Genomic DNA, 57,671 nt, shown 5'->3' with positions numbered 1-57,671 from the left:
GGTGTACGAGACTGCGTGCATCGGTCGGCCTCTTTCGGGATCTTCGGCAAAAGACAGCGGGCGAAGACAGCCGGCGGTGGCGGCGGTCTGGGTCACGGGCAGAACGGTCAGGAGAAGAAGGCCCGTTGGATGGTGGCCAGGGACTGGAAGTCCTCGACGTCGATGGTGTCGAAGTCGATCTCCTGGCCGCTGGCGTCCTCGATCGCGTAGACCAGCTCGACGAAGGCGAGCGAGTCGACGAGGCGGTTCTCGATGATGTTGACGTCGTAGGCCAGTTCGGAGCGGTCGGGGTGGCGTCCGAGGATCCAGTCCCTGACCTTGTCGATCCCTGTGGTGTCCACGGCGGAGCTCATGGCGATTCCCTTCGTTCGGTTGCTTCTTGATTCAGTTGCTTCTTGAGTGGCGGAGATGAGTGCGGTTGGTGGCGTGGGTGAGGTGATGACCGCGACCGCCACGGCGACGGCCCAGCCGCCGTCGTGGCTGATGCTGAGGTCGACCGGCCCGAGCCCCACCTCCCGCGCCAGGCGGGCGGCCCGCCCGGTCAGCCGGAGCGTGGGCCGGCCGCCGGGGCCCGGCAGGATCTCGGTCGAGAGCCAGGGGACCGGTCCGCCGGGCGTGCCGAACAGCTTGAACACGGCCTCCTTGGCCGCCAGCCGCCCCGCGGCGCCCGCCTCGTCGGACAGCCGGAGCTCTGCGGGGGTGAGCATGCGGTGCAGGGCCGGTGCCGACGGCGGCTCGCGGAGCTGGGGGATCCGGGAGAGCGGCACCAGGTCGACACCGATCCGTGGCAGTGCGACGGTGATCGGCGCCGGCGCGACGGCTGCCGGGGCGGGCCCGGTCATGCCGCTGGGGCCGGACCCACGGCGGCGGCCGCGCCGCGCACCGCTGCCAGAGCGGCGCTCAGATCGGTGTCGTGTACCTCGGACAGGACGGCGAGCCAGCGTTCGAGACCGAAGGCCACACAGGAGGTGAAGGCGTGCTCGCCCGCCGGCAGGCGGATGTCGCAGCGCTCGCCGAAGAAGTTGCGGTGTGTGTTGACCGAGGCGATGGCCAGGTCCCCGTACTGGAACTCGTACTTGACCGGGCTGAGCTTGGCCAACAGGGCGCGGGCGCCGTCGTTCTTGAAGAACGGGTCGCTGGCCGCCTCCCGGGTGAGGCCCAGGCCCAGCGCCTCGGCGAAGGCCTCGATGCGTTCGGTGAACCGGGCGATGACCTGCTGGGTGTGCTCATAGCTGCCGAGGGCGACGATCTCGCGCATCTGGAAGCTGGCCAGCCTGCGCAGCCCGCCGTAGTGGTCCTCGTTGCGGAAGCAGCGGTTGACCAGCGTCACCAGGATGTCGCCGGACAGGTCCGTGCCCTCGTGGTAGAGGTACGCGCCGTAGCAGGTGGCGTGCGGCAGGCCGTAGCGGGTCTCGCGCAGGCCGGACGGGGCGAAGGCGCCGTCCACCGGCTTGACGTCACCGCCGTCCAGGTCGAGACCGCCCGCGACCCAGGCGAGGTGCGGGAAGTTGTCGTAGACGTCGAACTTCTCCAGGTCGGTCACGGGATACAGCGGCGGCGGACTGATCTCCTCCGCACCGGCCGCCACGCCCCAGCCTGCGAAGAGCTGGTCGAGTTCGCGCACGAGCCGGGTGGCGCCTGGGCCGAGGATGGCCAGGGCGGGCGCGCCGGAGCTGCCGGTCAGCCGGTTCACCGGATGATTCCCGTCTTCTGGAGGAACTTGGCCGTCTTGCGGAAGGTCCGCTCCTCGGCGCGGTGCCGGGCAGGTGAGGCAAGGAGTGTGCGGCGCACCTCGTGCGGGTTGTCGATGCCCGCGTCGCGGTAGACCTGGGGGTGGTACATCGACTCGAAGCTGTGGGTCATGTAGCGCTTCAAGTACTCTGAGATACCGTCCAGTTCGGCCTCTGTGGCGGTGCGCCGCACGTCCTCGAAGAGCAGCTGGACCAGTTCGCGGCCGAAGGCGATGTGCCGGGACTCGTCCTGGTGGTGGATGCGGTTGATGCCGCGGATCGTCTCGTGCAGACGTTCGTCGGCCGCCATCGTGGAGTTGTAGTGGTCGACCAGCTCCTCGAAGATCATGATCCGGGCGAAGACCAGCAGGCTCTCCACCTTCGGCGAGGGGACCGCGCCGCTCCCGCCGGCCGGCTGCCGGTAGATCTTCCCGTTTCCGTAACGCAGGCAGAACTCGGCGAAGAACCACATGTGTTCGTTCTCCTCACCGATGAAGTGGTGGAAGAACTCCGACGGCGCCTCGAAACCCTTGGTGTGGATACGGTTGACCACTTCGACAAGGAGCTCCCGGATGCCGTGCACATTCAGGCTGTAGAAGTTGATGCTCTCGTACCGGGAAAGCGTCTGAAGCTGCTCGGTGCTCAGCGAATCCGCGAGCTCGGTGTCATGCGCGGTGGTGAGTTCCGGGCTCATCCACCACATGCCTTCCGGCAGTTGATCGGGCCATTCGAAAATCCGGTACGGATTGTAGTAGTCGTCGATCGATTTCGCGCTCAGCCGGTCCAGTATTCCCTGGAATCGGGGACTGCGGTCGATGACCTCGCTGACCATGGAGTAAAGGCCTCCGATCGGCTCGGGTTGATGTCGTCGACGACGAATCTAGGGCGGCACTCGAGAGCGGCTCAACGCCCGGAAGCGGCCTGGCCGGGACCGGACAGTGCGCCGGCCCGGGGCCGGACGTGCGCAGATCCGGGGCCGGACGTGCACAGATCCAGGCGGCCTGTGTGCCTGATCCATGTCCACGAATGGTCTAGACCCGCTACCGTCGACCGACGGCCGGTCCGTCGGTCGATTCCGGCCCGGACGGTGTCCCAGGGGAGGGAGTACGCACTGTGAACGACTCGGTTGCCATGGGGCGGCACATCCAGTCGCTGCGCAGCCGGGCCCGGCTGAGCCAGCGCGAGTTGGCGGCCAGGGCGGGCCTGAGTACACGCGCGCTGCGCGATATCGAACGCGGCCGGGTGGCGCGACCGCAGCTGCGGACCCTGCAACGGCTTGCGGAGGCCTTGGACTTGCCCAGCGCGGAGGCCCTGAAACTCCATGCGGCGGCCCGGCGGAATACCGAGAGTAGTGCCGTGCGCTTTCGGGTGCACATACTCGGGACGCTTTCGGTGGAACGCGGAAATTCGGCCGTTCCCGTGACCCGGCCGATGCTGCGGAAGCTCCTCGGGCTGCTGGTCCTCAAAGCCCCGCAGCCCGCGACGCACCATGAGATCGTGGATGCGCTGTGGCCGTCGGGCCCGCCGGAATCCTCGCGGAGTCTGGTCCATACCTATGTAAGTCAGGTGCGCCAGCTCCTGGAGCCGCAAAGGACCTTGGACGACACCGGCAACGCCCACAGCAGTCGTGGCGGCAACAACAGGAGCGGCATGGGCAGCGGCGAGAATGCCGCGCACAGCGTGGAACGCGTACCGGGCGGATATCGCTTGCGCGCCGAGGCGAACCAGACCGACCTGGGCCGCTTCCAGGATCTGGTCGCGCGGGCGCGGCGGACGCACGACGTCGGCGATCTCGAGGTCGCCCACCAGTCGCTCGCGCTCGCCCTGCAGTGCTGGCGGGGGCCGGTGCTCAGCGATGTGGATCCGCTCTTCGAACAGCATCCGAGCGCGGTATTCGCCACCGAGCAGCGGGTGGAGGCCGCGCTGCGGTACGCCGACGCGTCCCTGACCCTGGGGCGGCCGGAGCAGGCCGTGCCTGTGCTGTGGGAACTGTCCGGCAGCGAACCACTGCACGAGGGGGTGCATGCCCGCCTGGTGCTCACGCTGGCCGGGTGTGGCGAGCAGGCGGCGGCGCTCCGTGCGTACGGCACCTTCCGTCAGCGGCTCGACGACCAGCTCGGCATCACGCCGGGCCGGGAGCTGCAGGAGGCGCATCTGCGCGTGCTGAGACAGCAGGTCCCGCGGCCCCGGCGGACGCACCCCGGCGGGGCGACCTCGGCCGCCGGTCCCGCCGCAACCGCCCTCGCCTCAACGGGTCCCCTCGCCTTCGGCCGGACTGCTGCCACCGGTCCGGCCGTCATCGGGGAGGCCTTCACTGAGGCCGACTTCGGGCAGGCAGGGTTCGATCGGACCGCCCCCGCTCAGGCCGCCTCCTCCCAGACCGCCCCCGTCCAGGCCAAGCCGTCCCAACTGCCCGCCGGTACCACCGCGTACGTCGGCCGCGAGCGCCAACTGCGGGAGCTGGACGCCTTGCTCGGCGTGGAGCCCGCTGTGCACGGCACCGTGATGACCGTCGTCGGGCCGCCCGGTGTCGGCAAGACGGCCCTGGCCCTCGAATGGGCCCAAGCGCACCGGGACCACTTCGAGGACGGCCAGCTCTTCGTGGACCTGCGCGGCCACTCGCCGCTCCCGGAGCTCGGCCCCGCGGACGTCCTGGGCCGCTTCCTGCGCGCCCTGGGCGTGCCCCCCGACGGGGTGCCCTCCGGCGAGGAGGAGGCGGCCGCCCTGTACCGCACGCTCCTCGCCGGACGGCGCATGCTCGTCGTCCTGGACAACGCGGGCAGCGTGGACCAGGTGCGGCCGCTGCTGCCCGGCGGCAGCCGCTGCCGCGTGCTCATCACCGGGCGCAGCCAACTGGCCGGTCTGGTCGCGACCGAAGGCGCCCGGCGCCTGGGCCTCGACGTCCTGCACGCCTTCGAGGCCCAGGCACTGCTCGGCCGCATCCTCGGCGAGACCCGCACGACCGCCGAACCGGACGCGGTGGTCCGCCTGGCCCAGCTGTGCGGAGGGCTGCCACTGGCCCTCCGGATCGCCGCGGCCAACCTGATGGCCAACCCCACCCTGAGCATCGCCCGGTACTGCACCGAGCTGGCGGGCGGCAGCCTGATCGGCGGGCTGCAAGTGGAGGGCGACGAACGCTCCACCGTCCGGGCCGCGTTCGACCTCTCCTACCTCGCGCTGCCGGAGCCCGCCCGCCGCGCCTTCCGGCTGCTCAGCCTCGTACCCGGCTCGGACGTCACGGACGAGGGAGCCACCGCCCTGATCGGCGCACCTGCCGCGCAGGCGAGCCGGCTGCTGCGCCGCCTCGCCCACTCCCATCTGGTCCAGGAGCCGACACCGGGCCGCTTCGGCCTGCATGACCTGCTCCGGTCGTACGCCCGTGAACTCGCCGGCGACGAGGAGCCCCAGGCAGTACTGAGGCTCCTCGACTGGTATCTGACGCGCACCGAGGACGCCGCGGAACTCCTGTACCCGGACGGCCTGCTGCACACCTGCGAGCCCCCGCGGCCCGCCGCGGTCAGGCATGGCCCCGCCGACGCCGTGCAGGCCACCGAGTGGCTCACGGCCGAACGCGACAACCTGGTCAGCACCGTCCGGTACGCGGTCGACAACGGGCACCACGCGGTGGCCCGGCGACTTGCCCAGGCCCTGCACGGCTTCCTCTCCCTCGGTATGCACACCGCCGACCGGCTCGCCGTCGCGAGAGCCGGGCTCGTGGCCGCGGTCGCGGACGGGGAGCCGCGGGCCGAGTCGGCGGCGCGGCTGAGGCTCGCCGACTGCCACTGGGGGCGCGGCCACAACGCCGACGCCGAGCGGGAGTACGCCCACGCCCTCGAGGTCGCCGAGGCATGCGGGTGGCGGCAAGGTCAGGCCGTGGCCCTGCGGCGGATCGGCCGGGCGCACCTGGAGAACGGCGCGATGGCCAAGGCCTCGCTCTGCCTCTCCCGGGCCCGCGACCTCACGCCCCGCAACGCCGGGCCCGGGGCCGCCGAGGACCTCATGAACCTGGGCCTGATCTGCTGGAAGCTGGGGCGGCTGCACGAGGCGGTGGACCACTACACACAGGCGGCCCGGCTCCGCGACGAGCTCGGCTCGCCCGGCGGGGCCGCGATCGTGCGGACCAACCTGGGGGTCGTGCACCGGGCCATGGGCCGTCCCGCCCTGGCCATCGAGATGCTGGACCGGGCCTTGGCCGTACATGCCGAGGGCGGAAACATGGCGAGCCGGACCGTGGCGCTGAGCTCGCTGTCAGTGGCCCACTCGGACATGGGCGATCACGTGCGTGGGCTGCGCCTGGCGCAGGACGCCATCGCCAGCGCGCAGGCTCTGCAGGACCCGCGGCTCGAGGCGAACGCCTGGTTGGCGATGGGTGCCGCCCAGGAACGGGCCGGGGAGGGAGCGGCGGCGGACAGCTACCGGGTGACGCTGCAGCTGGCCGAACGGGTCAACGACCGCTACCCGCATGCCACCGCGCTGATCGCCCTGGCCACCCTCGCGGCGCGCCACGATGCGCCCGAGGAGGCCCTGGCCATCGCGGGTCAGGCCCTGGAACAGGCCCGGGAGGCGGAGTTCCAGGTCCTCGAGGCCAGCGCCCTGCACGCCCTGGCCCTGGCCCGGCTGCGGCTCGGCGACACCGACGAGGCCATCGAGGAGGCGGGCCTGGCCCTGGCGATGCACCGGCAGACGGGGCACCGGCCCGGCGAGGCCCGCAGCCTGGTGATCCTCGCCGGGGGGTATGGAGCGCGCGGCAGGCCGGACCTCGCCTTCGGACACCGCCGCCAAGCCCTGCTGCTCTTCCGGGAGATGGGGATCGCCGGCTATCGGGACTTCGCCATCGGCCGGACCGGCCCGCGCGGGCGGGGAGCTGCCCGCGCGTAGGGGCGGGGAGCTGCCGGTGGGAGGCGTTGAGCTTTCTGCCGCCCCGACCGGCGCCGGTTCCGGCGGTGCGGCATCCCGGCAGGTCAGTGGCTTGAGGAGAGAGGAAGCGCGGCGCCTGCAAGAGGGCTCGCCGCTATGGCCGCACTGTGGCCAGGTGTCCAACAGCCCTCCGTACGCTCTCAGTCGAAAGGTACAGACCAGTCCTGAGAGGTACCGGCTGTTGAAGGGAGAAGCCGCGTGGAGATCACCGGCGCCACACGCACCGGGAGGGACATGGCGGACCCCGGGGACCTCGTGGTCACCGGGGGGTGCTTCGCCGCGCCGAGCGACGGAGTCGGCCCCGCCGTGTCCGACTGCGGGCACGGCGATCGCGGGTCGGCGCGGGAGCTCGGCACCCGCCTCGCGCAAGGGCTGATCCGGACTGCCGTACGTCAACGGGGTACTTCCCGGACCTGTTGGTCCCCGGCGCGCATCCCGTCCGGTACCGGCCTGTCGTTGCCCTGATTCCCTCCGGGGCCGCTGTGTGTCTGTCCTGCCCCCGCTCCATCATTCGTCCCCCTCCCCCCCCAACGAGGTGACTCCTTGTCGCAGTTCACTGTGTCCTTTTCCGGTCTGCCCAGCCGCAGTGGGCCGTTGTCGTTCGGGCACGCCAACATCGTGCGTGCCATCACCATCGACGACGACCCCACCCGGCTCAATCTCGCGATGGTCTTCGACGCCCCCGGCTCCGGTGGCCCGGAGCGGATCGCGGAGCTTCTGCACCTCCTCGTCACACGGCACGAAGCGCTGCGTACCACCTACGTGCTCACCACACCTCCCGTGCAACAGGTCGCGGGCGACGGAGAGTTCGCGGTCGAGCTGATCGCGGCGGACGAGGCCGCCGGCGGCCCGCTGGCCGTCGCCGAGCAGACTGCGCGCAGGCTTCGGTCCCGCGTCTTCGACCTCGCCGGTGAACTCCCCTTCCGCGCCGCCGTGGTGACCGAGGGCGGCACCCCGCTTCACCTGGTCTGGGTCGTCACGCACGCCGCCATGGACGTCGCCGCCTGCGAGACCCTGCACACCGAGTGGAGCGCCCTCGTGGCGGGCCGCACGCTGCCGCCCACAGGCCTGCAGCCCGTGGAAGTGGTCGAGCTGGAGCAGAGCGCGAGCATCCGGCGCCTGGGCGAGGGCGCGCTGCGCTACTGGGAGGCCCAGTTGCGACGGGTGCCACAGGCCATGTTCACCCCCTCGCACCACGCCCCCGCCAAGACCTCGTGGCTGCACGCGGGGCTGAGCATCCGCTCCCGCACCGCCCCCCGCCACCTCGAGGCGATCGCCGAGCGGACCGGTGCCAGCACCTCCGCGGTGGCACTCGCCGCGCTCACGGCGCTGCTCGGGCACCGCACCGGACACCGCACGGTGGTCACCACCTCACTGTCCGGGAACCGGGTGGTGCGCAAGCTCCGTGGCTTCTTCGGCTCGCTGTCCCAGGACGCGCTGCTCCCGGTCGAGTTCGACGGCCTGGACAGCTTCGACGACGTCGTGCACAAGGTCCGGTCCGCGGCGCTCCCGGCGTACCGCAGCAGCTGGTTCGACCCGACCGCCGTGTGGCAGGTCATCAACGGCGTCAGCGCCGAACGCGGCATCAGCTTCGCCCGCGACCTGGTGTTCAACGACATGAGCGCGCTGGCCACCGCGGCCGAGTCGCCCGACCAGTCCGCGCGCGGCAGGCTGCCCGCCGTGTGGATCCCCGGCCACCAGCCGCCGCCCGGGGAGGACCCGGAGCGCGCCGACAGCGTCTCCTGGCTGCCCGCCGAGGACATCCCCTGCCGGTTCTTCGCCTGCCTGTACCGGATGGACGAGGAGTTCGAACTCGCGCTGTGGGTCGACCCCACGACCCTGGACACGGCCGAGGCCGAGGAGTTCGGCCGGGCCCTGCTGCGGCTCCTGGAGGTGGCTGCCGAGGGCGTGTTCGCGCTGAAGGACCTGCCGTCCCTGACCACGCTGCAGCCCGTGGAGCGGGGCGCGGGCTGGTTCCTCAGTGATCACTCGTGGATCGAGCTGGATGCCGTACGGGCACTGCTCTCGGACGTCCTGGGGGATGCCCCGCACCTGGTGACCGCCGTGCCCGACGAGCGCCTCGGGCACCGCCTGGTGTGCCACCTGCCGGCGCCGGCCGACCCACAGGACGTCCACGAACGCACGCTGGCGGCGCTGCCCGGACGCGTCACGGCACTCGCCCCCCACCAGTACCTGCTCCATGCGGCAGCGCCGGACGGCGACGCGGGCGACCCGGCGGCCTGGTCCGCACTGCCCGTCCTCGGCGAAACCACCGGACGCCGTCAAATGGGCGGACGCAGCACGGAAGGTGACGAGGCATGAGCACCGAGGCCGAACCGCGTACCGAAGCGGCGGACGCCGCCCGCGGGCCGTTGCGGACCACCAACTTCCGCCTCTACTTCGGCGCCCGCACGAGCTCGCTGCTCGGCGACGCGATGCTGCCGGTCGCCCTCTCCGTGGGCCTCCTCGATGCCGGTTACGGCAACGCGGGCGTCGGCTACGCCCTCGGCGCCTGGATGGGAGCCCTGGCGCTGTGCATGCTCTTCGGCGGAGTCCTGGCCGACCGGTTCACACCGCGGCGCATGATGGTCATCGCCGATATGGTGCGCCTCGTCATCCAGGCCGTGATGGCCGTCATGTTCGTCACCGGCCATATCTCGCTGTGGGCCGTGGTGGGGCTGCAGTTCCTCTCCGGCTGCGCCACCGCCCTCTTCCAGCCCGGCGTCGCCAGCATGGTCCCGCAGGTCGCCTCCGATGTGCAGCGGGCCAACGGAGTCCTGCGCATCGCCGAGTCGACGGTCGGCGTCCTCGGCCCGGCGCTCGCCGGGGCCCTGGTCGGCTTCTCCGGAGCGGGCACCGTCTTCGCGATCTACGCCGCGACCTACGCGGTCAGCGGCGCCTGCCTGTTCGGCCTGCGCCTGAACCAGGCGCAGGCCGTCGCCTCCGAGTCGATGCTGCGCCAACTGGCCACAGGATGGGCGGAGTTCCGCTCCCGCCCCTGGCTGTGGGGCGTCATCTCCACCTTCCTCCTGTACGGCTGCTTCGTCGCCGGTGTCTCGCTCCCGGTCGGCGCCGACCTGATCGTCGACCACCTGGGCTCGACCGGCCTCGGCATCGGTATGGCCGCGCTCGGCGGCGGCGGGGTGCTCGGCGGCCTGGTCGCCATCAAGGTACGCAGCAGCCGCCCGCTCGCCGTGGGCTCGGCCGGCTGGGCGCTGTACGCCCTGTTCCCGGCGGTGACCGCGATCGACCCGCACGTCGTGGTGCTCTGCCTGGTGTGGGCGGTGGCCGGGGCGGGGCTCGCCTTCTGGGCGGTCATCTGGACCACCACGGTGCAGACCCAGATCCCCGCCGACCTGCTCAACCGGGTCTACGCCTACGACGTGGCCGGCTCGCTCGTCTCCATGGCCCTGGGCCGTTCCCTGGCGGGCCCGCTGTCCTCGCTGGTCGGCTCGCGCGCGCTGATGGCGTGGGCGACCGTGCTCGGCCTGCTGTGCAGCGCTCTGCTGCTCGCCGTACCCGCCATCCGGCAGTTGCGCGCCGCCGAGCCCGACGGCCCGCGACCCGCCGGTGACGACGTGAGGAAGTGACTTTGTCCAGCATCCCCGCACCCGGTTCGCTGCCCGCATCGGTCGACACCTTGGCGGTACAGGTCTACGACTACCTTCTCGCCCAGGGCGGCGTCACCCGAGCCGCCGTGGGACGGGCCCTGAACACCCGTGCGCAGGACGTCGAGGAGGCCCTGGACGTCCTGCGCGGACTGCAGTTGGTCAAGGAGGAAGAGAGCGGCGCCGGGGAACTGGTCGCGGTCGACCCCGAGGCGGCACGCATCGAACTCCTGGTACCGCTGGAGCTTGCCCTGCACGACCACCGGCGCCGCCTCGCCGGGGTCAAGGGGCGGCTGCAGTCCTTCATGAAGGCCTTCGAGGCCGGCCACCGCAACCGGCCGCACGGCGGGACGGTCGTCGTCACCGACGACGCGGACGAGATCGCACTGCGGCTCCTCGATGCGGCGCAGCGCTGCACCCGGGAGATCCTGCTGATGCAGCCCTGCGTGGCGCAGGAGCACACCGAGCTGCGGCAGGCGCATCCGCTGATCCTGGAAGCGCTGCAACGCGGCGTACGGGTACGGGTGTTGTACCCGCACACCGCCCGCGGGGACGCCGGTACCCGCTCCCGGGTGCGGGACCTGGTCGACGCGGGCGGGGCGGTACGCACCTCGCGCGAGGTGCACGGGCGGTCGTTGGTGTTCGACCGTACCGTCGCGTTCGTGCCCGCCGAGGGCACCGCCGAGGGCGGCACCGGGGTCGCCGCGGTGTACGAGCCGACGGTGGCCGCGTTCCTCGGCGGGCTGCACGACCAGTGGTGGGAGCCCGCGTTCCCGCTGGAGGGCGGTGCGGCCGGCTACGCGGGCGTCCGCGACGACCTGCGGGCCACCATCCTGGAACTGCTCGCGTCCGGCATCAAGGACGAGGTGATCGCCCGCCGGATCGGACTGTCCGAGCGGTCCTTCCGCCGCCATGTCGCCTCGATCATGCAGGATTTGGCGGCGAGCAGCCGCTTCCAGGCGGGGGTCGTGGCGACGCGGACCGGGCTCGTCGATCCGGTCGGCTCCGATGCCCAGGGCCGCGGCCGGGCGGTGAAGTCCGCGTGAGCCGCTACGCACACCTCGCGTACACGCCGACCGTACGCGCGGTCCAGGCCGAGCTGGGCAGCGCCCTCGCGGCGGGCCGCCGGCTGCGCGCCCCGGCCGACCGCCGCGACCCGCTGGGCCCGGCAGAGGCGGCCTTCCTCGCCGGTCTCGACGGGTTTCTCCTCGGCAGCGTGGGAGAGACCGGCTGGCCGTACATCCAGTTCCGCGGCGGTCCGCCCGGCTTCCTGCACGTGCTGGACGAGCGGACGGTCGCCTTCGCGGACGTCGGGGGCAACCGGCAGTACATCACCACCGGGAACCTCCGCGGTGACGACCGGGTCGCGCTGTTCTTCCTGGACCATGCGCGCGCGGCCCGCCTGAAGATGTACGGCCGCGCCACCGTCAGCACCGAGGACGAGCGCCCCGAACTGGCCGCGCTGCTGCGGGCGACGCGTACCGAGGGCCGGGTGGAGCGGCTGGTCGTCGTCGCCGTCGAGGGCTGGGACTGGAACTGTCACCGCCACATCACCCCGCGCTTCAGCGAGCGGGAGCTGTCCGAAGTCCTCGAACCCACCCGGCGGCGCCTTGCGCAAGTGGACCGCCTGGAGCGGGAGAACGCCACCCTGCGGGAGGAACTGCGCCTTCTCCGCGAGGCGTTGTGAGCACCGCACGGGACACGCACCGCACGGGACACGCACGGCACGTGCACGCGGCGGCCTGCCGGTGGCAGGGCGCCACCGGCAGGCCGCCGGGTGCGGCGGGCCGGTCAGGCGCCGCGGCGTTGCGCGAGCAACCAGGCGTAGACCTCGGGATCGTCGTACGTCCGGGTCCACGAGTCGTGCCCGACGCCGGGATAGCGGGTGAACCGGGCGGGGTTGCCGCGCCGGTGCAGGGCGTCGACGATCTTCTCGGTGTGCAGGACCGGGATGTTGTCGTCCTCCTCGCCATGGAAGGTCCACACGGGGAGCATGCCGATCCGGTCGGCGGCCTCCGGCAGCCACGACCCGCAGATGGGCGCGGCGGCCGCGAACCGGTCCGGATAGCGCGCGGCGATCGCCCAGCTGCCGGCGCCGCCCATACTCAGACCGGTCACGTACACCCGGTCCGGGTCGATCCGGTACTCCGTGGCGACCTGGTCGAGGAGTGCGTACACCCCGGAGATCTCGGCGGCCCAGGTGCTGTAGGCGGGACACTGGGGCGCCAGCACGACAAAGGGCAGCTGCTCACCCCGCGACAGCTGCTTGAGCGGGCCGTGTGCGGTGAGGACCGCGGGGTTGTCGCCGCGCTCCGACGCGCCGTGCAGAAAGAGCAGGAGCGGCCAGCGGACCGTCTCGTCCCCGCCGTATCCGGCCGGCACGGAAAGAACGTACGGGAGATCGTTCCCGAAGTGGTCGACTTTGAATGTGTGAGTTTGCAGATCAGCGGCCACGAGCACCTTCCTTGAAGGCTGACAGCAATACGTATGATGCAGCATCCCGGCACTGTGAGACGTATGTCAATCGGTCTTCGGGAAGCCGGAAGTGCGGTCGCGAAAGATGCACAGTCGATATTCCGCCGAAACTGCCGAAACCGCGCATCCCGACTTGCGGAAGTGTACGTATGCACAGGTCAGATGGCTCTCAAGCGCCACCATTGAAATGCTGGAAGAGTGTGGATCCGTTATAGGTTCACGTCCGCACCCTTCCGTTGGCGTGTTTCCGTTCATTCGTATCCATGGAGGTTTCAGACATGACCGAGTACGCGGCTGGAAACCCGTTCCGGGTCCGGGAATCGGAGGGCCTGGAAGTCGTCGTCTTCGACGGCGGGCTCGGCGATCAATACGTCCTGGACACCGAGGAGCGCTACCGTGCGGCGTACCCCGCGGCGCGGATCACCCACACCGCCGTCGAAGACATCCAGGCCGCCCTGCGGCACCGCTTCGACCAAGGTAATCCGCCCGATCTGCTCGACAACACCGGTCCCGGATCGCTGCCCACCGCGGCGCTGGCCGCGGCGGGACAACTCACCGACCTGCGGCCGCTGCTCGACGCACCCGCACCCGACGACCCGCACCGCACCGTCGGCGAGACGCTGATACCCGGAGTAGCGGCGAAGGGCCGCTTCGGCGGCGACGAGGTGTGGGCCCTCAACTACGCCTACACCGCCTTCGGTGTCTGGTACTCGCAGCGGCTGCTCGACAAGCACGGCTGGACCTACCCGAAGACGTGGAGCGAGATGCTCGCGCTGTGCGCCGAGGCGAAGAAGGAAGGCATCACCGGATGGACCTATCCCGGCGCGTACCCGTACTACCTGCAGTGGACGCTGTACCCCTTCATCGCCAAGATCGGCGGCGTCGACGTACTGAAGGCGATCGACAACCTGGAGCCCAACGCCTGGAAGCACCCGGCGGTGCGGCAGGCCTTCGAGGCGTACCACGAGCTCACCGCCCGCGGGTATGTGCTGCCCGGAACACCGGAGTTGGACCACGTTGGGTCGCAGGCGGCGTGGGCACGGGGCGAGGCGCTGTTCATCCCCAACGGGACCTGGGTGGAGAAGGAGACCGAGGACGTCACCCCCGAGGGCTTCGGGATGACCGTCGCCCCGCCGACCGGTCTCGACGACGGGGACGCGCTGCCGTTCGGCACGGTGTGGGCGCAGGTCGGCGAGGCCTATGTGATTCCGCGCGCCGCGCGCCATCCGCAAGGCGCCTTCGAACTGCTGCGGCTCATGCTCTCCCGGCGGACCGCGCGGGACTTCGCACTGCACTCGTCGTCGCTGACCACCGTGCGGGGCGCCCTCGAAGGCATGGATCTGCCCTCCGGGCTGGCCTCCGCGGACGCGATGCTGGCCGCGGCGGGCGGCAACATCGTCGCCCCGCGCACCGACTGGTACCAGACGCTCAACCGTGAGGTCATCGCCGGTCTCATCGGGGAGATGATGGCGGACCGCATCAGGCCCGCCGAGGCGATCGAGCGGATCCAGCGGGCCGCGGACGACACGGCCAGGGACCCGGAGGTCACCAAGTACCGGCACCCGTGAGGGGCTGACAACCCGGGGAGCTGACAACCCGGGGAAACGCAAGCGTCACGGGATGAACGTGCAGGTCCTGGCCGACCCCTTCGGCGGGCCACTGTGGTCCTCGCCCGCTCCGCCCGGCTCAGCCGCCGGGAGGGCCGCCGATCGCCCTGCGGCCCTTCTTCCTCTAACATCCACTCATGGTTCCGGGGAAGGGCCCCGGACGGGTGTGGTTTCCAGAGGTTGGGGGTCCGCATGGTCGCGGGTCGTGTGGTTCGTTTCGACGGTACGCGGGGCTACGGGTTCATCGCGCCGGAGGACGGCGGTGAGGACGTCTTCCTGCATGTGAACGACCTCCTCGTTCCCGAGGAGTACGTGCGTTCCGGCGTGGTCGTGGAATTCGAGGTGGAGGAAGGTGAACGGGGGCTCAAGGCATCGAACATCCGGCTTGCCGAGGGCGCGCGGCAGCAGGTTCCGCGGCGCCACCCGGAGGCCGCGCCGCGTACCGTGATGGCCGACGAGAACGGGCATCCGATGTGCGATGTGCTGAGTCCCGAGGAGTACCGGCGTGATGTGACGGAACTCCTGCTGACCGCGAGTCCGCAGTTGACCGCGGAACAGATCCTCGCCGTCCGCGGCGCGCTCGTGAAGTTCAGCGAGAGTCACGGCTGGGTCGAGGACTGAGCGCCGGGCCGGGCTCCAGCTCCGGGGCCAGGAGTTCGGCGACCGTCTGGCGGCGGCGGATCAGACGGGTCTCGGCGCCGTCGACCAGGACCTCGGGGATGAGCGGCCGCGAGTTGTAGTTGGACGACATGCTCGCGCCGTAGGCGCCGGTGTCGTGGAAGACGACCAGGTCACCGACGTCGGTGCGGGGCAGCGGCACCGGTTCCACGTCCCCGCCCTCGACCTGGGTGAAGACGTCCCCCGACTCGCACAGCGGGCCCGCCAGGACGGTGTCGCGGGCGTCCGAGAGGCGGGGGGAGCCGTCGGCGCCGAGCACCGAGACGCGGTGGTTGCTGCCGTACATCGCGGGCCGCATCAGGTCGTTGAACCCGGCGTCGACCAGGACGAAGTAGTTGCTGCCCACGGGCTTGTGGGCCCGCACCTCGGCGGCCAGGACTCCGGAGCCGGCCACCAGGAAGCGTCCCGGCTCGATCTCCAGTCGCACCGGGTGGCCGAGTTCGGAGACCAGCTCCCGGCGTGCGGCGTCCCAGAGTTCGAAGTAGCGGTCGGTGTCGATCTCCGGGTCGCCCGGCGTGTACGGCACGGAGAGGCCGCCGCCGGCGGAGATGGCGCGGATGTCCCGCCCGGCCATCCTGACCTGCTTGACCATGGTCTCGCAGACCGACTCCAGGTGACCGTAGTCCACCCCGGAGCCGATGTGCATGTGCAGGCCGACCAGGTCGAGCCCGTGCCGGTCGACCAGCGCGAGGCTCTCTTCGAGGTGCTCGTGCCAGATGCCGTGCTTGCTGTGCTCGCCGCCGGTGTTGGTCTTGCGGCTGTGGCCGTGTCCGAAGCCCGGGTTGATCCGGATCCACACCGGGTGACCGGGGGCCGCCCGGCCCACCTGGTCCAGCATCTGCGGGGAGCCCGCGTTGACGGGGATGCCCAGCTCGACCACCCGGCGCAGCGTGGAGCGGTTCAGCAGGTCGGCGGTGAAGACGATCGGCTCGTCGTCCGCGCCGACCCGGTAACCGGCCGCGAGCGCCCGCTCGATCTCGCCCTCCGACACGGCGTCGACGTGGACGCCCTCCTCGCGCATCAGGCGCAGGATGTGCAGGTTGGAGCAGGCCTTCTGCGCGTAGCGGATGACGTCGAAACGGCGCAGCCGGTCGATCTGGGCGCGGATCGTCGCGGCGTCGTACAGCCACAGCGGGGTGCCGTGCTCGGCGGCCGCCGCCGCCAGCCGGGGGCCGTCCAGGGCGCCGGGCAGGCGGGGCTGCTCTCCCACGGAGGAGGGGATGGAGGGGGAGGTCATGGTCAGTCCTTCTCGCCGATCATCAGGGCAATACCGAGATCTTCTTCCAAACCGCGCAGGATCTGCTCGGCCGTCCGAACCACGGACGGATGGTCCGGCCCGCGCAGCATGAAGCGGGCCACGATCTGTCCGGCGCCCACCGTCCGGCCGGGTCCGGTGCCGTAGCTGTCGAAGCCGACGACCTCCAGGACGCCGGGCCGGTCGGCGATCCGGTCCAGCGAGGCGCCGGGGGCGAGGGTGCCGCCGTCGCGGGCCATCACCTTGCGCCCGCCGACGCAGCCGTCCAGCGCGCCGGGCAGCGCCACCTCGGCGCCGGGTTCCAGGATCGCCAGCAGTCCGGAGAAGATGTCGGTGCCGGTGGCGTGCCGGTAGATGGTGGGCAGGGCGCCGCCCATCACCCGGGGGTTGACCTCGACCAGGACCGGCCCGCGCTCGGTCACCATGATCTCCAGATGGAAGACGCCCAGGTCCAGGCCGATCGCCCGGCACACGTCGGCGGCGTAGGCGACGCAGGCACCGGTCTCTTCCTCGGAGAGCGCCGCGGGGATGTAGGAGCCCAGTTCCACCACCTCGTCCTCGGCCCAGCGGAACCGCCCCGAGACCGCGAAGGGGAAGAACTCCCCGTCCCTGGCGCCCAGTTCGACCGAGACCAGGGTGCCGACCAGGTACTCCTCGACGAGGATGCCGCGGGTGAACTGCTCGTGCCACTGCACGGGCACCGCGTCCAGTCCGGTCAGCACCCCGCGGCAGCCGGCGGCGGCCTCCTCGGGGTTGGTGGCCACGCAGGAGAGCAGGCTGTCCGCGCCCGACGGCGGCTTGAGGATCACCGGGTAGCCGATCTCCTCGGCCGCGGCGAGGGCCGCCTCCTCGGTCTCGGCCAGCGCGTGGCGCGCGGAGGCGAGCCCGGCCCGGTCCAGGGCGGCCCGGCACCGGTCCTTGCGGCGGGCGGTGAGGACGCCGTCGGTCGCCGTGCCGCGCAGGCCCAGTTCCCGGCAGGCGACGGCGACGGCCTCGGCGCTCAGCTCCAGCTGGGCGGTGACCACGTCGATGGGGTCGGCCGCGTGGCGGGCGGCGAGGACCCGGGTGACGGTCTCGGCGTCGGTGGTGACGAGGTTGTCGACCAGGTGGTCCACCGAGCCGACGATCCGCAGGTTCTTCTCGGTGGGCGGATAGAACGGGTCGGCGGACTGGAGGTACGTCACCCGGTGACCGGCCTCCTTGGCCAGCCGGATGGCTTCGAGCGCGGCGGGGTTGGAGTCGACGAACGCGATGTGCATGGGTTCTGCCCTAGGGGTCGCGGGAGGGGAAGGGGAGGGCCGAGGCGGTGCGGTGCGGGCGGTGCGGTGCGGTGCGGTGCGGTCAGAGGGTGACGGGCAGGAGGTCGGCCAGGTCCGGCACGGTGCCCGGCGCCGCGGCCGTGTACCGGGCCTCGACGGCGGCCGCGAGGCCCGGCACCAGGGGCGCGGCGTGCTCGGCGGCGGCCCGGAGACCGGTGACGGCGAGCCCGGGGTCGTCCGGCGCCCTGGCGGCGAGCAGCGCGAGCAGGTTCGCGGTGGTCTCGGCGGCCTGCCGCATCGAGAAGGTCTCCAGCGTGTAGGCCCGCCGCATCCGGTCGCGGTAGCGGTCCAGGAGCGCGCCGGTCCCCGGCCCGGCCGTCACGGGCCGCCCGGTGTGCGGGGCCAGGGCCGCCGCGACGCTCTGGATCGGCTGGTGCAGCCGGGTGCGTATGGTGTCCAGGAAGTCGGCCTCGGTGAAGTTGGCGGGCTGGTGCTCCGGGTTGCCGAGCGCGAGGTGGAAACGCACGTTGTCCGCGCCGTACTTGCCCACCAGGTCGCGGGCCCAGACGAGGTGGCGGCGGCTGGTGGAGAACTTGGCCCCGTCCAGCTGGTAGAACTCGTTGGTCACGATCGCGGCCGGCTCGGTCAGTCCGCCGTGCGCGAAGGTGAGCCCGAGGTGGGCGAAGGCGAAGTAGAACGTGTTGTCGTAGCCGAGGAACTGCACGAGTTCGAAGCCCGAGTCCGCGGCCCACACGCCGGGCGGCGTCGCGGGGGTGCGGCGGGCCCGCGCGGCCTCCGCCATGTGCCTCAGGCCCGGCAGCATCTCGGCCCAGACGTTGAAGACCTGGCCGTCGAAGCCGTCGATGCCGACCGGGATGCCCCAGTCCGCCGGGTAGCTGACCGGGAAGTCGGGCAGCGGCCGGGAGAGCATCTCGTCGACGAAGCGCAGCACGTGCGGGCGCATCGTGGCCCGCCGGGCGCGGTAGAACTCGGTGAACTGCTCCCGGTACTCCTCCAGCGGCAGGACCAGGATCTCCGTCTCGCGCGGCTGGGTGGTGGTGGCGGGCCCGGCGCCGGTGCTCGTGGGGAAGAGCAGCGAGTCGACGTCGTTGGGGTGGCCGCAGTTCTCGCAGATCGCCCCGCAGGTGCCGACCAGGCACTCGGGGCAGTACCCGGTGGCGAAGGCCTCCAGCAGGTACCGGCCGCTCCGCCCGCAGTACGGGAAGGTCCAGGTGCGGGTCTTGAGCCGGCCCGCCCGGTACAGGCCGGTGAAGAACTCCCGCACCTCGGCGCGATAGGCGTCGTCGGGGCTGGTGAACGCGTCGATGTCGATGCCGGCCAGTTCCAGCGTGGCGACGATCTCGCGGTTACAGCGCGCCGCCAGCTCCACCGGGTCCAGGCCCAGCCGCTCGGCCGTGGTGACCACGTACGTCTGGTGGTCGTCGCCGCCGGACGCGTACAGGACGGTGTGTCCCAGCATCCGCTGGGCGCGGCTGAACACGTCGGCGCCCAGGTAGGGCCCGGAGAGGTGGCCGACGTGCAGGTCGCCGTTGGTGGTGGGGGGTGTGGCGGTGACCAGGAAGCGGCGCGGGGCCGGTGTCATCGGTCCTCCCCGTGGTCCTGCCCGGCGGCCGGGGCGGCGCCGAAGGGGCCGAGGGACCAGACCGACACCATCTCCAGCTCCTCGGTGTCCGAGGCGTTCTCGAAGTGGTGGCGCTGGTGGGCGCCGACCACCAGGGCGTCGCCCGCGGCGATCCGGGTACGCTCCCCGTCGACCTCGGCGTGGCCGCTGCCGCGCACCACGTAGAAGTGCTCGTGGTCCTCGTGCGAGTGCGGGGTGGTGGCCGTGCCGGGTGCGACGGTGCACACGCCCATGCCGGTGTCCGAGGGTCCGCTGGACTCCCAGGGCAGGATGCGGCGGAACGCGCAGCCGTACTCCTCCTTGACGAGGGCGTCGGCCCGCCGCTGGATCCGGATGCCGCTCATGCGTGGACTCCTTCGAGCAGTGGGGTGGCGAGCTCTTGGTGGCCGGCGGCCGGGGTGTCGAGGACGGCGTCGAGGATGTCTCCGGCGCGGTGGGCGAGCAGCGACAGCAGGGTGCTGGTCAGGCCGTGGGTGTGTTCGGCGGCGCCGTGCAGGAAGATCCGCGGTGCGAAGCTCTCGTCGGTGCGTACCGAGTAGTCGCGGTCGACGAGCAGTTCGCCGTCACCGTCCCTGAGCAGGTACGGGTCGACGCCGGTCAGCAGGCCGCGCGCCTCGCGGAAGTCGTAGCCGGTGGCCAGCACGACCGCGTCGTGGCGCTCGCCGCGTTCCTCGCCGGTGAGCAGGTCGCGCAGGGTGGCGGTGACCAGGCCGTCCTCGGCGCGGGCACCGGTCAGTTCGGTGAACCGGCTCAGGCGCAGCCGCTGACCGCCGTGCACCTGCTGGTCGTAGAGCAGTGCGGCGACGGCGGTGATGTCCTCGTCGTCCACGGCGGCGTAGTTGGTGGCCTTCAGCTCCGTGAGGATGCCGCGGCGGCGCTCGGGTCCTGCGCCGTGGAACAGGTCGACGGCGGCCGGATCGAAGATGGCGTTGGCCAGCGCGCTGCTGTTGGCGGGCATCAGCGCGAACCCGCGGTGCGCCAGGGTGACGTCCGCCGCCGGGAACTGGCCGGCCAGGTACTGGAAGATCTCCGCGGCGCTCTGTCCGGCGCCCACCACCAGGAAGCGGTAGGGCAGTTCGCGGCCGCGGTCGTGGAAGGGCCGGATGCCGCCCAGGAAGGAGCTGCTGTGCAGGACGGTGCCCTCCCGGAGGGTGCCGGGCTCGACGCCGGGCGGGACGATCGGGGTGCCGCCGGGTGCCAGGGACACGTGGTCGGCGGAGACGGTGTGCCGGGTGCCGTCCGGGCCGCGGTGGTCCACCTCCAGGCGGGTGACCCGTCCGTCGGGGCCGGTGACCGGGCGGATCGCCTCGGCGGTGCTGCCGTAGGTGACGTAGCCGGCGAGCCGGTCGGCCGCCCAGCGGAAGTAGTCGACGTACTCGCGCCGGGTCGGGTTGAGCGTGCCCAGGTTGAGGAAGGGTTCCAGCCGGCCCTTGGACACCAGGTAGTTGGCGAAGCTGTACGGGCTGGTCGGGTCCCGGGGGGTCACCAGGTCCTTCAGGAAGGCGACCTGCATGCGGGCGCCGGGCAGCAGCATGTCGGGGTGCCAGGAGAAGGCGTCCCTGGACTCCAGGAAGTGCAGGGACGTCCCGGCGGCGGCCGGTCCGGCCGAGGCGTGCAGCGCGCTCATGGACAGGTGTGAGGGCCCGTAGCCGACGCCGAGCAGCCGGTGGTGCGGGTGTCCCCCGCGCGGGGCAGTGGTCATGGTGTTCCTCTCCGCCGGGTCAGCCGGCCTGGACGGCGGGGCCGGTGCGGTCGTCGTCCAGCGGCCGGTAGTGGGCGTAGAACTTCTTGGTGGGCTCCAGGACCTCCCAGGTGCCGGTGAATCCGGCGGGGACGACGATGGTGTCGCCGGGGACGAAGGTGCGGGCGTTGCCGTCGTCGTCGGCGATGACCACCCGGCCGTGGAGCATGTGGTAGAACTCGTCCTCCTCGTACACCGCGCGGAACTTGCCCGGGGTGCTCTCCCAGATGCCCGAGGTGAAGGCCCCGTCGGGGCTGGTGAAGTGCAGGGTGTTGGTGATGGCCAGCTCGCCGGAGATCCAGCGGTCCGGGCCCTTGCGCACCTGGCGCACGTTCTCCGGCTCGGACTCGCCGAGGACCACGATGTCCTTGAGCGTTCTGCTCGTCATGCCGATCCCTTCGCTGTACGGGTGTGAAAGAGTTCCGCGAGTCGCCGGGCGGCACCGTCGCGGACCACGGAGTAGTGCGTCTCGGGCAGGGGGGCGACCCGTGCGCCGGGCGGGACGAGACCGGCCGGGTGCAGGTGCAGCGGCGTCAGGCCCCCGAAGGCGTCGGGCCGTTCCCGCTCGGCCGGTACGACCAGGAGCGGGCAGTCCCGCGGCAGGGGCCGCGGTCGGTGGTCGAGCAGCAGCCGGTACAGGGCGCGGTACTGGTCGTAGAGGCCGCGCAGGGCGTCGGCCGGCTCCCGGGGCAGGTGGGTGGCGGCGAGGTGTCCGAAGGGGTCCGGGTGGCCGGCCGGTACGGCGATCTCCGTGGCGCCCTCCAGCTGGCCGAGGTAGTCGGTGAAGAACCCGGTCGCGGCGGCCCGTTCGTCCAGGTCCGCGCCGTCGGTGGCGGCCACGAAGCTGTCGACCAGGGTCAGTGAGAGGCACTGGACCAGGTCGGTGCGGCGGGCGGTCTCCGCGGCGAGGACGCCGCCCATCGACCAGCCGAGGAGGTGGACGGGCCGCTCCAGGGCCGCGACCGCCCGCGCGTACCGCGCCGCCAGTTCGGGCAGGGTCGCGGGGAGCCGGCCGGTGGGCGGGGCCTGCAGGCCGTACACCGCGTACGGGGCGGGCAGCGCGTCGATCAGGGCGCGGTAGCCGAGGAGGTGTCCGCCCACCGGGTGGACCAGGACCACGGCCGTCCCGTCGCCGGGTCTGACCGGCACGAGCAGGGTGTCGACGTGCCGGTCGAGCAGCGCGTCCTGCCGCGCGACGGTGCTGGCCTCGAAGAGGCTGGACAGCGGCAGCCGGACGCCGAACTCCTCCTCGATCCGCCGGACCAGCCGCACCGCGGAGACGGAGCTGCCGCCGCTGGCGAAGAAGTCGTCGTCGACCGACCGGACGGCCGTGCCGCACACCTCCTGCCACAGCCGGGCCAGCGCCGACTCCCGCTCGGTGCGCGGTGCGGGGCCGGACGCGGCGGCCCGGTCGGCGGCCCCGCTCCCGGTCCCCGCCGCGTGTTCCTCCGCGAGGGCGAGCAGCGCGCGGGCGTCGCGCTTGCCGTTGGCGGTCAGCGGGAGGGCGGCGACGGTGTGGAAGGCGCTGGGCACCGCGTACGAGGGCAGGGTGGTGCCCAGCCGGGCGCGCAGCGCCGCCGGACCCGGGACCGGCTCGCCGTCGGTGTCCGGACCGCCGGCGGTGCCCGGACCGCCGCCCTCCTCGGCGACGAGGAAGGCGATCAGGCGGGCGGCGGCACCGGTGCCGCTGACGACGCAGGCCGCGGCCCGCACGCCGGGCTGCGCCGCCAGTTGCTGCTCGACCTCCAGGAGGTCCACCCGGTAGCCGCGCACCTTGGCCTGGCTGTCGAGGCGGCCGAGGAACTCCAGGGTGCCGTCGGGCCGGTAGCGGGCGTGGTCGCCGGTGCGGTACAGGCGCTCGCCGGTGCGGGGGTGGGTGGGAAAGCGGGCCGCGGTCAGTTCGGGCTGCCCGTAGTAGGCCGTGGCCAGGCCGTCACCGGCGATGAAGAGTTCGCCGGGCACCCAGTGGGGCACGTCCGCGAAGTCCGCGTCCGCGTCGAGGACGTGGTAGCGCTGGTTGGCCAGCGGCAGCCCGTACGGCACGGACTTCCAGGACGGGTCGATCCGGTCCACGACGTGGTAGTTGGACCAGATGGACGCCTCGGTGGCGCCGCCCAGGGCAACCACCTCGGCCTTGGGCGCGGCCCGCCGGACGCGGTCGGGCAGGCCGAGCGGAATCCAGTCGCCGCTGAGCAGGACCAGTCGCAGTCCGCCCAGGACGTCGGCGGCGCGTTCGTCACCGAGGTGGTCGAGGAGCATGTCGAGGAGTGCCGGGACGGTGTTCCAGACGGTGGCGCCGCTGTGCCGCACCCAGTGTGCCCACAGGTCGGGGTCGGGGCGGGCCGCGCAGGGCGGCACGACGACGGTCGCGCCCGCGCACAGGGCGCCGAACAGGTCGAAGGCCGAGAGGTCGAAGTGCAGTTCGGACAGCGAAAGCAGCCGGTCGTCCGGGCCGACGCCGAAGCGCTCCACCATGTCCTGGACGGTGTTGAGCAGCCCGCCGTGCGGGATCGCGACGCCCTTGGGGGTACCGGTGGAGCCCGAGGTGAAGATGACGTAGGCGAGGTCGTCGGGGGCGGGCACCGGCAGCGGCAGCGGCTCGCCGGGGTGCCCGGGGGCGTCGAGGGCGAGCACGTGGACGGGCCGTTCCAGCTCGGCGAGGAGCCGTGCCCCCTCGGCGTCGGCCAGCACCCTGCCGATGCCGTGCCGGGCGAGCAGCGCGTCGAGCCGGGCGGGCGGCCAGTCCACGCCGAGCGGTACGTAGGCGCCGCCGGCCGCGACGACCGAGAGCGCGGCGAGGTACTGGCCGGGGCTCTTGCGCGCCAGCACGCCGACGAGTTCGCCGGGTGCCGCCCCGGAGGCGGCCAGCGCGGCGGCCGTGCGCCCCACCCGGTCCGCGGCCTCGCGGTAGGTGGTCCTGCCGTCCGCGCCGTGGAGGGCCGCGCGGTCGGGGGTGCGCGCGGCGCCCTCGCGCAGCCCGTCCAGGACCCCGCCGCCCGGGAGGTCGCGCGCGGTGCGGTTGGCGTCGGTGCGCGCGGCCAGCAGGGCCCCGGGCAGCGGGGGCGGGTGCGGGGCGGCCCAGGGGGCGTCGTGCCCGGACAGGCGGCGCAGCAGGTCGGCGTGGGCCGCCGCCAGCTCGTCGACCAGGCCCTCGGGGAAGGCCTCGGCCACGTGGTCGAAGGTGCAGACGAGTTCGCCGTCCTCCTCGGAGACCTGGTGGTCGAGGAGGACCTGCGGGGTGTGCATGGACTTGAAGACCAGCTCCCACCCCTCGGCCCGCAGGTGCGGGGGCAGCGCGTCGGACGCCGAGTCGTCGAGTCCCGAGGCGAAGACGAACGGGCTGCCCACGGCGGCCCCGGGGCTCTCCCGGCGGGCCCGGCGGGCCACCTCCACCCCGGACAGCCACGTGTGCGGCAGGTCCGCCATCAGCCGCCGTTGCAGGGCCCCGGCGCGCTCGGCGAAGGTGTCGCCGGTGCCGTCGCACTCCAGCAGCAGCGTGCTGCCGAAGTTCCCCACGCACGCGGCCGGGGCGGGGTCGGTGCCGTCCGGGTCGGCGGCCAGCATGGCGCGGGTGGCGACGAGGACGGTGAGGGTGAAGGAGGGCCGCCCCGACCAGCGGCGCAGCACCTCGGCGTAGGCGGCGCACAGCACGGAGTTGGCCGACAGCCCGGCGCCGCGGGCCCGTTCGCGCAGCGCCGCCCACCCGGGTGCGGGCAGCCGGTGGCGGACCCGGGCGAAGCGGGCCCGGGCCGGGCGAGTCAGGGTCGGCGGGGTCGGCGGGCCGGGCAGGGCGGGCGTCCGGCGCTGCCAGTGCGCGACCGCGTTGCGGTGGGCCTGGCTGTCCCGGTGGGCGGCGAGGGCCTCGGTGTACCGGGCGAAGTACCCGGGTTCCACGGGCGGGTCGGCGAACGCCCGCCCCTCGTAGGCGTCGGCCAGGTCGCGGCAGAGCAGCCCGATGGAGCGGGCGTCCAGGACGAACAGCCGCAGACAGAGCAGGACGAAGGTGGTGCCTTGGGCGGAGTAGACCGCGCAGCCCAGTTGGGGGCCGTCCGTCAGGCCGGGCAGGAGTGCGGCCGCCGTCTCCCGTTCCAGGTGGAAGGCCGCGCGGGCGTCGGCGGCGTCGAGGTGGCTCCAGTCGACCAGGGCCGGGCCCCAGTCGTCGTCGAGCGGGACGACGCGTTGGCGGCCGTCCGGGCCCACCGCGGCGCGGAGCATCTCGTGCCGGGTGAGGACCATGCGCAGCGCGCCGTGCCAGCGTCCGGTGTCGAGATCCGGGACCTCGAAGCCGTGCGCGATGTACGCCGGGGTGGCCAGTTCGGGGAAGTCGGACTCGCCGACCTGGTAGGCGCTCTGGAGGTCGGTCACCGGGAAGGGGCGCCCGGACGGCCGGGGCTCCGGGTCCGCGGCGGCGACCCGCGGGCCGGGCAGGCCGGGGTGGGCGGTGATCGCCGCGAGGACCGGCTCCTTCGCGGCCGTGAGGCGGTCCAGGAGGTCCCGGGGGGCGTCCGGTGGGGCGTCGACGGACAGTCTGCCGCGGCGGGAGCGCACCGTGACGCCCCGCTCGGCCAGTTCGCGAAGGAGCCCGAGCGTGTCCCGCTCCCCCGCACCCCGTTGTGTGTCTTCCACCTCGCCGTACCCCTCCGACCTGTGTCCGTCGTCGCCCCTGTGGTGGCCCCGCCCCGCGACGGGGCCACCGCCCTCGTCTTCGTCCGGGTGCCGTTACCGTCCGGTGCCGCCGTCCCCGTCCCCGGCGCCACCGTCCCCGTCCCCGTCCCCGTCGCCGTCCGCGGCGAGCCGGTGGACGGTGCCGTCCTCGGCGAACAGCTCGCTCAGTTCGAAGTCGAAGCCCTCCGCCTGGGCGAGCGCCACCAGCCGCATGGCCGCCAGCGAGGAGCCGCCCAGCGCCAGGAACGGGGTGTGGACGTCGACCTGTTCGACCTGGAGCACCTGGGCCCAGATCGCGGCCAGTGCGATCTCGTCCTCGGTGGTGGGGGCCGTGGTGACCCCGGCGGTCGCGGCGGTGCCGCGGGCCGGGAACAGTGCCCGCGCACCGGTGTCCGCGGGCCGGGGTTCGGCCGCCGGGCCGGGCCGGTCCGCCGCGATGTGCTCGGCGAGCTTGCCCACCGGCGTCGTACCGCCGTCGGCGATGGCCTCCAGCACGCCGCGGAAGGCGCCCAGGATGCGCTCCACCGACTCCGCGTCGAAGAACGCCAGGTCGTACTTGACCTGGAAGAAGAGCTGCTCCTCGGGCATCGCCTCGATGGCGAACGGGTAGTTGGTCCAGCCGACGTAGCGCTCCTGGCGCACGTCGAGGCCGCCCCGGCCGGTCCAGCCGGTGCCCCGGGGGAAGTTCTCGAAGATCAGCAGCGACTCGAACAGGGGCTGGCCGCTGGGCAGGTCGGTGCGCTGCTGGATCAGCGGCAGCGGGTAGTGGTCGTGGGAGCGGGCGGCGACCTGGGTGCGCTGGATCTGCTGCAGCCAGCGCCCGACGGGCTGCTCGGGCTCCAGGTTCACCCGCATCGGGAGGCTGTTGATGAAGATGCCGACGATGTCCTCGACCCCGGCCAGCCCGACCGGGCGGTGGGTGATGGTGATGCCGAAGCAGACGTCGTCCTGGCCGCTGCACCCGCCCACGACCACCGCCCAGGCGCCCTGCACCAGGGAGTTCAGGGTCAGCTGGTTGGCCCGGCCGTACGCGAGCAGCCGCTCGGTCAGCTCCTCGCCGAGGTCGAGGCGGGCCTCGGCGTGCATCTCCTGCGAGCTGGCGGAGAGGCCGAGCTGCGCGGAGCGGCCGATGACGGTCGGACGGCGGAAGCCGGCCAGCCGCTCCAGCCAGTAGTCCCGGGCGCCCGCGATGTCCTCGTGCTCCAGGAAGGACACGTAGTCGCCGAAGGACCGCGTCGGGCGCAGCTCGGGCAGCCGTCCTTCGAGACCGGAGTGGTAGATCTCCAGGGAGTCCCGCAGCAGGACGAAGAGCGACCACGCGTCGAGGATCAGGTGGTGGTAGCTCATCACCAGCTTGTACGTGGTGGCGCCGAGCCGGACCAGGGTCAGCCGGAACAGGGGCGCCCGGTCGTAGGGGAAGCCGCGGCGCCGGTCCTCGTCGAGGTAGCGCTCCAGCAGCTCTTTCTGCTCCGCCTCGGTGCGGTCGGACCAGTCCAGCACGGTCCAGCCCAGCTCGGCGGTGCGCTGCACGGCCTGGAGCGGCTCGGACAGGCCCTTGGTGGCGATCCAGACCCGCAGGATCTCGTGCCGGTCGACGACCTGCTGCCAGGCCCGGTGGTACGCGGCGAGGTCGACCTCGCCGTCGACCGCGTACAGGAACTGCTCGAAGTAGACGCCGGAGTCCGGGTCGAGCAGCGAGTGGAACAGCATGCCCTTCTGCATCTCGGTGAGCGGGTACACCGTCTCGATGCCGTCGGGGTCGGCGGCGGCCGCGCGCACCGCGGCCAGGTCCTCCTCGGCGAGGGTGAAGCCCTGCGGGTCGAAGGAGCCGGACGGGGCGGGACCGGTGTCGCCCTGTGCCGCCATGAAGGCGGCGGTCTCGGCGACGGTGGGGGTGGCGAAGACCTGGGTGGCGCTCAGGCCGATGCCGTCGCGGTTGGCCCTGGCGCTGATCAGGAAGCCCTGGATGGAGTCGCCGCCCAGCGCGAAGAAGTTGTCGTGGATGCCGACGGCCGGCAGGTCCAGGGTCTCGGCCCACAGCGCGCACAGGTAGCTCTCGAGTTCGTTGCGCGCGGCCGTGTGGTCCTCGGCCAGTTCCAGGTGGGCGCCCGGCAGTTCGTGCAGGGAGCGGCGGTCGACCTTGCCGTTGTGGGTGAGCGGGATCGCGTCGATGACGGTGAAGACGGCCGGGACCATGTAGTACGGCAGCCGGTCGCCCAGGTGGGCGCGGATCGCGGCGGCGGTGGGCGGCTCCCCGTCGCAGGTCAGGTGGGCGACCAGCCGCTGGTGTCCGCCCGCGCCGCGCAGCCCGGAGGCGACCGCGCCGGTGACGCCGGGGACTTCGAGCAGCCGGGCCTCGACCTCGCCCAGCTCCACCCGGTAGCCGGCGATCTTGACCTGGTCGTCCATCCTGCCGAGGAGTTCGAGGCGGCCGTCCGCGGACTGCCGGGCCAGGTCGCCGGTGCGGAACACCCGGCCGCCGTCGGTGTCGGCGAACTTCTCGGCGGTGAGCCGGGGCAGCCGGTCGTAGCCCTCGGCCATGCCCACGCCGGCCAGGCACAGCTCGCCCGTCTCGCCCGGCGGGACCGGGCCGAGGCCGGCGTCGAGGATCCGGGGGGTCAGCTCGGCGGGGTGGCCGACGGGCACGAAGCCGTCGTACACGGCGCCGGGCAGGCACTCCCAGTAGGTGCTGTAGAGGGCCTCGGTGAGTCCGTAGACGTTGAACAGCCGGGCGGACAGGCCGGTGGCGAAGTACTTCTCCGGCAGCGCGCCGGGCATCACGTCGCTGCTGCAGAAGACGTACTTCAGCGAGGTGTTGGCGGCGAAGCCGGGGTTCTCCAGGATGCCGGAGAGCAGCGCCGGGACGACCATCAGCGTCGTCACGGAACCGCTGTTGATCAGCTCGACCAGCCGGTCGGGGTCCTTGTGGTCGCCCGGCGGGACGATGACCACGGTACCGCCGGAGAGCACCGGCCAGAACACCTCGCGGACCAGGTTGGTGATGCTGAGGGTGGTACGCAGCAGCTGGCGGTCGCCGGGTTCGAGCGGGAAGGTGCGCTGGAGCCAGCGCTGTCCGCTGAGCAGGGCCCGGTGCGTGAGCATCACGCCCTTGGGGGTGCCGGTGGAGCCGGAGGTGTAGAAGATGAACGCGAGTGCGTCCGGGGCGAGTTCCGCCGGGCCGGTGAGCGGTTCGGCGGCCTCGTCGAGCAGGTCCTCGACGGCGAGCCGCCGGGTGTCGTCGGGCGCGGGCCCGTCGAGGAGGGCGCGCTCGGTGACGACGATGGCGGCGCCCGAGTACTCCAGGATGGTGGCGCGGCGCTCGGCGGGGTCCTCGGGGTCGACCGGGACGCAGACGCCGCCCGCGCGCAGGATGCCGAAGAGGGCGGGGAGCAGCGCGAGGGAGCGCGACATGTGCAGTCCGACCCGGCTGCCGGGAACGACACCGCGGGCCACGAGGGCCGCGGCGATCCGGTCCGCCTCCGTCTCGACCTGGCCGTAGGTGGCCGACGAGTCCGAGAGGAGGGCTGCCGTGCGGGCGGGGGCCGAGGCGGCCTGCGCCGTGAGCAGGTCATGCAGGAACGACATGCGTGGACACCACTTCCGTGTGGTCGGTGCGGACTTCGGTGCAGGGGGCGGTACGAGGGTGGTGCGCGGGGACGTCCGGCGGACGGGTCAGTCCCGCGCGGCGCGGGACGCGTCCGCCCGGTCGGCGGACGCCGCGTCGGAGGTTTCGTCGGGGGCGTCGGCGGTCCTGGTGAGCGCGCCGGCGGTTCTCGTGGGCGCGCCGGTGGGTCGGTCGGCGCCGGGGGGTGCGTCTGCGCCGGGGGGCCCGTCGGCCCCGGAAGGTCCGTCGGCGTCGGTGGACGCGTCGGCGGGGCCGGTGTCCTCGCCGCTGCGCTCGGGCCCCTCGGGCAGTGGCGGTTCGTGCTGCGCCCGCGGCCGGGGCGGGGGCAGCAGGGCCGCCGCGACCAGGGGCAGGGCGCCCGCGGTCAGGAAGACCCAGGCGGTGCCGGCCGTGGCGGCGAGGGTGCCGCCGAACAGCGAGCCGAACGGGATGACTCCCCAGGTCAGCCAGCGGTAGGCGGCGTTGACCCGGCCGAACAGGGGCAGCGGGATGGTCGCCTGGCGGTAGGAGACCACCGCCACGTTCCAGACCATGGACACCAGCCCGTAGACGAACAGCCCCAGGGCGACGACGGGCACCGCGGGCACGGCCAGGGCGAGGAAGCAGACGCCGAGCAGCGGCGCGCCGAACCGCATGACCGGCCCGTCGCCGACCGCCTTGAGGATCCGTCCGGTCACCGGCCCGGCGAGGATGCTGCCGACGGCGAGACAGGTGAGCAGCAGTCCGTACCCGGTCTCGGAGAGGCCGAGCCGTCCGGGCCGCACCGCCCACAGCGGCAGCATGGTCAGGCACATCGAGTAGGACAGGTTGTTGACGGCGGCGGCCGTCGCGAGCCGGGCGAGGTCCCCCCGGCCGCGGAAGTAGCGCAGCCCCTCGCCGAGTTCGGCGACCAGGGAGCCGAGCGACGAACGGCGCCCGCCCGCGCGGGCCGGTTCGGGTGCCGGCCGGGCGTGGCTCGCCGCCGCCTGCTGGACGGCCGCGGGCAGCAGTCCCAGCGCCCAGACGGTGACCACGTACAGGGCGACCACCGCGGCCAGTCCGCCGCCGGAGCCCAGCGCCACCACGTAGCCGCCGAGGGCCGGACCGATCAGCTGCGCGAGGAACATCTGGGTGGACTGAAGGGAGGCGTTGGCCTTGGAGAGCTGCCCCACCGGGACCAGCCGGGGCAGCTGGGACTGGGCGGCCACGTCGACGAAGATGCCCGCGCAGCCGATGAGGAAGGCGGTGACGACCAGCGCCCACAGGGGCAGCCGGCCGGTGGCGGCCAGCGCGCACATGACGGCCACCAGCGGCAGCCGGACCGCCGACGCCCAGCGCATGACGCTGCGGGGCGGGTACCGGTCGGCCAGCACCCCGGCGGGCAGGGTGGCGATGAGCCAGGGCAGCCGGACGGCGAGGCCGACCGCACCGACGGCGACCGCGGAGCGGCTGATGCCGAGGGCCAGCAGCGGCACCGCGATCTTGTAGATGCCGTCCGCGAGGTCCGAGGAGACCACGGCGGACTGGAAGAGCCGGAACGGAGAGCCGAGCCGCTCCTTGCCGGGGGTGTCCCGTCCCCTCCGGATGGCACTCAACATCGGTCCACCAGCACCACGGAGCTCATCAGGGCGCCGTGGTGGGCGTTGAGGACGGGCCCGCCGCCGGGGACGCCGTGCCGTACCAGCACGCCCGAGGGGGCGCCGCCGAACATGAACGGGCCGACGACGAAGGGTACTTCGGCGTGTTCCAGGGCGCCGGTCTCCTGGTCCTGGAAGTCCAGCGCGAGCCGGTCCGGCGTCACATGGGTCTGCAGGATGTGGTGTCCGGCCCGCCGGGCGTCCTCCAGCGCCCGGCGCCACTCCTCGTCCCGGACCTCCGGGCCGAGGACCACGCCACCGCCGCCGTAGCCGCCGACGGGCTTGAGGACCAGCTCCGTGCGGTGGGCCAGGGCGTGCCGCAGCAGCGCGTCGCCCTCGGGGCCGGACGCGGGGAACAGGGCCGTCCAGGGCAGGTGGCGCTCGATCAGCCGCTGGTCGTCCTCGGGCAGCGCGTCCTTGTCCGCCCAGAGCCAGGCCATCGTGGTCTTGTCGCTGAGCAGCCAGGTCGCCTCGGGCGTGTGCATCCGTACCCGGCCGGCGCGCACGGAGCGGACCAGGGCGTCCAGACCCCGGCTCGGCGGCTGGTCGAAGCTGAGGAAGAGCCGGAACACGGCGTCCACCCGCCGCCCGTCGAGCAGCAGCACGTCCTCCGCGCCGGTCTCCAGCCGGTCCATCGGGCAGGCGACGGTGTCCATGCCGTGCCGCCGGCCGCTCTCGCACATCGGGGCCAGCCAGGCGAGAAAGGCGTCGGGGTCCTCGAGTCCGGGTGCCGCGCCCTTGCGGAACACGGGAATGGCGACCCGCGCCCCCTCCGAAAGCCCCAGTGACGTACGGATTTCGGCGAAACGGGAATCCACGGCGGACGGCGGGGCGTCGATACGGTCCCCGCCGGGAAGCGGACGGTAGAGATCGCGGAATCGCGCGGCGAGGAGATCGGCCTGGAGTGTGCCGCCGAGCGCACCGTCGATATTGAATTCGACGAACCGGGGGACGCCTGACCGATAGACGATGTCGGGGCGCGCGGCGACGAGCAGGTGGTCGCCGAGCAGCTCCGTGCGCGACAGCAGCGGCGTGTCGGCCTCGTCCACCCCCAGCACGTCCTGGAGTTCGCCGACGGTGGTGGCCCTGCGGCGGCAGCAATCGAGGATCAACCGCATCAGACGTGCGGAAACGCGGCCCAGTTCGTCGTAGTGTCTCCGGTCGACGAAGCTCGGGCGCACCGGGCGCCAGGTTCCCTTGGAGCCGCTGATCCCGTCATGGACGCGCCGCGCGCCGGCGGCCGAACGGGCCAGGGCGCTTTCGCGGAAGGACGGGGCGAGTTCACTCCAGATGTCGAACGAACGACGCGATGAACCGAGATTGTTCTCCATGCCCCCCCGCATGTCCTGATGCCGATTTCGCACAGGGGGTTTCCGCGTCCCCCCAGCCGCTGGAGCGGAACACTATCGCCTCGGCGCCGGCACCGATTCGACGCGCCGGAAGATGCCTCTCCGGTACGGAGTCCGGGGCGAAGAAAACCCGCGCCGCACCCACGCGTCCGCGGACATCTTGCCGATGGCTCGCGCGCAATCGGCAAATACCACTACGTGGACACCGGGTGGCGGCGGTCCGCGTCCACGGCGCTCGCGGCCGGGTGCACCTCTGTACGAACTCCGTTTCCCCGTTGTATGACTTCTCCCTATGTGATGGCGGAGCGTTCACCCGGAGCGCACGCTTCGGAAGCCGCTTGACAACGTTGTCCAACAGGGAAGGGTCCGTGCTCGTCATGCCCGACAGATCCAAGAGACCGCCGATACGGTCGTCCAGTCCACGGGCCGCCCTGCGGGCCACCGTCGCGGCGGTGCTCGCCGGGGCACTCGGCCTGGCCGCGCTGACGGGCGGCGGCACCGCCGTCGCCGTGCCCGTCACCAAGGCCCCGCCCTCGGCCGGTGAGGCGTCCGGCGCGACGGACTACACGAAGCTCGTCGACCCGTTCGTGTCCACCGCGGGCGACGACGGCAACGACCTTCCCGGGGCCCAGGCGCCGCACAGCCTGGCCAAGGTCAACCCGATGACGACCCCGGGCCGCAACCACTCGGGGTACGACTACAACGAGGACCACATCGCCGGGTTCACCGCCACGAACCTGGACGGCGTGGGCGGTTCGGGCGGCGGCGGCGACCTGCTGGTCGTCCCGACCTCCCAGCAGTACGACAGCCGCCCGGCCACCGGCACCTACGCGCACCCCTACAGCCACGACGACGAGAGCGCGACGCCCGGCTCCTACCGGGTGGGGCTCGGGTCCCCCTCGGGGACGATCGACGCCGAGATGACGGCGACGACCCGCACGGCGCTCGAACGGTACGCCTTCCCCGCGGGGGCGCGGCCCCAGCTGGTCCTCGACCTCGCCAACAACTTCACCAGCCGCACCCGCGCGACGCTGGACGCGACCCGGCTGAAGGACGGGACGACCGCGATCAGCGGCCTGGTCGCCGGGTCGTTCAACGGCGCCTCGTACCGCCTGTACTACTACGCCACCACGAACGTCCCCGTGACCTCGCTGCGCACCTGGGGCGACGACGGCGCGCTGGGCGACGCGACGGCGCGGGAGGGCACCGACACCGGCGCCGTCCTCGGGTTCGACCCGGCCGACGGCGACGACGTCGAACTGCGCGTCACGCTGTCGCCGATCAGCGCCGAACAGGCCGCCACCGACCAGCACGAGGAGGTCGCGGGCCGCACCTTCGAGGAGGTGCGCGCGCAGACGAAGGCGGACTGGAACCGCACGCTCGGCGCCGTCGCGGTGCGGGCCTCGAAGAAGGCCGACCCGGACTCGACGCTCACCAAGCAGTTCTACACGCACCTCTACCGCATGTACGCGCTGCCGGTGAACGCCACCAGCACCAGCGGCACGTACCGCGGCGTCGACGGCGCGGTGCACAAGGCGAACGGCTTCACGTACTACGACGGCTGGTCCACCTGGGACGACTTCCGCAAGTACTCGGTCGCGGCCTACATCGACCCGGCGACCTACCGGGACATGGTGCAGTCCGCGGTCATCCTCTTCGCCGACGCGCACGCCGCGGGCAAGAGCCTCGGCAGCCTCACCCACTCGGTGCCGACGGTGCGCTGGGAGCGCTCGGCCGTGGTGATCGCCGACGCCCTGTCGAAGGGGTTCAAGGACTTCGACCGGCTCGACGAGGCGTACCCGGCACTGAAGTCGTACACCGGCTACTACACCGGGACGCAGCTGCGGCAGGGCTACGTCGCCGGTGACCCCGGCACCACGGTCCAGCGCGGCTACGACCAGTGGGCGCTGTCCGTCATCGCCGACGCGCTCGGCGAGGACGCGGACGCCGAGAAGCTGCGCGAGCAGGCGACGATGGCGACCGACAACCTCGTCAAGCCCGGCGCCTGGACCGCGGCCGACGGCACCGAGGTCGGTCTGCTCACCCCGCGCGACGGCGAGGGCGACTGGCAGCAGGCCGACTACGAGAAGTTCGAGGAGGCCAAGCTCTACCAGGGCACGCTCTGGCAGTACCACTGGTACGACGCGTACGACATGGGCGGCCTCATCGAGGCCATGGGCGGCGAGAAGGCCGGCCGGGCCGCGATCCGGCACATGTTCGGCGAGGACTCCGACGCCGACGACGGCTCGACCATGCTGCACTCCAACGCCAACGAGATCGACCTCCAGGCCCCCTACCTCTTCAACTACGTCGGCGAGCCCAGCCTGACGCAGAAGTGGGTGCGCGCCATCTACACGGGCGAGACCTGGAACCGGTACATCGCGACCGGCTCCACGAACGAAGCACCCAGCTCCGGCGGCGAGTTCAGGCCGCCGGTGAAGACCAAGGCCTACGAACTCGCCCCGGACGGCTTCCTGCCGACCATGGACAACGACGCCGGCACCATGTCGACGATGTTCGTCGCCGCCGCCCTCGGTCTGTTCCCGGTGACCGCGGGCTCCAGCCAGTTCCAGATCGGCAGCCCGTTCTTCGACTCCACGACGATCACCTACGCCAACGGTGCGAAGTTCACCGTCGAGGCCGACGGGGTCTCGCCGGACGACTACTACGTGCAGAGCGCCACGCTGAACGGCAAGCGGTTCTCGAACACATGGCTCGACTACTCGCAGATCGTGGCCGGCGGCACCCTGAAGTTCGACATGGGCTCCAAGCCGTCGTCCTGGGGCGCCCGCACCGCGCCCGCGTACTCCCTGAACACCGACTCGGGCGACGGTGACGACGACCACGGGCCGGGCAGGGGCACGACCGTCGTCTCCGCCCGCCCGGAAACCGTCAGCACCGCCGCGGACGGCACCGTCGACGCGAGCGTCCTGCTGCGCCTGTCCGGCCGGGCGTCGTTCGCCGCGCGGAAGGGCACCAGCCTCACCCGGACCGGCGCGGCGAGCGTGACCGGCCTCCCGGACGGCGTCACGGCCGACCTCCGGGTCACCGGCCGGCGCACCGCGTCGCTGAAGCTCACCGGCACCACGAAGACCGACGCGCGGTTCGGCATCACCTTCCGCGACCGGGCCTTCCCGCACGGCATACCGGCCTCCACGGTGACCGGCACCGGCGTGTCCGTGACCGACCCGCTGGTCGTCTCGGCCGCGGCCGTGCACCGGGCGAGCCTCGCCGCGCTCGTCGACGAGGCCTCCCTGGTGCGCGAGGGCAACTACTCCGACGGCTCCTACGGCATCTTCCGCACGGCGCTGGAACGCGCGCGGACCGTCCTCGCGGACTCCGCCTCCCCCACCGGCACGCTCATGGCGGCGCACGACGCGCTGCGCTCCGCCGTCGGCGCACTCACCCTGGACGAGGGCGGTTACGCCGTCCTCCAGGCCGAGGACCCCGACCGGATGGAGGGCCCCAGCCTGGTGAAGGAGGCGTACTACTCCGACGGCGACCTCGGCGGCGTCACCGAGGGCGCCTGGGAGCAGTACACGGACCTCGACTTCGGCGGTGTCGCCCCGCGCAGCGTCTCCGTGCGCTACGCCAACTCGCAGGCCGCGGCGGCGGAACCGAGCAGCGTGGACATCCACGCCGGGGACGCCGACGGCCCCGTCGTCGCCACCGTCTCGCTGCCCGGGACCGGCGGCTGGCAGTACTACACGACCGTGCGGGCGGCGGTCTCGGACCCGGAGGCCCTGCTGGCGGCGTCGAGCGCGACCTTCGTGTTCCACGCCCCCTCGGGGCAGCAGTGGGTGTCCAACTTCGACTGGTACCAGTTCTCGCCCGAAGCGGCCCCCTCGTCCTCCCCGATCACCACACTCGCCACGCTCACCACCGCCAACACCACCTCGACCGGCGACGGTTCACTCCCGCTGAAGCTCTCGGGCGGCGTCTTCGAGAACGTGACGAACGGCGCGTGGGCCCAGTGGCGGGACACCGACCTCGGTGACGGCGCCGACACCGTCACCGTCAGCTATGACAAGCCCCGCTCCCGCGCGGCATCGGACTCGCACATCGAACTGCGCCTGGGTGCGAAGGACGGCCCGACCGCCGTCACCGTCCCGCTCGACTACACCGGCTCGGGCTGGGGCACCGTGGCGGACACGAGCGTGCGGCTCGACCCGGACGTCTTCGAGGGCACGCGGGACGTCTACGCCGTCTTCGTCTCCAGCACCCAGACCGACGCGCAGCCCTACGTCGCCAACGTGCACTCGCTCACCCTGACCCGGCAGGCGGACGCCCCGGTGGTGTTCGACGCCACGGCCTTCGAGGGCGACAGCGGCGGCGGACTCAAGAGCGAACCGGCCACCTGGAACGGCGCGGGCTCCGCCACCAGTCTCGGCGGCACCTACGACGGAGCCTGGCTCGACTACGGGGACGTCGACTTCGGCGACTCCCCCAAGAACACCGTCACGCTCACCTACGTCAACAACTCCGCGCGCTGCGGCACCGGTTCCGCCGTCCAGCTCTACCTGGACTCCTTCGACCCGGACGCCCCCGGCACGCCGTACGCGACCGTCCCGCTGCCGGTCACCGGCAGCTCGTGGTCGTCGGGCGGCACGACCAGCCTGACCCTGCCGGAGGCGGTCACCGGCACGCACGCCGTGCACCTGCGGCTGACCACGCACGCCGACTCCTCGCACCCCTACGTCGCCAACCTCGGCCAGGTCACCTTCGACCACGTCGAGGCGCCCGCGAAGACGGACCTGTCCGCGCTGCGCAAGGCGGTCGACCAGTACGAGGACCTGGCCGGGGACGCGGACCGTTACGGCACGATCGACTTCTGGGTGTTCCGGCGCGAACTCACCGCCGCCCGCGACCTCCTCGGTGCCGAGGACGCGACACAGCTCGAGGCCGACCTGCGGACCCGGAGCCTGACCCTGGCCGCGAACCAGCTGGTGCCGCTGCCGAGGCTGCGGCTGGAGAACCTGGTCGCCACGGCGTCCGCCCTCGGCAACGAGCGCTACACGGACGCCTCGTGGAAGACGTTCACCACGGCGCTCACCGCGGCGAGGACGGCCGTGGCGGACGAAGCGGCGACGGACCGCACCCTCACCGAGCGGTACGCGGCCCTCGACCGCGCCAGGTCCTCGCTCACCACGAAGCGCAGGACGGTCCCGGCCGCGCCCGACGCGGTGTCCGCGGCCCCTTCCGGCACCAGCGTGAAGGTCACCTGGTCCGCACCCGAGGACGACGGCGGTTCGCCGGTCACCGGCTACGAGATCACGCTCAGCGGCGGCCACCAGGTCGAGATCGCCGATCCGGACAGCCGGAGCACGGTGTTCACCCGGCTGACGGACGGCACGTCGTACACGGCGCGGGTCCGCGCGGTCAACGCCCTGGGCGACTCCCCCTGGAGCGCGGCGACGCAGCCCGTCGTCACGGGCGACAACAGGCCGCAGACCCCGACCGTCACGGGCGTGGTCACCGACGGCGAACGCGTCCGGGTGGACTGGCGGCCGGCCGGTGACGGCGGCTTCCCGGTCGTGGGCTACACCGTGGCCCTCGACGACGGAACCACCGCGCACGTCCCCGGCACCACCTCCACCGCGCTGCTCACGGCGCCCGGCGGTGCGAAGGCCCACAGTGCCACCGTGACCGCGGTGACCCGGGCGGGCAGCTCGGACGGCCCCGCGGCGACGGTCTCCACCGCCCCGGCCACGTCCGCCGCCTCGGCCACCTCGGCCTCCGACCCGGGGGACTACGAGCCGTCGCCCTTCCCGGACGACACGCTCGACGCCACCTACGACTCGGACGCGTGGCCCGAGACCGGGGACGGGTCCGACTGGTTCACCCACCTGCTCTCCGGATTCGACGAGCTCGGCCCGACCACGCTCGGCGCCAACTCGGAGGTGCCCGTGGGCACCCCGCTCGGCGCCGAGAACGACAGGATCACCGTGCGCGTCAACAACGCGGCGACGCGTGAGCAGGTCGACCGGGCCGAGGTGGACGCGTCGAACAGCGCCACCGTCACGATGGCCGACGGTCTCGGCTCCCGGCTCGGCCCGCTGTACGGCGAGGCCCTGAAGGAGGGCCGACTGCCCAAGACCAGCGCGCTGTTCTCCCGCGTCAACGAGAACCTCGACACCCACGACGCGGCGAAGAACCACTACCAGTACCTGCGGCCGTACGTGCGGCTCGGCTTCGCCGGGGACGGCGGCGCGGTCTACGAGTCGCCGGACAGCTCGTACAGCGGCCTCGCCGGCCAGGGCTCGTACCCGAGCGGCCACACCTACGGCGGCTACGAGGCCGGGACGATCCTCGCCACGCTGCTGCCCGACCTGGCGCCGTCGATCCTCGCGCGCGCCTCGGAGTACGGGGACAACCGGATCGTCCTCGGGTTCCACTACCCGCTGGACGTGATGGGCGGCCGCATCACGGCCCAGGCCACGGTGGCGCACCGCTGGGCGGACCCGGAGTTCGCGAAGCTGCTGGGCCAGGCCCACACCGAGATCGAGAACGTGCTGCTCGCGCGGTGCGAGGAGGAGGGCTACGGCGACACCCTGACGGCCTGCGCGGGCGACCCGTACGCCGGGCTGAGCACGGCGCAGCAGATCGACCGGTACACCCAGCGGCTGACCTACGGGTTCTCCCGTACCGGGCAGGCCGGGCAGGCCCTCGACGCGCCGTCCGACGCGGCGGCGCTGCTGATCACGGCCTTCCCGGAGCTCACCGCGGAACAGCGCACCCAGGTCCTGGAGCAGACCGCGACGGACTCCGGGTACCCGCTCGACCTCACCGGGTCCGGCGGGCCGGGCTGGCAGCGGATCAACCTGGCGGCGGCGATGGCGGCGGACGTGGCCGTGAACGCCGACGGGTCGGTCACGGTGACCAACTTCCCGGACGCGACCGAGGCCAGTGTGGCCGACGCCGCCGCGATCACCGTGGGGGGCGTGGCCCTCGACGGGTTCGACCCGGACGTGAGCACCTACGTCGTGGACTGGCCGCGGAACAGGCGGATCCCGGCCGTCGGTGCCGTGACGGCGGCGTCGGGCGCGCGGGTGAAGGTGACGTCCGGCAGCTCCACGGTCTCCTCCTCCGAGCGCGGGTTCAGCACCCGTACCCTCACGGTGACCTCGGCCGACGGTGAGTTCACCCGCACCTACACGGTCGGGTTCCGGCCGGTGAAGCAGCATCCGCACCGGCCGGGTGCGCCCTGGGACACCGGCGGCGGGACGGCCGGTGGCAGTGGCGGCGGTCGCGGTGACGCCGGCGGTGGCGGTCTCTGGTCGCCGGCACGCGAGTGGGAGCAGACCGCGCGTTGACGGCGGGCTGACCGCGATCCGACCGCGGCCCGCAACTGGTGCACCGCCCCGTCACGGCACGTCCGTGGCGGGGCGGTCCGCCGTTCTCAGGTCGGGGTCGGCTCCTCGGCGCGCGGTCCGTTGCCCTCCCGGGCGCGGCGCAGGGCGTCCTCGTCGGTGCGGGCGTCGTAGCCGACGAGCCGGGGCAGGGCGGCGGTGAGCAGGCCGACGGCCGCGACACAGGCCACCCCGCCGGTCCAGATCGCCGGGCGGGCGCCGGTCCAGCCGGCCATCGCGCCGGCGCGGACCTGACCGAGCTGCGGCCCGATGCTGTAGGAGAGCACCTCGATGCCCGCGAGGCGGCCGCGCAGCCGGTCGGGAATGGTCTGGTTCCAGATGGTGGTGCGGCCCAGGCCGCTGAGCATGTCCCCGGCGCCCGCCAGCGCGAGGCAGGCCAGCACGAGCCAGATCCGCGAGGTCCAGCCGGCCGCCGCGACCGCCAGTCCCCAGCCGGTGGCGCCGAACACCACCAGCAGGCCGTGGCGCCGGGTCCGGGACACCCAGCCGCTGGTCAGGCTGACCACCAGGGAGCCGACGGCGCCCGCCGAGTACATCAGGCCCAGCGCCCAGTCGGCGTCCAGCTCGTCGGCGAGGAAGGGGAAGATCGTGTTCGGGAACGCGAACAGCATCGCCGCCAGGTCGATCGCGTACGTGCCCAGCAGCACCGGCCTGGACCAGGCGTACCGGGCGCCCTCGGCGATCCCGCGCAGCGACGGCCGGGCCGCGTGCTCGACGGGCGGCACGGGTGAGAGCCCGCGGCACATCAGGACCGAGGCGCAGAAGCAGACCCCCGTGGTGGTGTAGGCGGGCACGTTGCCCGCGTAGGCGACCACGAGGCCCGCGAGGGCGGGTCCGGCGATGGCGCCGGCCTGCCAGCGCAGGGCGTTCAGGGCCGCGGCGGCGGGCAGCTGGTCGTGCGGCACGATCCGGGCCAGCAGCGAGTCCAGGGCGGGGCGTTGCAGACCGGCCAGTGCCGCCACGCCGCCCGCGACCAGGTACAGCGGCCAGAGCAGGGGTCGCGGCAGCAGCGCGTTCACGAGCAGGACGGCCGCGAGGAGTCCCAGGCCCGCCTCGGTGAGCACGATGACCCTGCGCCGGTCCACGGCGTCGGCGAGCGCCCCGCCGTAGAGGCCGAAGACCACCAGGGGTACCAGTTCGACGGCGCCCATGACGCCGACGGCCAGCGGGGAGCCGGTCAGTTCCTTGATCTGGAGCGGCAGCGCGATCAGCGCCATCACGCTCCCGAGGTAGGTGACCAGCCCCTGCACCCACAGGAGCCGGAAGTCGCGGGAGGAGCGCCAGGGCGCGAGGTCGGGCAGCAGGGCGGTGAGCTTCGACGCGAGGGCGATCGGCCGGGACATGGAGCGCAGCAGTGTTCTCATCGACCCGGTGTTCACTTTCGGGGAGGACGGCACGGAAAGTCGCACAGAGTTAGTTAGGTAAGGCTTACCTGAACTCGGCCCGCTCAGACTAGGCAGCCCGCGCACCCGTGGCAATCGAGCCTTTTCGACAGCGCTTGTAGCGATCGGGACACGGCGCGGCCGCCCTCACCGCGCCCGGAACCTGCCCGGAGTGGTCCCCGTGGTCCGCCTGAACGCCGCTCCGAAGGCGCTCGCCGAGCGGTAGCCCACCGCGTCGGCCACCACGTCGACCTCGAACCCGAGCGCCAGCAGCCGCACGGCGTGCTGCGCCCTCACCGAGGCGACCCAGCGGGCGAAGCTCGTGCCCGTCTCGGCGCGGAAGGCGCGGGTCAGGGTGCGCTCGCTGCGGCCGAGTACGGTGGCCCAGCCGGTCAGGGTGCGCCGGTCGGAGGGGTCGGCGCGGACCGCGTCCACGATCGGCCGCAGCAGCGCGGACGTGGGCAGGTGCACCAGCAGCGCCCTGGGTGAGGGCCGCAGGACGTCCAGCACCATGGCCTCGGTGACGTCCCGGGAGCGCGGCGGCAGGTCCGGCTCCGCCAGCCGGGCCAGGAGCAGCCCGAGCAGGGGGGTGATGTCCACGGCCACCGGCTCGTCGGGCAGCGCCGAGACCGTGCCGTGCCGGAAGAAGTGGGCGCGGTAGGAGGTTCCGGCGACGGCGGAGGCCGAGTGCGGCTGCCCCGCGGGCATCCACAGGCCGAGCGTCGGTGTGATGCACCAGACCTGGGAGCCGACCACGGCGGTGGACGCGCCGTGGGCGTTCCAGAGCAGTTCGTGCCAGGGGTGGGCGTGCTCGGTCCAGGTCGTGTCGGCGGCGACGACCTCCTCGTACGCCTTGATCACGAACGAGACGTCCACCTCGCCGGCGGCGAGCGCCGGCAGTTCCCTGGTGACGCGCATGCGGCCCAGGCTAACCGGCGGGGGCCGCCGGTCCGTCCGGCCGATGCCGTCCGGACGGTCCCGGCCGGACGGTCCCGTCCGGCCGGGACGTGGCGGTACGGGCCGGAAATGGGTGTGCGAACCGATGGACGCCCGTGGCACACGTCCCGGACGCTGCTGCGGTGCCCCTGTTCTGGAGAATCTCGCTGTTCAACTCGGTGGTGCTGATCGCGGCGACCGCGTTGCTGCTGGGACCGGTGACCGTGTCGACCCCCGTGCTGCTCACCGAGGCCGCGATCCTCACGGCCGGCCTGGTGGTCATACTGATCGCCAACATCCTGCTGCTGCGGATCGGCCTCGGGCCACTGCGCCAGCTCGCGCGCGCCATGACCACGACCGATCTGCTGCGGCCCCGGGTCCGCCCCAAGGTCGACGGCGACGGCGAGATCGCCGAGCTGATCACCACCTTCAACACCATGCTCGACCGCCTGGAGGCCGAACGCGCCCAGAGCGCCGCCCGCACGCTGAGCGCGCAGGAGTCGGAACGCCACCGGGTCGCCCAGGAGCTGTACGACGAGGTGGGGCAGACCCTCGCCGCCGTGCTGCTGGATCTCAAGCGGGTCGCGGACCAGGCGCCCGGCGAAGTACGCGAGCAGCTCTCCCAGGTGCAGGAGACGACCCGGGCCAGTCTGGACGAGATCCGCCGCATCGCCCGCCGGCTGCTCCCCGGGGTCCTGGAGGAGCTGGGCCTGGGCAGCGCCCTGAGGTCGCTGTCGGACGAGTTCACCGGACCTTCGCTGACCGTGCGCCACGACATCGCCTCCGGGCTGCCCGATCTCGGCGACAACGCCGACCTGGTGCTCTACCGGGTCGCCCAGGAGGGACTCACGAACGCGGCCCGGCACTCCGGGGCCCGCCTGGTGGTGCTGTCCCTAGAGCGGGCCGGTGACGCCGTCCGGCTGCGGGTGCGGGACGACGGCCGGGGCTTCGACGACTCGGGCGGGGCCGCCGAGGGCGCCGGGATCCGGGGCATGCGGGAGCGCGCCCTGCTGATCGGCGCCGACCTCGTCGTCGGCCCGGCGCGCGGGGGTGGCACCGAGGTGCGCCTGACCGTGCCCGTCGGCGACCGGGTGCCCGCCCGGGTCGGGTGACCGCCGGGACCGGGGGAAGGGCGGAGCGGGGCGCGCAAGGGCGGGAACACACCGGTGGGGCGCGCTGTTGTGGCCGGATGCGGAACGGAGGCGGAACGGTGCACGGTGAATACAAGATCCCCGGCGGCAAGCTGGTCGTCGTGGACGTGGAGTCCGAGGACGGCGTGCTGCGGCACGTGCGGGTGGCGGGCGACTTCTTCCTGGAGCCGGACGAGGCGCTGGACGCGGTGAACCGCGCGCTGGAGGGCGCCCCGGCGGACACGGACGCGGCGGGACTCGCCGCGCGGATCGACGCGGCCCTGCCCGAGGGCACCGTCATGTACGGGCTGACCTCGGAGGGCGTCGGCATCGCCGTGCGCCGCGCGCTGGCACACGCCACGGACTGGACGGACTACGACTGGCAGCTGATCCACGAGGGACCCGAGTCCCCGGCGCTGCACATGGCCCTCGACGAGGTGCTGACCGCCGAGGTCGCCGCGGGCCGGCGTCCGCCGACGCTCAGGGTGTGGGAGTGGGGCGCCCCCGCGGTGATCATCGGCAGTTTCCAGTCGCTGCGCAACGAGGTGGACGCCGAGGGCGCCGCCCGGCACGGCATCGAGGTGGTCCGCCGCATCTCCGGGGGCGGCGCGATGTTCGTGGAGCCCGGCAACACGATCACCTACTCCCTGTCCGTGCCGGAGGCGCTGGTGCAGGGCCTCTCCTTCCAGGACAGCTACGCCTACCTCGACGACTGGGTGCTGGGCGCGCTCGGCGAGATGGGCATCCGCGCCTGGTACCAGCCGCTGAACGACATCGCCACCGACCAGGGCAAGATCGCGGGCGCCGCGCAGAAGCGCGTCGTGGGCCCCGGGGGCGGACCCGGCGCCGTGCTGCACCACGTGACCATGTCGTACGACATCGACGCGGACAAGATGCTTGAGGTGCTGCGGATCGGGCGGGAGAAGATGTCCGACAAGGGCACGAAGTCCGCGAAGAAGCGGGTGGACCCGCTGCGCCGGCAGACGGGCCTCGCGCGCGAGGCCGTGATCGAGCGGATGATCTCCTCCTTCGGCGGGCGGTACGGGCTCAGCCAGGGCAAGGTGACGGACGAGGAGCTGGCCCGGGCCCGGGAGCTGGCCCGCGCCAAGTTCTCCTCCGACGGGTGGACCGCCCGGGTGCCGTGAGGCTCCCCGCGTCTCCTAGGCCGAGCCGCGCACCGCGACCAGGCCCGACTCGTAGGCGAACACCACGAGTTGGGCCCGGTCCCGGGCGCCCAGCTTGGTCATCGCACGGCTGATGTGCGTCTTGGCGGTCAGCGGGCTGATCACCATGTGGGCGGCGATCTCCTCGTTGCTCAGGCCGCGCGCCGCGAGCGCGGTGACCTCGCGTTCCCGGCGGGTGAGGGCGTCCAGGCCGGGCGCGGTGGACCGGTCCGGGGGCCGGGCGACGAACTCGCCGATCAGGGTGCGGGTGACCGACGGGGAGAGCAGTGCCTCGCCGTGCGCCACCACGTCGATGGCCTGGAGCAGGTCGGCGGGCTCGGTGTCCTTGAGGAGGAAGCCGCTGGCTCCCGCCCGCAGCGCCTCGAAGACGTACTCGTCGAGGCCGTAGTTGGTGAGGATGACTACGCGTACGGCGGCGAGGGCCGGGTCGGCGGCGATGCGGCGGGTCGCCTCGATGCCCGACATCACCGGCATCTGCACGTCGACCAGGGCCACGTCGGGCACCTGGGCCCGCACCAGCGCCACCCCCTGTTCCCCGTCGGCTGCCTCGCCGACCACCTCGATGCCCTCCTCGGCGTCGAGCAGCGCCCGGAAGCCGGCCCGCATCAGCGCCTGGTCGTCGACGAGCGCGACCCGGAGGACGCCGCTCATACCGTCTCCCCCAGCGGGAGCCGTGCGCACACCGAGAAGCCGCCCTCCGCGCGCGGGGCGGCCCGCAGGGTGCCGCCGAGGGCGCTGACGCGTTCGTGCATGCCGGTCAGGCCGGTGCCGGGCACCGGCGGGCGGGCCGGATCGGCGGCCCCGTCGTCGTCCACACCTATCGTCAGCTCCCCCATGTGATCTCTCGTGTGATCGGTCATGTGATCCGCCGTGTGCTCCGTCGTGTGCTCCGTCGTGTTCCGCGTGCCGTAGTCGAGGCGGACCCGCACCTTCGCCGGTCCGGCGTGGCGCGCCGCGTTGGTGAGGGCCTCCTGCACGATGCGGTAGGCGGCCCGGTCGACGGCCCGGGGCAGCGGGCGCTCGTCCCCGGTGACCGTGAGATCGACGGCGAGGCCCGCCGCACGGGCCCGCTCGACCAGCAGGGCCGGGGTGCCGGTCGGTTCGTCGGCCCGCAGCACCTGGAGGGCGGAGCGCAGCTCGCGCATCGCCTCGCCACTGGCCTCCTGGATGGCGAGCAGCGCGGGCGGCACCTCGTCGCCGCGTTTGCGCGCCAGGTGGACGGCGACGCCCGCCTGGAGCTTCACGATGGAGATGCTGTGCGTCAGCGAGTCGTGCAACTCGCGGGCGATCCGCAGCCGTTCCTCCCCGGCGCGGCGCAGCGCCGCCTCCTCCCTGGTGCGCTCCGCCTCCAGGGCCCGCTGTTCGGTCTGGCGCAGGTACGCCTGCCAGTTCCGGTCGGCGAGACCGGTCACCACGGCGCACAGGAACCAGCCGGCGAGCAGTCCGGCCCGTTCGGCCGCGTGCTGCGTGCCGGGGCCGGTGGCCACGTACCCGGCCAGGAACACGGCGCCGCCGGCCGCCGCGACGCCCCGGTGGCCGACCCGGGCCGCGGTGTGCACGGCGCCCAGGACGGGCAGCGCGGACAGCGGGCCGGGGTGCGCGTGCACGACGTACGCCGTGCCCAGCACGGTGGCGGCGGCCAGCACCGCGCGCGGGGCGGCGCGGTGGAAGGCGAGCGCCGCCGAGGCGAGGACGACGAGCACGTGGTCGAGTGCCGTGGTGTCGTCGTCGAAGGCGGCGACCGCCGTGCCGAGGGCGCCGACGACGGCCGCGAGGACCACGTCGGCGAGCCGTCCGCGATCGATCTGACGCCCACTCATGCCCGCACCCTATGTGTCCCGGCCGACACGCGCGTCGGCCCTGTGGACGGCTTGCGGACTACTCCCGGCGAAGTAGTCCACCGCCCGGCCGGGCCCCGGCGGCGCAGTGCCAACCGCATCCGGCCGTACGACGACGGCGGGCACCCCGGCGGCGCACTCTGCTGCCCATGCCCACACCCTTCCGTCACACCGAACCGCTGCCCCCGAAGGCGGCCACCGGCCACGTCGCCGAGGTCTACGCACAGGCCGCGCGGGACTTCGGCATCCCGGAGCCCGCGCCCTTCGTGGCCCTCTCCTCCGCTCCCGCGCTGGTCGCCCCGGCCTGGGCGCTGATGCGCGAGTCCCTGCTCGCCGGTCCCGGCGACCGCACCGGCAAGGAGGTCGCCGCCTTCGGGGTGTCGCAGGCCAACAAGTGCCGGTTCTGCGTGGACGCGCACACCATGCTGCTGCACGCCACCGGCGACCACGCGCTGGCCGAACGGCTGGCCAGGGGGCAGGAGCCGGCGGACGAGCGGCACGCGCGCGTGCTCGACTGGTCGCGGCGCACCCGCGTTCCGGGTGCGGCGCGCGAGCCCCACCCGTTCCCGCCCGAGGAGGCTCCCGGCTACCTCGGCACCGTGCTGGCCTTCCACTTCATCAACCGCGTCGTGTCGTCCCTGGTGACCGAGACGCTGCTGCCGGCCGGCGCGCAACGCCTGCGCCCGGTGCGGAGCCTGGCGGGCCGCTCGCTGTCCCGCACCGTACGCCGAACGGCCGTGCCCGGCGCCTCCCTTCCCCTGCTGGACGACCCCGGCCGGGGACCGGCGTGGGCGGCGGGGACGCCGGTCGGCCCGGCGTACGCGGCGCTGGGCTCCGCCGCCCCCTTGGGCGCCGGTCTCCTCGACGCCGACGACCAGGACCTGGTGCGCGCCACGCTGCGCGACTGGGACGGCTCGCACCCGCCCCGCACGCCGGACCCGTTTCCCGACCGGAGGGAGCGGCCCGGCGCACGGCTGGCGCTGCTGGCCGCGCTCGCGCCGTACCGGATCACGGACGCGGACGTCGCGGCGTGGCGCCGGCCCGAGCACACCGACCACTGCCTGGTGCACCTCGTCGCGTACGGCGCGTTCGCCGCCGTGGACCGCATCGAGACGGCCCTGACCGCCCCGGCCGTTCGTCGCTCCACCCCCCCGGGAGACCTCATGACCGTCGCCGCCGACTTCCTGCTGTCGCCCTACCCGGGCCGTCCCCTGCCCGCCGGACGGCTCCCCGTACGGGAGGCGGCACCGCGCTCGTTCGTCTGCGTCACCGCGCGGCCACGCACCGAGTTCGCCCTTCCGCCCCACCGGGACTCGTGTGACACTGGCGTCCCGTCCGCAGTGCGGGCACCCTCCGCACCGTCCCCCACGAGAAGTGCGCCGTGCGTTCTCTTCCTCTGCCGCTCGCCCTGACCGCCCGTCTGGCGCCGGTCGCCGTGCTCGCCACGGCCGGCTGGGCGCTGTCGTCCGGGCCGGACACGTCACCCGCGGCGAAGGAGAAGACGCCGCCCGACACCACGAACAGATCGGCGTCCGCACCGGCGACGGAAGCGGCGACCAAGACGTACGCCACCGCACCGGCACCGTGCGAGAGCCTGGCCGACAAGACGGTCACCTCGCTGGTGCCGGGGGCCAAGGCGGCCGGCAAGGAGATCCCGTCCACGGACACCAAGGTGCGCCGCACCTGTTCCTGGAACGCGCTCAAGGGATACGACTACCGCTGGCTGGACGTCTCCTTCGAGGTGATGGCGACGGACGAGGCGGCGCAGAAGTCGTACAAGGAGCGCGTCGCCGACCGCAGCGGCGGCGGCGACGTGCCGGGACTCGGCGACGGCGCCTACTCCGTCGTCAACCTCACCACCGAGGACAAGCAGCAGACCCGCGAGGGCACGGTGCTGGTCCGCGCCGCCAACGCCCTGGTGATGATCACCTACAACGGCAGCGACTTCGAGTCGAAGAAGGCCCCCGGTACGACCGAGATCAACAAGGGCGCCATCAAGGCGGCCAAGGAGGCGGTGGCCGCCTTGCAGGACGGCTAGGGCCGGACGGCGGACTCGGCGGACTCGGCTGACTCGGCCGACTCGGCGGTCCCGGCTTCCGGACGCGTGGCGGGCAGCAGCATCAGGATCAGGTAGAGCGCCAGGGACGTGGCCAGGCCGACCGCCCAGCCGTAGTCGGCCAGCGGTTCGAGGAAGGGGACGGGGCGGCCGTCGACCAGCGGGTGGAAGTCGGCGCCGCCGACGGCCAGGACGCCGCCGACGACGAAGGCCAGCACCGCACGCCAGTTCCAGCCTCCCTCGTACCAGTAGCGTCCGCCCCTGCGGTACAGGTCGACGAGGTGCAGCCGGGCGCGGCGCAGGATCCAGTAGTCGGCGATGAGGATGCCGGCCACCGTACCGAGCAGCCCGCCGACCAGGCCGAGCCAGGTGAAGATGTAGCCCTGCGGGTCGGAGTACAGCTTCCACGGGAAGATCAGCACGGCCAGGACGGACGTGATCAGGGCGCCCGCCCGGAAACTGACCTTGCGCGGTGCGACGTTGGAGAAGTCGAAGGCCGGGGAGACCAGGTTGGCGGCGATGTTCACGGACAGGGTGGCCACCAGGACGGTGACCAGGGCGAAGAGCAGGCCCACCACGTTGTCCGTCTTCGCCGCGAGTTGTACCGGGTCCCAGATCGGTTCGCCGTACACGGCCTGGCTGCCGGAGGTGACCATCACGGAGAGGAAGGCGAACAGGGTCATCGTCGTGGGCAGGCCGAGGGCCTGGCCGCGGGTCTGGGCCTTCTGGCTCTTGCCGTAACGGGTGAAGTCCGGGATGTTGAGGGACAGTGTGGACCAGAAGCCGATCATGCCCATCAGGGACGGCCAGAACAGCTTCCAGAAGTCGCCGCCCCAGCCGAGCTTCGACGGCTGGTCGAAGAGCGGGCCGAAGCCTCCCGCCTTGTCGCTCATCCACCAGAGCATCACGAAGGCGCCGACGAGGACGAAGGGCGCGGCCCAGTTCTCGAAGCGGCGGATGGTCTCCATGCCGCGGTAGATGATGGCGACCTGGAGCGCCCAGAAGATGGCGAAGGACAGCCACATGGTCCAGGCGTGGCCGCCGAAGGTCCCCGCGTTCGTCCAGCCGTCGCCGATCAGCTTGCCGGCCAGGAAGTAGATCGCCTCGCCGCCGATCCAGGTCTGGATGCCGAACCAGCCGCACGCCACCAACGCCCGTACGACAGCTGGCAGGTTGGCGCCCCGGATGCCGAAGGAGGCGCGGGCGAACACCGGGAAGGGGATGCCGTACTTGGGTCCGGCGTGCCCGGTGAGCAGCATCGGGGCGAGCACGATCAGGTTGGCCAGGGCGATGGTGAACACCGCCTGCTTCCAGTCCATGCCGACCGCGATGAGCCCGGAGGCGAGCGTCCAGGAGGCCGTGTTGTGGGCCATGCCGACCCACAGGGCGGAGAAGTTGTACGTGGTCCAGGTGCGCTTGCCGACGGGTACCGGCAGCAGGTCCTCGTTGGCGTAGCGGCCGCTCGGCGGCGGGGAGCCCGGGGCGAGCTCCACGCGCCCGTCGGGGAGGGTGACTTGGGCGGACGGCGGTATGGCCGTGGGCGCGGTGTCGGTCATGGGCAGGCCAATCATGGGGTGGGACGGGAGAGGCCGTGCGGGCGGTGCCGAGGGGGGTGCGCGGGTGCGCCCAGGTGCCCGCCCCGTCGTGCGGGGCGGGCAGGGTGGGTCACGCGTTGACGGCCGGGATGACCTTCGTGCCGTAGGCGTCGATCACGGCTTCCTGCGCGTCGTGCATGTCGTACAGCGCGAACTGGTCGACGCCGAGGGCGCGCAGGGCGGTCAGCTTCTCGATGTGCTTCTCGACCGGCCCGATCAGACAGAACCGGTCGACGATCTCGTCCGGCACGAACTGCGTGTCCGGGTTTCCGCTGCGCCCGTGGTGGGCGTAGTCGTAGCCCTCGCGGGCCTTGATGTAGTCGGTGAGTTCGCCGGGGACGGCGCCGGTGTGGGCGCCGTACTTGGCGACCAGGTCGGCGACGTGGTTGCCGACCATGCCGCCGAACCAGCGGCACTGCTCGCGGGCGTGGGCGAGGGCCTCGGGCGAGTCGTCGGCGGTGACGTAGGCGGGCGCCGCGACGCAGACCGTCACCTCGGACGGGTCGCGTCCGGCGGCCTCGGCGGCGTCCCGGACGGCCTTGACCATGTACTCGGTGAGGTAGAGGTCGGCGAGCTGGAGGATGAAGCCGTCGGCCTCCTCGCCGGTCATCTTCAGCGCCTTGGGACCGTACGCGGCCATCCACACGGGGACTTCGGCGCCGGGCCTGGTCCAGGGGAACCGGACGACGGTGCCGCCGCCGAGGTCGGCCTCCTCTCCCCTGCCCAGCGCGCGGATGACCCTGATCGCCTCGCTTATGCGGGCGAGGGTGTTGGGCTTGCGTCCGGCCACCCGCATCGCGGAGTCGCCGCGGCCGATGCCGCAGACGGTGCGGTTGCCGAACATGTCGTTGAGGGTGGCGAAGGTGGAGGCGGTCACCTCCCAGGTGCGGGTGCCCGGGTTGGTGACCATCGGGCCGATCTTCAGTGTGCTGGTGTTGGCCAGGACCTGGCTGTAGATCACGAACGGCTCCTGCCACAGCACGGCGGAGTCGAAGGTCCAGCCGTGGCTGAAGCCGTTGCGCTCGGCCCGCTGCATCAGCTCCACGACGCGGGAGGCCGGCGGGTCGGTCTGCAGGACGAGTCCGAAGTCCATGGGCACCACTCCTAGTTCAGGTACTGACAGGTGGCGCGCGGGGTGTAGACGCCGTGGCCCTTGCGCCCGGTGTACTCCCGCTCGGTGACGACCGGTTCGCCGCGCGAGAGCACGGTCTCCACCCGGCCGGTGATCCGCCTGCCCTCGTACGCCGAGTAGTCGACGTTCATGTGGTGGGTCTCGGCCGAGAGGACCTGCTCGGCGTGCGGGTCGTAGACGACGATGTCGGCGTCGGCGCCGGGCGCGATGGTGCCCTTCTTCGGGTACAGGCCGAACATCCGGGCCGGGGTGGCGCAGGCGATCTCGATCCAGCGGCGGCGGCCGATGTGCCCGTCGACGACGGCCTGGTGGAGCAGGTCCATGCGATTCTCGACGCCCGGCATCCCGTTGGGGATCTTGGAGAAGTCGCCCCGGCCCAGCTCCTTCTGCCCGCTGAAGCAGAAGGGGCAGTGGTCGGTGGAGACCACCTGGAGGTCGTTGGTGCGCAGGCCCCGCCACAGCGCCGCCTGGTGTTCCTTCGGCCTGAGCGGGGTGCTGCACACGTACTTGGCGCCCTCGAAGTCGGGCTCGGCGAGGTTGTCGGTGGACAGGAACAGGTACTGGGGGCAGGTCTCGCCGAAGACCGGCAGCCCCTCGTCGCGGGCCCGGGTCAGTTCGGCCACCGCCTCGGTCGCCGAGACGTGCACGACGTACAGCGGCGCCCCGGCGACCTGGGCGAGCCTGATGGCGCGGTGGGTCGCCTCGGCCTCCAGCAGGGCCTTGCGGACCTCGCCGTGGAAGCGGGGGTCGGTCTCGCCGCGGGCGAGGGCCTGCTCGACGAGGACGTCGATGGCGATCCCGTTCTCGGCGTGCATCATGATCAGGCCGCCGTTCTCGGCGGCGCGCTGCATGGCGCGCAGGATCTGTCCGTCGTCGGAGTAGAAGACGCCGGGGTACGCCATGAACTGCTTGAAGGAGGTCACCCCCTCCTCCACCAGCAGGTCCATCTCCTTGAGCGTCTTCTCGTTGACGTCGGAGACGATCATGTGGAAGGCGTAGTCGATGGCGCAGTTGCCCTCGGCCTTGGCGTGCCAGGCGTCCAGGCCGGAGCGCAGGGAGCGGCCGACGCTCTGGATGGCGAAGTCGACGATGGTGGTCGTGCCGCCCCAGGCGGCGGCGCGGGTGCCGGTCTCGAAGGTGTCGGCGGCGTAGGTGCCGCCGAAGGGCATCTCCATGTGGGTGTGTCCGTCGACGCCGCCCGGGACGACGTACTTGCCGCTCGCGTCGATGACGTTCTCGGCGTTGAACGCCTCGGCGGCCGGGGTGCCGGTCGCGGCGAGGGCGGCGACGCGGCCGTCCTCGATCAGGACGTCGGCGTGGATCTCGTCGGAGGCGGTGATGACGAGGCCGCCGCGGATGACGGTACGGCTGCTCATGCTGCTGTTCCCTCCTGTCAGGGGCCCCGGTCGGATCAGGGCGCGGTCAGCGGGGAGTAGGCGCCCGGCGCGCGGTCGCGGTAGAACTGCCAGCGGTCGCGGACCTCGCGCAGCTTGGCCGTGTCGAGGTCGCGGACGACGAGTTCGGTCTCCTTGTCGCTCGCCACCTCGCCGACGAACTGCGCCTCGGGGTCGACGAAGTACGAGGTGCCGTAGAAGTCGTTGTCCCCCAGTTCCTCGACGCCGACGCGGTTGATGGCGCCGACGAAGTACTCGTTGGCGACGGCGGCGGCCGGCTGCTCCAGCTGCCACAGGTAGCCGGACAGGCCGCGCGAGGTGGCCGACGGGTTGAAGACGATCTCGGCGCCCGCCAGGCCCAGTGCCCGCCAGCCCTCGGGGAAGTGCCGGTCGTAGCAGATGTAGACGCCGACCTTGCCGACAGCGGTGTCGAAGACCGGCCAGCCGCTGTTGCCGGGGCGGAAGTAGAACTTCTCCCAGAAGCCGCGCACCTGCGGGATGTGCGTCTTGCGGTACTTGCCGAGGTAGGAGCCGTCCGCGTCGATGACGGCGGCGGTGTTGTAGAGAACGCCGGGCTGCTCCTCCTCGTACATGGGGAGCACCAGGACGATGCCGTGCTCGCGGGCGAGCCGCTGGAAGCGCTCCACGACCGGGCCGTCCGGGACGCGCTCGGCGTAGGCGTAGAACTCGGGGTCCTGGACCTGGCAGAAGTACGGTCCGTAGAACAGCTCCTGGAAGCACATGACCTGTGCGCCCTGGGCGGCGGCGTCGCGCACCGCCTGCTCGTGGACCTGGATCATCGATTCCTTGTCGCCCGTCCAGGCGGTCTGGAAGAGCGCGGCACGGATCACTCGGCTCATCTTCGGCCTCCACTCGCTCGAATCGCTCGCTGTGGCGCTCGGTGTACGGCGAGACTAGGGACGGGCGGTGGCCGAAATGAGTGGCACGGTGTCACGTCTGCGGGGGTCGGGCATTGCACGGTGTCACCCCTGTTGTGCGTCGTGGGCGAGGAGCGCGATGTGCACGGAGGCCGCCTGCTCGAAGTCGTCGAGGTCGACGCCGAGGCGGCCCTGTATGGCTTCCAGGCGCCGGTAGAGGGCGGGCCGGGAGACGTGGTGGAGCTGGGCGGTGCGGGACTTGTTGCGGCCGGTGGCGAGGTAGGTGCGCAGCACCGGCAGCAGGTCCTGGTCGGGGCCGCGCAGGAGGCCGTCCAGCTCGCGTTCGGCGAAGGACTGCACGTGCGGGTCGTCGCGCAGCAGCCGCACCAGGCCGCGCAGGTGGATGTCGCGCAGCCGCACGACCGGCGGCAGGTCCAGGGCGGTGGCCGCGGAGTCGGCGACCGCGTCGGCGACGTGCTGGGCCTCGCGCAGCCCGGCGGGTACGTCGGTCCAGTCGGCCCGGGCGTCGGCGGCGGCGACCACGGCGTGGGAGTTGTCCGGTTCCGCACGCAGCCGGGTCGCGAAGTGGGCGGTGAGGGCCCTGGCGTCCTGGTCGGGGGCGAGGCTGAGCAGGACGGCGACGTGGTCGTCGGCGAGGCGGGCGGCGAGGCCGGGCAGGCCCAGGCGCCGCAGTACCCGGGCCGGCCGGGCGGGCTCCCGCTCGCGGACGACGAGGGGGACGAAGACGCGCCGGTTGACGGGCAGCCCGGCGGCGCGGGCCCGGGGCAGCAGTTGCCGCGCCGGTACCGCCCCGCTGACCAGGTCGGTGAGCAGGCTCCGCGCGGCCTGCTCCTCCCAGGAGTCCCAGGAGTGCCGGGAGTCACGGGAGCCCGCGGGAACACCCGTGTGCGTGCCGTCACCGGCGAGCATGCGGTGCAGGACGAGCGCCTCGGCCGCGCGGTCGGCGAGCAGGCGTCCGGCGGCCCGCTCGCCCCGGTAGCCGCACAGCACCAGGCGCCCCCAGCCCTCCCCCCGGCAGGTCAGTTCGGCCCGGACCCAGCCGTCGGCCGAGCCGGCCCCGGCCTGGCGGGCGATGCGCTCCCAGTCCCGCAGTACGTCGTCGACGGCGGACCGCTCGCCCGCCGTGGCGAGGACGCGGTGGGCGAGGTTGGTGACGACGACGGGGCAGCCGGCGTGCCGGGCCACCTCGTCGAGCAGGCGCTGCACCGGGGCGCCCGCGGTGATCAGGCCGGTCAGTTCGGTGCGTACGGCCTCGGAGAGGCTGACGGCGGCGAACTTGCGGCGCAGCAGCCGGGACTGCACCTCCTCGGTCAGTTCGGCGAAGGGGAAGGGCCGGTGCAGCACGACCATGGGCAGCCCGCAGCGTTCGGCCGCGCTGCGCATCACCTCGGGCGGGGCGGGGAAGGCGCGGCCGAGGCCGAGCACGACGGCGGCGGCCTCGGCCCGGTCCAGTGAACGGATGTACTCCCCCTGCCCGTCCTCGTCACCGGCAAGCAGCACGCCGGTGGTGAGGACCATCTCGCCGCCGCTGAGCATTACGCCGACGTCGGCGGCCTCGGCGACGTGCACCCAGCGCACCGGCCGGTCGAGGCGGTGTGCTCCGGCCACCACCTCGGGCTGTCCGGCCCGCACCCGTTCGAGGCCGAGGACCTGACGTACCGACAGGGCGGGTTCCCAGGGCTGCTGGGCCGGTGTCTGCGGGGTGGTCGTGGTCATGGCGGCCTCTCCTGGGCTCGGCACGCGGTGATCAGCCGATCAGATGCTCCGCAGGGCGCGTTCGAGGATCGCGGCGCCCTCCTCGGCCTCCGCGACGGTGAGGGACATCGGCGGGGCGACGCGCAGGACGCTGGTGCTGTGGCCGCCGCCCTTGCCGACGAGCAGCCCGCCGGCGCGGGCCTCCTCCAGTACGGTGGACGCCGCCTCGGGGTCGGCCTCGTCGGTGCCGGGCCGGGTCAGCTCGACGCCGATCATCAGCCCGCGCCCGCGCACCTCGCGCACGTGCGGCACCTGGGCGGCGACGGCGCGCAGCCGTTCGATGAGCAGTCCGCCGACGCGCCGGGCGTTGCCCTGGAGGTCGTGCTCCAGGAGGTGGTTGAGGTTGGCGAGGCCCGCGGCCATGGTGACCTGGGTGCCGCCGAAGGTGGAGATGCTGTTGGCGTCCAGGCAGTTCATGATCTCGGCGCGGGCGACGACACCGCCGATCGACATGCCGTTGCCGATGCCCTTGGCGAAGGTGACGATGTCGGGCGGGCCGCTCCTTGCGTGGGCCTGCCAGCCCCAGAAGTGCTCGCCGGTGCGGCCCCAGCCGGTCTGCACCTCGTCGGAGATCCACAGGATGCCCCGCTCGTGCAGCACCTCGCGGAAGGCGGCGTACAGGCCGTCCGGCGGGGAGGTGAAGCCGCCGACGCCCTGGACGGGTTCGGCGATCAGGGCGGCGGGGGCGCGGGTGTGGCCGAGCAGGTCCAACAGGTCGGCGACGCAGGCGTCGATGAAGTCCCGGTCGTCCAGGTCCGCGTAGGGCCCGCGGGTGCGGACGCCGCCGTGCACGTACAGGGTCTGGAGCGGGGACAGGGAGGTCGGGGACCAGCCGCGGTTGCCGGTGATGCCGACGGCGCTGAAGGAGCGGCCGTGGTAGCTGTTGCGCATCGCCAGGATCGCGTTGCTGCGCCGGTACGCGGTGGCGAGCAGCAGGGCGGTGTCGTTGGCCTCGGTGCCGGAGGTGGTGAAGAAGACGCGGGCGTCGGGGATGCCGGACAGCTGGGCGACGCGTTCGGCGAGTTCGACCATCGGCCGGTTGAGGTAGAGGGTCGAGGAGTGGACGATCCGTCCGGCCTGCTCGGCGACGGCCTTGGTGACCTCGGGCAGGGCGTGCGCGGTCATCGTGGTGAGGATGCCGCCGAAGAAGTCGAGGTACTTGTTTCCTTCGGCGTCCCAGACGTGCCGGCCCTCGCCGTGGGTGATCTCCAGCGGGTCCTCGTAGTAGAGGGCGAGCCAGTCGGGCAGGACGGCGCGGTGGCGGGCGAAGAGGTCACGGGTCACGGCCGCACCAGCCCTTCGTAGGCGTCGGGCCGGCGGTCGCGGTAGAAGGCCCACTGCTGCCGTACCTCGTCGATGAGGTCGAAGTCCAGGTCGCGGACGAGGAGTTCCTCCTTGCTGTCGCTGGCGACGTCGCCGACGAACTGCCCGCGGGGGTCCACGAAGTAGGACGTGCCGTAGAAGTCGTTGTCGCCGTACTCCTCGACGCCGACCCGGTTGATGGCGGCGACGAAGTACTCGTTGGCGACGGCCGCGGCGGGCTGTTCGAGCCGCCACAGGTGTGCGGAGAGGCCGCGGTGGGTGGCCGAGGGGTTGTAGACGAGCTGGGCACCGCCGAGGCCGAGTTGGCGCCAGCCCTCGGGGAAGTGCCGGTCGTAGCAGATGTAGACGGCGACCTTGCCGACGGCGGTGTCGAAGACGGGCCAGCCGACGTTGCCGGGGCGGAAGTAGAACTTCTCCCAGAAACCCTTGACCTGCGGGATGTGGTGCTTGCGGTAGGTGCCGAGGACGGTGCCGTCGGCGTCGATCACGGCCGCGGTGTTGTAGTAGAAGCCGGACTGCTCGACCTCGAAGACGGGGACGACGATCACCATGCCGGTCTCGCGGGCGAGGGTCTGCATGCGGCGGACGGTGGGGCCGTCGGGCACGGGCTCGGCCCAGCGGTAGTGCTCGGGGTCCTGGACCTGGCAGAAGTAGGGGGCGTTGAACACCTCCTGGAACCCGATGACCCGCGCGCCCCGCCGGGCGGCCTCCCGGGCGTGCTCCTCGTGTTTCGCCACCATGGACTCGGTGTCGCCGGTCCAGGTGGCCTGGACGAGAGCGGCACGTACGACGTTGGCCATGAGCTGCTCCTTCGACACGACGTCAGAGCCTCTACGCCCGTAGAGCAGGCCGTAGAGGGACGAACGTAAGCCTGGCCGGACGGGCTTGCCAAGACCATCGTCGTCAAGGCGCGGTGTCGATCACGTTTCGCACTCCTGTGGGTGAGTGCGGGTGCCTCAGGCCGGCACGGGCGCGCACCTGCCCACCAGCTCGTCCATGGACAGCCCCAGCGCGGCGGCCAGTGCGGCCACCGTGAAGAACGCCGGGGTGGGTGCCCGGCCGGTCTCGATCTTGCGGAGGGTCTCGGCGGAGATTCCGGCCTGGGCGGCCACCGCCGTCATGCTCCGCTCACCGCGGGCCGCGCGCAGCAGGCGGCCGAGCTGCTCGCCGCGCTCGCGCTCTTCGGGGGTCAGAGGGGTGCGTACCATGCCGTCATTCTAATACCGGTTTCCCGTACCGGCCCCGGGTGTGCCGCACATCGCGCCGGGTCGCGAACCCAATTCAAATACCGGTATAGTAATTGGCATGGTGGAACTGAAGACGGACACATCGATCGACGCCATGCACGCGGCCGGCCAGGTCGTCGCGCGCGCCCTGACCGCCGTACGGCGGGCCGCGGACGTGGGCGTGTCCCTACTGGAGCTGGACGCGGTCGCGCACGGGGTGCTGCGGGAGGCGGGCGCGGGCTCGCCGTTCCTCGGGTACCGGCCCTCCTTCGCGCCGACGCCCT

General features: G+C 72.7%; 39 protein-coding genes and 3 pseudogenes (2 of these 42 cut by a window edge). 15 read left to right on the top strand and 27 right to left on the bottom strand.

Annotation, left to right across the window (positions count from 1 at the left end; all coding sequences use genetic code 11):
• The 4 genes from ACH4D3_RS03060 to ACH4D3_RS03045 form a co-directional block, all read right to left on the bottom strand.
• A protein-coding gene (locus ACH4D3_RS03060) for a class I SAM-dependent methyltransferase (RefSeq protein WP_385356061.1) crosses the window boundary here: on the bottom strand, positions 1-21 show its start. The gene continues 804 nt to the left of window position 1, outside the view; only the first 21 of its 825 coding nucleotides appear in the window; it begins with the start codon at positions 19-21; its stop codon lies off the left edge, out of view.
• Between the two features lie 86 nt (positions 22-107).
• Positions 108-842, bottom strand: a complete 735-nt coding sequence (locus tag ACH4D3_RS03055) for a 4'-phosphopantetheinyl transferase superfamily protein (protein WP_398315716.1) — start codon at positions 840-842, stop codon at positions 108-110.
• Positions 839-1,684, bottom strand: a complete 846-nt coding sequence (locus tag ACH4D3_RS03050; protein WP_398316620.1) for a hypothetical protein — start codon at positions 1,682-1,684, stop codon at positions 839-841. Before ACH4D3_RS03050 ends, ACH4D3_RS03055 begins: the two co-directional genes overlap by 4 nt.
• 5 nt (positions 1,685-1,689) lie before the next feature.
• Positions 1,690-2,562: a diiron oxygenase gene (locus ACH4D3_RS03045; RefSeq protein WP_398315714.1), complete on the bottom strand. Its 873-nt coding sequence runs from the start codon at positions 2,560-2,562 to the stop codon at positions 1,690-1,692.
• A 299-nt stretch (positions 2,563-2,861) separates the two neighbouring features.
• On the opposite strand from ACH4D3_RS03045, the pseudogene ACH4D3_RS03040 reads away from it, so the two are divergent.
• From ACH4D3_RS03040 to ACH4D3_RS03015, 6 genes and pseudogenes are all read left to right on the top strand, one after another.
• Positions 2,862-2,987: pseudogene (locus ACH4D3_RS03040) on the top strand (helix-turn-helix domain-containing protein); the annotation flags it as partial.
• A gap of 309 nt (positions 2,988-3,296) precedes the next feature.
• Positions 3,297-6,608 carry an AfsR/SARP family transcriptional regulator gene (locus ACH4D3_RS03035; protein ID WP_398316618.1) on the top strand — a complete coding sequence of 1,104 codons (3,312 nt, stop codon included), beginning with the start codon at positions 3,297-3,299 and terminating at the stop codon, positions 6,606-6,608.
• Between the two features lie 582 nt (positions 6,609-7,190).
• Positions 7,191-8,969, top strand: coding sequence for a condensation domain-containing protein (locus ACH4D3_RS03030; RefSeq protein WP_398315712.1), 1,779 nt, complete (start codon positions 7,191-7,193; stop codon positions 8,967-8,969).
• Positions 8,966-10,237: an MFS transporter gene (locus tag ACH4D3_RS03025; protein WP_398315710.1), complete on the top strand. Its 1,272-nt coding sequence runs from the start codon at positions 8,966-8,968 to the stop codon at positions 10,235-10,237. The genes ACH4D3_RS03030 and ACH4D3_RS03025 overlap by 4 nt, the downstream gene beginning before the upstream one ends.
• Positions 10,238-10,239: 2 nt before the next feature.
• The gene (locus tag ACH4D3_RS03020; protein WP_398315709.1) at positions 10,240-11,301 is read left to right on the top strand and encodes a LuxR C-terminal-related transcriptional regulator; all 1,062 of its coding nucleotides are present in this window, start codon (positions 10,240-10,242) and stop codon (positions 11,299-11,301) included.
• On the top strand, positions 11,298-11,942 hold the full coding sequence (locus ACH4D3_RS03015; RefSeq protein ID WP_398315708.1) for a pyridoxamine 5'-phosphate oxidase family protein: 645 nt from the start codon (positions 11,298-11,300) through the stop codon (positions 11,940-11,942). The genes ACH4D3_RS03020 and ACH4D3_RS03015 overlap by 4 nt, the downstream gene beginning before the upstream one ends.
• Positions 11,943-12,046: 104 nt before the next feature.
• On the opposite strand, the gene ACH4D3_RS03010 is transcribed toward ACH4D3_RS03015, so the two are convergent.
• On the bottom strand, positions 12,047-12,637 hold the full coding sequence (locus ACH4D3_RS03010; protein WP_385356073.1) for a prolyl oligopeptidase family serine peptidase: 591 nt from the start codon (positions 12,635-12,637) through the stop codon (positions 12,047-12,049).
• 371 nt (positions 12,638-13,008) lie between these two features.
• Between ACH4D3_RS03010 and ngcE the strand changes: the two genes are divergently transcribed.
• From ngcE to ACH4D3_RS02995, 3 genes and pseudogenes are all read left to right on the top strand, one after another.
• Complete coding sequence (gene ngcE, locus ACH4D3_RS03005) at positions 13,009-14,298, top strand: N-acetylglucosamine/diacetylchitobiose ABC transporter substrate-binding protein (RefSeq protein ID WP_398315705.1); 1,290 nt, start codon at positions 13,009-13,011, stop codon at positions 14,296-14,298.
• Positions 14,299-14,317: 19 nt separating this feature from the next.
• Positions 14,318-14,419, top strand: a pseudogene (locus ACH4D3_RS03000) (IS5/IS1182 family transposase); the annotation flags it as partial.
• A 110-nt stretch (positions 14,420-14,529) separates the two neighbouring features.
• Positions 14,530-14,958: a cold-shock protein gene (locus ACH4D3_RS02995; RefSeq protein ID WP_398315703.1), complete on the top strand. Its 429-nt coding sequence runs from the start codon at positions 14,530-14,532 to the stop codon at positions 14,956-14,958.
• On the opposite strand, the gene lysA is transcribed toward ACH4D3_RS02995, so the two are convergent.
• The 10 genes from lysA to ACH4D3_RS02945 form a co-directional block, all read right to left on the bottom strand.
• A complete protein-coding gene (lysA, locus tag ACH4D3_RS02990; protein ID WP_398315701.1) occupies positions 14,927-16,252 on the bottom strand; it encodes a diaminopimelate decarboxylase in 1,326 nt (441 codons plus the stop codon). The two genes, ACH4D3_RS02995 and lysA, sit on opposite strands and share 32 nt — an antisense overlap.
• A 2-nt stretch (positions 16,253-16,254) precedes the next feature.
• The gene (locus tag ACH4D3_RS02985; RefSeq protein WP_398315699.1) at positions 16,255-17,529 is read right to left on the bottom strand and encodes an acetyl-CoA carboxylase biotin carboxylase subunit family protein; all 1,275 of its coding nucleotides are present in this window, start codon (positions 17,527-17,529) and stop codon (positions 16,255-16,257) included.
• Positions 17,530-17,611: 82 nt separating this feature from the next.
• Entirely contained in the window at positions 17,612-19,132 is a 1,521-nt protein-coding gene (locus ACH4D3_RS02980) for a class I tRNA ligase family protein (protein WP_398315697.1), read from the bottom strand.
• Positions 19,129-19,515 carry a cupin domain-containing protein gene (locus ACH4D3_RS02975; protein ID WP_398315695.1) on the bottom strand — a complete coding sequence of 129 codons (387 nt, stop codon included), beginning with the start codon at positions 19,513-19,515 and terminating at the stop codon, positions 19,129-19,131. The genes ACH4D3_RS02980 and ACH4D3_RS02975 overlap by 4 nt, the downstream gene beginning before the upstream one ends.
• The gene (locus ACH4D3_RS02970) at positions 19,512-20,873 is read right to left on the bottom strand and encodes a lysine N(6)-hydroxylase/L-ornithine N(5)-oxygenase family protein (RefSeq protein WP_398315694.1); all 1,362 of its coding nucleotides are present in this window, start codon (positions 20,871-20,873) and stop codon (positions 19,512-19,514) included. Before ACH4D3_RS02970 ends, ACH4D3_RS02975 begins: the two co-directional genes overlap by 4 nt.
• A 19-nt stretch (positions 20,874-20,892) precedes the next feature.
• On the bottom strand, positions 20,893-21,300 hold the full coding sequence (locus tag ACH4D3_RS02965; RefSeq protein WP_398315692.1) for a cupin domain-containing protein: 408 nt from the start codon (positions 21,298-21,300) through the stop codon (positions 20,893-20,895).
• Positions 21,297-25,538: an amino acid adenylation domain-containing protein gene (locus ACH4D3_RS02960; protein ID WP_398315690.1), complete on the bottom strand. Its 4,242-nt coding sequence runs from the start codon at positions 25,536-25,538 to the stop codon at positions 21,297-21,299. Before ACH4D3_RS02960 ends, ACH4D3_RS02965 begins: the two co-directional genes overlap by 4 nt.
• A gap of 93 nt (positions 25,539-25,631) precedes the next feature.
• A complete protein-coding gene (locus ACH4D3_RS02955; protein WP_398315688.1) occupies positions 25,632-29,162 on the bottom strand; it encodes an amino acid adenylation domain-containing protein in 3,531 nt (1,176 codons plus the stop codon).
• A gap of 87 nt (positions 29,163-29,249) precedes the next feature.
• A complete protein-coding gene (locus ACH4D3_RS02950; RefSeq protein ID WP_398315686.1) occupies positions 29,250-30,779 on the bottom strand; it encodes an MFS transporter in 1,530 nt (509 codons plus the stop codon).
• The gene (locus ACH4D3_RS02945) at positions 30,773-32,149 is read right to left on the bottom strand and encodes a hypothetical protein (RefSeq protein ID WP_398315684.1); all 1,377 of its coding nucleotides are present in this window, start codon (positions 32,147-32,149) and stop codon (positions 30,773-30,775) included. Before ACH4D3_RS02945 ends, ACH4D3_RS02950 begins: the two co-directional genes overlap by 7 nt.
• 395 nt (positions 32,150-32,544) lie before the next feature.
• Between ACH4D3_RS02945 and ACH4D3_RS02940 the strand changes: the two genes are divergently transcribed.
• Positions 32,545-39,480 (top strand): glycoside hydrolase domain-containing protein, encoded by a 6,936-nt coding sequence (locus tag ACH4D3_RS02940; protein WP_398315682.1) that lies wholly within the window; start codon positions 32,545-32,547, stop codon positions 39,478-39,480.
• 86 nt (positions 39,481-39,566) lie between these two features.
• Here the strand turns inward: ACH4D3_RS02940 and ACH4D3_RS02935 are convergent, their stop codons facing one another.
• Complete coding sequence (locus ACH4D3_RS02935; RefSeq protein ID WP_398315680.1) at positions 39,567-40,901, bottom strand: MFS transporter; 1,335 nt, start codon at positions 40,899-40,901, stop codon at positions 39,567-39,569.
• A 165-nt stretch (positions 40,902-41,066) separates the two neighbouring features.
• On the bottom strand, positions 41,067-41,837 hold the full coding sequence (locus tag ACH4D3_RS02930) for an AraC family transcriptional regulator (protein WP_398315678.1): 771 nt from the start codon (positions 41,835-41,837) through the stop codon (positions 41,067-41,069).
• Positions 41,838-41,998: 161 nt separating this feature from the next.
• Here ACH4D3_RS02930 and ACH4D3_RS02925 point away from each other — a divergent pair, with 161 nt between their 5' ends.
• Positions 41,999-42,967 carry a HAMP domain-containing sensor histidine kinase gene (locus ACH4D3_RS02925; RefSeq protein WP_398315676.1) on the top strand — a complete coding sequence of 323 codons (969 nt, stop codon included), beginning with the start codon at positions 41,999-42,001 and terminating at the stop codon, positions 42,965-42,967.
• Between the two features lie 98 nt (positions 42,968-43,065).
• On the top strand, positions 43,066-44,130 hold the full coding sequence (locus tag ACH4D3_RS02920; RefSeq protein ID WP_398315674.1) for a biotin/lipoate A/B protein ligase family protein: 1,065 nt from the start codon (positions 43,066-43,068) through the stop codon (positions 44,128-44,130).
• A 15-nt stretch (positions 44,131-44,145) separates the two neighbouring features.
• On the opposite strand, the gene ACH4D3_RS02915 is transcribed toward ACH4D3_RS02920, so the two are convergent.
• Both ACH4D3_RS02915 and ACH4D3_RS02910 read right to left on the bottom strand, forming a co-directional pair.
• A complete protein-coding gene (locus tag ACH4D3_RS02915) occupies positions 44,146-44,820 on the bottom strand; it encodes a response regulator (protein ID WP_398315672.1) in 675 nt (224 codons plus the stop codon).
• The gene (locus ACH4D3_RS02910) at positions 44,817-45,989 is read right to left on the bottom strand and encodes a sensor histidine kinase (protein WP_398315670.1); all 1,173 of its coding nucleotides are present in this window, start codon (positions 45,987-45,989) and stop codon (positions 44,817-44,819) included. The genes ACH4D3_RS02915 and ACH4D3_RS02910 overlap by 4 nt, the downstream gene beginning before the upstream one ends.
• 167 nt (positions 45,990-46,156) lie before the next feature.
• Here ACH4D3_RS02910 and ACH4D3_RS02905 point away from each other — a divergent pair.
• Positions 46,157-47,174: pseudogene (locus ACH4D3_RS02905) on the top strand (carboxymuconolactone decarboxylase family protein).
• Positions 47,175-47,388: 214 nt separating this feature from the next.
• Positions 47,389-48,045: a hypothetical protein gene (locus tag ACH4D3_RS02900; protein ID WP_386901257.1), complete on the top strand. Its 657-nt coding sequence runs from the start codon at positions 47,389-47,391 to the stop codon at positions 48,043-48,045.
• On the opposite strand, the gene ACH4D3_RS02895 is transcribed toward ACH4D3_RS02900, so the two are convergent.
• The 8 genes from ACH4D3_RS02895 to ACH4D3_RS02860 form a co-directional block, all read right to left on the bottom strand.
• Positions 48,042-49,619 (bottom strand): NCS1 family nucleobase:cation symporter-1, encoded by a 1,578-nt coding sequence (locus ACH4D3_RS02895; protein ID WP_398315668.1) that lies wholly within the window; start codon positions 49,617-49,619, stop codon positions 48,042-48,044. The genes ACH4D3_RS02900 and ACH4D3_RS02895 overlap by 4 nt on opposite strands.
• A 109-nt stretch (positions 49,620-49,728) precedes the next feature.
• Positions 49,729-50,751 carry a TIGR03842 family LLM class F420-dependent oxidoreductase gene (locus ACH4D3_RS02890; RefSeq protein ID WP_398315666.1) on the bottom strand — a complete coding sequence of 341 codons (1,023 nt, stop codon included), beginning with the start codon at positions 50,749-50,751 and terminating at the stop codon, positions 49,729-49,731.
• Between the two features lie 11 nt (positions 50,752-50,762).
• Entirely contained in the window at positions 50,763-52,166 is a 1,404-nt protein-coding gene (gene hydA / locus ACH4D3_RS02885; protein WP_398315664.1) for a dihydropyrimidinase, read from the bottom strand.
• 35 nt (positions 52,167-52,201) lie between these two features.
• A complete protein-coding gene (locus ACH4D3_RS02880; protein WP_398315662.1) occupies positions 52,202-53,044 on the bottom strand; it encodes a nitrilase-related carbon-nitrogen hydrolase in 843 nt (280 codons plus the stop codon).
• 123 nt (positions 53,045-53,167) lie between these two features.
• The gene (locus ACH4D3_RS02875) at positions 53,168-54,799 is read right to left on the bottom strand and encodes a PucR family transcriptional regulator (RefSeq protein ID WP_398315660.1); all 1,632 of its coding nucleotides are present in this window, start codon (positions 54,797-54,799) and stop codon (positions 53,168-53,170) included.
• Positions 54,800-54,838: 39 nt separating this feature from the next.
• Positions 54,839-56,122, bottom strand: coding sequence for an aspartate aminotransferase family protein (locus ACH4D3_RS02870; RefSeq protein ID WP_398315658.1), 1,284 nt, complete (start codon positions 56,120-56,122; stop codon positions 54,839-54,841).
• Positions 56,119-56,961 carry a nitrilase-related carbon-nitrogen hydrolase gene (locus ACH4D3_RS02865; protein ID WP_398315657.1) on the bottom strand — a complete coding sequence of 281 codons (843 nt, stop codon included), beginning with the start codon at positions 56,959-56,961 and terminating at the stop codon, positions 56,119-56,121. Before ACH4D3_RS02865 ends, ACH4D3_RS02870 begins: the two co-directional genes overlap by 4 nt.
• 156 nt (positions 56,962-57,117) lie before the next feature.
• The gene (locus ACH4D3_RS02860) at positions 57,118-57,369 is read right to left on the bottom strand and encodes a helix-turn-helix domain-containing protein (protein WP_087806210.1); all 252 of its coding nucleotides are present in this window, start codon (positions 57,367-57,369) and stop codon (positions 57,118-57,120) included.
• 97 nt (positions 57,370-57,466) lie between these two features.
• On the opposite strand from ACH4D3_RS02860, the gene map reads away from it, so the two are divergent.
• Positions 57,467-57,671, top strand: the beginning of a protein-coding gene (gene map / locus ACH4D3_RS02855) for a type I methionyl aminopeptidase (protein WP_398315654.1). It continues 572 nt past the right edge of the window; the window shows 205 of its 777 coding nt (coding positions 1-205); it begins with the start codon at positions 57,467-57,469; the stop codon falls past the right edge of the window.

Origin of the sequence: Streptomyces sp. NPDC018026 (assembly GCF_044327745.1) — a bacterium.
Lineage (GTDB): Bacteria > Actinomycetota > Actinomycetes > Streptomycetales > Streptomycetaceae > Streptomyces > Streptomyces rubrogriseus.
Note: the sequence above shows the minus strand (reverse complement) of the source record. Positions and strands in the feature narration are given on the sequence as shown.

Bases quoted from the DNA above. Each gene is read 5' to 3' on its own strand.
- ACH4D3_RS02935 (WP_398315680.1), bottom strand. From the start codon at position 40,901: ATGAGAACACTGCTGCGCTCCATGTCCCGGCCGATCGCCCTCGCGTCG.
- ACH4D3_RS03025 (WP_398315710.1), top strand. From the start codon at position 8,966: ATGAGCACCGAGGCCGAACCGCGTACCGAAGCGGCGGACGCCGCCCGC.
- ACH4D3_RS02955 (WP_398315688.1), bottom strand. From the start codon at position 29,162: ATGTCGTTCCTGCATGACCTGCTCACGGCGCAGGCCGCCTCGGCCCCC.
- lysA (WP_398315701.1), bottom strand. From the start codon at position 16,252: ATGACCTCCCCCTCCATCCCCTCCTCCGTGGGAGAGCAGCCCCGCCTG.
- ACH4D3_RS02890 (WP_398315666.1), bottom strand. From the start codon at position 50,751: ATGGACTTCGGACTCGTCCTGCAGACCGACCCGCCGGCCTCCCGCGTC.
- ACH4D3_RS02980 (WP_398315697.1), bottom strand. From the start codon at position 19,132: ATGACACCGGCCCCGCGCCGCTTCCTGGTCACCGCCACACCCCCCACC.
- ngcE (WP_398315705.1), top strand. From the start codon at position 13,009: ATGACCGAGTACGCGGCTGGAAACCCGTTCCGGGTCCGGGAATCGGAG.
- ACH4D3_RS02985 (WP_398315699.1), bottom strand. From the start codon at position 17,529: ATGCACATCGCGTTCGTCGACTCCAACCCCGCCGCGCTCGAAGCCATC.
- ACH4D3_RS02970 (WP_398315694.1), bottom strand. From the start codon at position 20,873: ATGACCACTGCCCCGCGCGGGGGACACCCGCACCACCGGCTGCTCGGC.
- ACH4D3_RS02860 (WP_087806210.1), bottom strand. From the start codon at position 57,369: ATGGTACGCACCCCTCTGACCCCCGAAGAGCGCGAGCGCGGCGAGCAG.
- ACH4D3_RS03045 (WP_398315714.1), bottom strand. From the start codon at position 2,562: ATGGTCAGCGAGGTCATCGACCGCAGTCCCCGATTCCAGGGAATACTG.
- ACH4D3_RS02865 (WP_398315657.1), bottom strand. From the start codon at position 56,961: ATGGCCAACGTCGTACGTGCCGCTCTCGTCCAGGCCACCTGGACCGGC.
- ACH4D3_RS02995 (WP_398315703.1), top strand. From the start codon at position 14,530: ATGGTCGCGGGTCGTGTGGTTCGTTTCGACGGTACGCGGGGCTACGGG.
- ACH4D3_RS02895 (WP_398315668.1), bottom strand. From the start codon at position 49,619: ATGACCGACACCGCGCCCACGGCCATACCGCCGTCCGCCCAAGTCACC.
- ACH4D3_RS02930 (WP_398315678.1), bottom strand. From the start codon at position 41,837: ATGCGCGTCACCAGGGAACTGCCGGCGCTCGCCGCCGGCGAGGTGGAC.
- ACH4D3_RS02915 (WP_398315672.1), bottom strand. From the start codon at position 44,820: ATGAGCGGCGTCCTCCGGGTCGCGCTCGTCGACGACCAGGCGCTGATG.
- ACH4D3_RS02940 (WP_398315682.1), top strand. From the start codon at position 32,545: ATGCCCGACAGATCCAAGAGACCGCCGATACGGTCGTCCAGTCCACGG.
- ACH4D3_RS02880 (WP_398315662.1), bottom strand. From the start codon at position 53,044: ATGAGCCGAGTGATCCGTGCCGCGCTCTTCCAGACCGCCTGGACGGGC.
- ACH4D3_RS02910 (WP_398315670.1), bottom strand. From the start codon at position 45,989: ATGAGTGGGCGTCAGATCGATCGCGGACGGCTCGCCGACGTGGTCCTC.
- ACH4D3_RS03055 (WP_398315716.1), bottom strand. From the start codon at position 842: ATGACCGGGCCCGCCCCGGCAGCCGTCGCGCCGGCGCCGATCACCGTC.
- ACH4D3_RS02975 (WP_398315695.1), bottom strand. From the start codon at position 19,515: ATGAGCGGCATCCGGATCCAGCGGCGGGCCGACGCCCTCGTCAAGGAG.
- ACH4D3_RS02875 (WP_398315660.1), bottom strand. From the start codon at position 54,799: ATGACCACGACCACCCCGCAGACACCGGCCCAGCAGCCCTGGGAACCC.
- ACH4D3_RS02945 (WP_398315684.1), bottom strand. From the start codon at position 32,149: ATGGAGAACAATCTCGGTTCATCGCGTCGTTCGTTCGACATCTGGAGT.
- hydA (WP_398315664.1), bottom strand. From the start codon at position 52,166: ATGAGCAGCCGTACCGTCATCCGCGGCGGCCTCGTCATCACCGCCTCC.
- ACH4D3_RS02950 (WP_398315686.1), bottom strand. From the start codon at position 30,779: ATGTTGAGTGCCATCCGGAGGGGACGGGACACCCCCGGCAAGGAGCGG.
- ACH4D3_RS02965 (WP_398315692.1), bottom strand. From the start codon at position 21,300: ATGACGAGCAGAACGCTCAAGGACATCGTGGTCCTCGGCGAGTCCGAG.